Origin of the sequence: Shewanella septentrionalis, from assembly GCF_025370265.1 — a bacterium.
Classification (GTDB): domain Bacteria; phylum Pseudomonadota; class Gammaproteobacteria; order Enterobacterales; family Shewanellaceae; genus Shewanella; species Shewanella hafniensis.
The window spans coordinates 1-57,671 of record NZ_JAMTCC010000023.1 but is presented as its reverse complement, the minus strand read 5'-3'; the positions used below and the strand labels follow the sequence as shown (position 1 = coordinate 57,671).

Sequence of the window (57,671 nt, the reverse complement as noted above, 5' to 3'; positions counted from 1 at the left end):
GGAGCTCATTTCCGCCCGAACGGTAGAAATAATATTGCCCTGTTCGTCGATAACCGGCTCAATATCCAGTTGAATACCATAGTCCTGCATTTCTACTACGGGCTGACCAAACTCATTTAACACCGCGAGTGGGTAAGAACCTCCTGATTGAAAACTGGCTTTCTCCCCACTGCGCGTACTGAGGGAAGGTTCTGCCAAAATACGGGCAGTACCTTGCTCCTTAAGCAGATTAATTATGGAGTTAATACCGGTGGCTATGCCGCCGTAACCATAAGCTTTGGATGATGAAATAGGTAGGGTGCCATCAAAGAGTTCCAGCAGCTTATTGCCGTCAGAACCGAATACGTAATAGTCGTTGGGTTTGAAATTGGTCACCAGAGCCAGGGAGGGGCCACTGATGGCATTATCCCAGTTGATACCGAACTGCAGACCGTTGTTTTTGTTTATCTCAAGCACCTTGACCTGCATTTTGACCATATCTTTGATTTCAATCTGCTCGGCCCTGACCATGGAGATGACGCCGGGAAACTTCCCCAGCGTTCCCTGGAATAAGGTTGCATCCTCAGGACGGATTTTCCCTTCTGCCAGAATGATCCCGCTCTCGTGACGGAAGCTGACATGCTCAAAGGTGCGGAAAATTGAGCGAAGCTCTTTCAGGATTTTACTGGCTTGTGCCGGCAACACATCCACAGTGACCGTAAGTTTACGTTCGCCAGCCTTCCAGACGTGCAGTTCAGTGGATCCCGGAGTTTTGGGGATAAGAAGCAACTCGCCATTGTCCATCACACTGGCACCAAGAACGGTATCCATACCCACAGCAATTCGCTTAATTTTTCCAACCTGGATGGTTTTTACCTGTCCCATGTACAGCTCAATGTATTGTTTTGCCGGTGCTGCCAAGGTCGATTGAGCCAATACCAATCCAAGCAAGAACACCACCACATTTACGCGCTTAAAAAACATATCCTTGTCACCTAATTCTTAACTGCCTGAGAGGAAGCGTTGTATTTCAAAAGACTGAGTTCACCCGTTTTTGTGCTCGGGCTTGCAATGGATACGGTTACCGGTTTTAGGCCGCCACCGGACGTACTGGATAAGGTATAAAGCTGGTACTGCCCTTCACTGTTGACTTCAGACGCTAACTGTTTGCTGTCGAACATCGTTTTGGCCAGTCGCTGCTCGTCTGAGCGGTTTCGCAGCATGAAGGCTATCTCACCGACCTCTTTGGCCAGTACAAGCTTTGCCGCGTCTTGATATTTCACACCGACTGTGATTGACGAGTATTCGAGGGAGCCTTTGCCAACGCCATGAAGCACAAAGTCCTGAGTGGGTGAAACCAGAGAAATGTCATCCACAGCCAGAATTCGAACGCTTTGCAAAAGTGGCTGGATTTGAGTGATCTTGTCGGTACTTTCTCCTTCAGGGTCAACTTCGGTGACCAACATGAGATCAACGATATCCCCCGGTAAGGTCATTCCTGAAACTGAATTGATTTCATCGATTTGCAATGTCACGGCACGTTCGCCTTCACCGAGTAGATCTGAAAAGCTTTCAATACCAAGGCCCGAGACATAGTGGGTCAGCAAAGGCTCTCCGGGTGACATATCGTGCTTCACTACTTGGCCGTTGTAATAATCAAAATCACCTGGCGCGACAGCGGATGCCGAAGCGAACGCTGCTGGCATATCGGCGACCGCCATATTGTCCGAGCTGATGATTTCGCCTATTTGTACTGGTCTGGATGCAACCACTACAGAAACTGTTTCAGCTTCCTCCTGTACGATTTGGTTCTTTAATATTTCTTCTTTATTTTTTAAATAGTTATTTGACAGCCAGAACGCGGCTATTGCGACAAGTACTGCAATAGTCAGCATTAACCAACTGCTTTTAGATTTTTGGAAAGACACAAGTGACTCCTTTACTTGTTAAAGCTTTCTAATTCCGTTTTCGCTTTAGGGGCTGGATTAACGTTTGTCGACGCCTTGAGTGACGTCACCTGAAATTGACTTAACGTTTGCGCATAGATGTAGCCAGCATGCTCCTGCTTCACTGCATCAATCAGCATATTGGCTATCGATTTGTTGTCTTTGTAAGGCATAAAGAAAATCGTCACTAACACCACAATGCCCAGTGCATATTCCGTTACGCCAAATCCACGCTGCCTTTTCATTAGTTGTCTATCCTTATCGCCTGAATGAAGGTTTGACCATCTCTGTTGGTCATAGCCAAATTTAGGGTGCTGTTGTCCTTAGCAAAAAGTAGGGCCTCACCTTCTGAAGAAGCTGATTCTCCATGTTGCAATATCCAGCCTTGCCCGGTTAAGGCCGACTTGTAAAACACCATGTTCGACGTCACAGACATCTTGTTGACCAGTAATAAATGCCGTGATTCACGCAGGCCATCGTAAGCCTTGATATCGTTGGCAACCTTGGTATTACGCGCCATGGGAAAGCCTTCTCCCAAGTTTTTCAGCCGTTTTTTTTCCATAGATGGCAAGTTGGAAATGGCCAGAGTGCCGGAGATACGCAGCTTATCCAGTTGTTGGAACTGCACCGTATAAAGTAATCCATCTTTGAGGTGGGAATAGATAATCCAGTCGCCAAAGGCCGACTCCCTGATTTCACCCCGCCAGGCATCATGATAAAACTGATAAATATCCTCGGGAGATTTATTGGTGTCAAAACCGGTAATCGACATATCGACGCCATTAAAAACCAGATCGTCAGCAACCACCTGCAACTTAAAAAACTTGGGAATGGGAAATTGCACGCTTTCCTGCGCCTGAGTACCAAAGGCAATCAGCAAGGCTAACACTATGCTCCGCATCATCATCTTCTCCTGTGCCCTAACTCTTGTAATTTGGCTTTTAAATGCCTCTCACAATTAGCAGGTGTACTGACACTCCCCTTGCTATCGTAGGCGCCAAGCCTGACACAGGGAACCGCATCCGGCTCAATCTTGGCCAAATCCAGCCACCCCAGCTCCTCGGCAATGGGCAATACAGACAAGAGTTTCATCAGTTTCTCCAGCCCCAGCTTCTCGGCGAATGCGCCAATGGGCACCAGATACTTAAGCTCACGTTTCGCTGCGACAGGCCCACCAATCATCCAGCCTTCGGTAAGCAAGGCCCCCTGGCGAGTCATCGCCAGACTCTTATCACTAAGCTCAGGAAACCACTTAAAACTGCGTAACTTGCTGCTGACATTGACCCGATAGAAGCCTTTGTTACTGAGCTCCATGTTAGGTGCGATGGAGAGCACCTTGCCAACCGCGGTCGATACCTTGGAAAAGTCACCGGGAAGCCCTGACTCGTTGGTTTGGCTGCTGTGATAAAAACCGGCTTTGTTTTTATCTTCTTCAAATAAGGTTACCCACTTACGCGTGGTCTGATCTTTTACCTGCAGCACGGGGTTTAACGTTTCCTGCACCTGATTGGTATTTTGCCTCAAATAAATGGCTGCATTTTTATCGGCAAACACGCGATTGCGGATCTCGTTACTGATTTGAATATCAGTTTTAACCGGCGTGTCCATATCGCGGTTTTTGGGTTTGCTTTGGAAATACGCCACCCGTTCCCAGACGGCATAACGTGCCGCCTGTTCCGTCATTTGACGGTTTTCCACGTGTTTGAACACCATGGGCAACAGCAACGCTAACGGCATCAGTACAAAACCACTAATGACAATAAACTCGGCTAGTACGCCGCCACGTTGTTTCAGGGACTTCATGAAATAACCCCCAAACCAATCAACATCTTAATAAGGTTGTCATCACTCTTCTGTAAGCGGGTCTGCCAGAATGGGTTATACAGATTGCCGAACTCTCTGAGTTTGTCCTGTCTGGACCATTTGATCATCCAGGGCTTATTACTGCGGGACTTTACTTCGTCGGGTCTGGAGAAAATAGGGACCGCCGACGCCAAGGCAAACAACTGCTGGTCAGGCATGCCGCCCTTTTCTTCAATTTTGTACTTATCCGATCTGTCTGCCTTGGTATTCCAGCCATCCAGCGTCTTACGGGTTGGCATTTTCGATTCGTCTTTTTTCAGTAGTACAGTAAACTCGGGGCCGATATCAGTTTTTGTGTCAGCTTTGAAGTCTAGGAAAGTTCTCAGGCCCTCTGTTTTTCGAAGGTTATAATCAATGTCCCCCTTACTTTCACCCTGGTGCCAGGTTGGGCGGTATACCCCGCTGGCCGCGCTGTTATTGCGCCAGGCATTTGACCAAGCTTGACGATTGTTGTCGTTATTGTAGTTAACGGCCTTCCATTCACCGTTGTGTGGAAAGGCTTTCTCCGCAACGCCCCTGCGATCTCCATAGGTGTATCTGTCACTGCGCAGTTCCTTATCCAGTGCATGAGCAGCGCCCCACCCCAACGGTGAAAACTCTCGGGTTCTGGTCTTATGGCAGAAAGTCCCACGGCGATATTTGTGCCAAAAACTGAATGTATCCAGTGAGGTCCAGCTCCACTGATATTCACGGTTATTCTTGGTCACGGTAAAGTCGGTGCCGCCGTATTTTTCCGCCCAAATTCTTCCGGTAATAGGACCATCACATCCGATTGGCACTGGAATGCGCGGCCCCACCTTATAGCCACGATTCGCCATCATGCGATCACGGGAGTCGTTTACCACGTTGCCAAACTCCGCAAATCGCTGAGCAGTCAAAGATTCATTGCGGATCTGTCGGCGCTCGAAGTAATGGGTTGAACCGCGATAGGCTTGAATGAACTTGCCAAAGTTGTATGCGTTGACCAAGGGGCTGGCCTGAACATCTGGGTCGTTAAGCTTGATGGCTTCATTATATAAACTGATCCCTGATGCCAGCGTCGCCTCATGGTTAACGCGTTGCAGCCCTGCCAGCAATGTAATGAGCTGGTCTTGGGCTAAGATAAAGGGGCCACCGCCAGTCTTGATGGCATTTCTCAGCACTGTGGTACCTTTGTGCATGACTTCAGTCAGCTTTTCTATGATAGGTCCGACATAGGGGATCCATTGGATCCAGTCACCGATGGTTTCAAGATTTCCGGTGAACTCGTGGATCATATTCGTCCATGACGCGAGCGCTACGACCTGGCCGATGGCAATTTGATTAGCAACCATGGCCCGATTGGTGATGGCGATAACATTCATATCGCGGGTAATCATGGTGGCGGTACTGTAGGCAACGTTGTCGGCCGTGTTCTGTAATCGCACCCGCTCGGTCGCGACCACACCTGAGTCATACAAAGAAAATACCGCCAAACCAATTGCGGCAAATATCGCCAGAAAAAGGACGCTGGCGTATCCTGCCTGTCGGTGAGGGAATCTACTTAAATCAGTTTTTGCTGCGACTCTGTATAACAGGTAGCGGTAGAACACTTGCATGGCTCAATCCTTGACCGTGGTTTCTGTCCTTCGAGTGGCGCACGCCGTGAACTCTTCCGATATTGAGAGCATAGTAAAGCCGATGGCGATGCTTGAAAGCTCAGCCTTTATTCACATTTTATTTGTTGCTTGGGTGTGGTGACGCCTGCTATTGATACTCTGCCTTCCATAAAGTCAAAGGTTCGGCGGAGCACCATTGCCAGAATTTCGTTTCCACCATGTCACTTGCCGTGGCAGCATCCCGCCCCTCAAACAAGCGCCAATTTTCCTCTGCAGATTTCAGGGCATACTGTCTCAAGTGACCGGAGACAGTCTCGAAATCGGATGGCTCAAGAAGAAATATGCTGCCATCTCTGTAATACTCCCAGGGCACCTGATCGTTAGGTTGTCGTAGATGATTCTGGAAGAACGCCTCGCTGTAGATACTGGCCGAAGCGCCTGCCGACACACAGTCGTTCCAACGTTGGCAGCGAAAGAAATACTCGTCCTCGTCTTCAGCTGTGCCACTTAATTCACTGTAGGGGCAAGCTCGTTCCCAAGGCTTATCGATATTGGCTTCGGCCACACCTTTGCGCGCCAGTTCAATCTCATGGGGCTTAGGAAGCATCTCCAATAACAAGTCATAGCCAGTTTTTTCCTCTGCAATGGAAATAGAGGCGGCACTGAGCAGCGAGACACAAAGTAAAAGTTTTGCTTGAAATAACCTTGTTCTGAATCGCATTTTTGCACCTAAGTCACTGTTGATAAGAAGTTGAAATACATATCAATCCTAATCATCGAGTTTACTTTTCCAAATAGATAAAGGTTCGATCGCGCACCATTGCCAGAATTGCTTTTTAACGAGTTTGTCAGCTTCGCTAGGACTGCGCCCTTCAAACAAGCGCCAGTTTTCTTCAGCAAACTTCAAGGCGTAGTTATAAGAGTGCCCCGAACCGCCACCAAATTCTGCGTCATTCTTGGCCAAGTCTTCGCCATCTTGTTTCCACTGCTGAGGGATTTTCTCCCCCGTTTTATGGTGCTTGAAAAAACCTTCAGTAAACTGACTCGCTGAAGCTCCCATCGTCTTACAGTCTTGCCAGCGGAGACAACGGAGATGAATTTCGTCTAAGTCAATATCGCCCGAATCGTCAAAGAGCAAGCGAGAACTGTTATATGGGCATGGCCGCTCCCAAGCATTCTCTATGCTTGTTTCTGCGACACCCTTACGGGCAAATTCAACCTCATGGGGTTTTGGTGCATTAGCAAGGATGCTTTGCACAGTTAGCACTTTTTCTTCCGCCATTGATGAAGGAGCAAGCACGAGCAGTGATACACAAAGTAAAAGTTTTACGCGAAAAAGTATTGGGCTGAATAACATCGTTGCAGTGTTCCGATACGAAATGTGTTGTTTTACGATAAAAGGGATTAGGCCACATGACGCTGTAGCCTTGGTCCCATTATGTCATAGCTATTAACGAGTACTGGCTTTAGACGCAGTTTCGTTATATGCGTTTAAACCACCCGCTTTATTCGCATCTGTTACTGCTTTTTTACCTGCTTTTTCAGCTTGACTGTTGGCAGTCTTAGCTTCATTTGCACTACCTGAAAGTTCAGCTGCCATAGAAGCTGTTTGGTTACGTACCACATCACCAAACATAGTGAACGCACCGATAGCTGCAATGGCAATCAGAGCCACGATGATGATGTATTCAGTCATGCCCTGACCGCGAATTTTACGTTGAGACATAGTTTCACTCCTTGAATCAATTGATAGTAATTTCGCGGTTATTATTAGAGCGATCTTTCGATGGAACAATTGCCCAGGAGGATAAAAATTACTTAGGCATCACACCCTGAAGGGGTAGTTAATTAGTATGACGACATTAATTGAATTCGCCCTTTAAGATTGTTTTTTCTGTAAATATTTTGGAGATGCATTTTCACTGTGTTAAGTGAAATATTCAATACTTTGGCAATCTCCTGATTGCTTAGTCCTTTGAAAATACAGTCAACAACTTGACGTTCTTTATGGGTTATATCCAAGGGCATTCGTGTTGAATTAACGGCTTGACTTTTAAATTTCATGTCAAAAATATATAAAGATAACGCTTTCTGGGTGAAGTGCATCTCCCCTTTAATAAGACAATCTATTGCTGATAAATGTGATACTAAAGAACTATTTTTGACAACTTGCCCATGAAATCCAGCTCTTAGCAATGTAATTTCTCTTTGAGTATCGTGATGATTGACGACAGCAACATAGACTGTTAATTTTTCATGTCGCAATACCAATCTGGGAGATATTTTTTGTGTACAGTCTACAAAAATAATTCGATTAATATATGGTTGTTCATTGTTTGATAGTGCCTTTCGTAAACACAATCCATTCGTAAAATAAATTTTTTTCAACTCTGGTAACAAGTCAAAACCTTCTCCCTCCAGACGAATACTATTTCGTATATTCATACGTACATTCTCATATATCCATATATCCATATATATCACTCGGGAAAAACATTACTCTAGTTAAACAAACTCTGAGTATGACATTTCAACTTTTTTATTGTACGATCCTACGCCTAATTAATAAGCTAAAGCAAAACCTCCCCACTGAAAAGGATTTTTTATGGGAAAAAATACGTTATTGAGTGCTGTACTATTAACCACCACTGCCTGTATGTCTGACCAGCGTAGACCCGTAGTGCAGGAGAACAGAAATGCTCTTCGTAGCACATCGTAACGGCATTCAGCCTTGGTAAGGGCCTTTACCTCATCCAGAGTGAGGTAAGTGCGCTGTGTCCTCTCTACTTTGATGGATTTGACTTGTTCAACAGGGTTATCTCTGATGATTCGGTCTCGTTGCGCTTGGTTGAGTGCAGCCCTAATTTTATTGAAGTAGCTACAGGCGGTATTCCTGGAGAAGCCGGTATCTGATTTTGTCATTGCCTCATGCTGTAGGTAATGGCGGAACCCTTCCAAATAGTATTTATCTACTTGTTCAAAAGTGAGTTCTGCGTGGCGGTGATAACGGTGGAGATGGATGCCCGCAGAAACCCAAATTGAGTAGTTGGATTTGCTACCGGATGCTTTACTCGCTGTAATTTGGTCGAAGTAGTCAAAGAAGCTGGCATTGAGTTTTGTGCGGTCATCTAAGCCATGTTTGGCAGATTCCATTTCTAGCAGGCGTTTGGCACGAATAGCTTCTGCTTTTTGCAGTGTAGTTTTATTGTACTCGCGCTCAACTGCGTTTTTTGGCTTGTTATAGAGGAATAGATTCAGCGGTTCGTAAGAGCGCTTTTGAGCCCTTGAACCGTCTTCCGAGGTCTTTGAGCCGTAATAGTACACAAGCCTGATGGGGCGCAGGCCATTCTTATCTGGTTCTCGTTTTTGTATATTGATTTTCATAGGTTTTTCTCATCTTGTTCTCCGCATGTGCTCCAGAATTTATCTTTGGAGCACATACGGAGCAAGAATAGACAAAACCCTTCAAATTGCTTCCAACCCAATAAAACAAAATTATTTTAAAATCATAATGTTGTTTTGATTTGGTTTGATGCGTTTTACTCTTTTACTTCCCGATACAGAAAGAGCTGAAAATCTTGCCGAGTAGGTCGTCAGAAGTGAAGCGGCCAGTGATCTCTGATAGTGCTAATTGGCACATGCGTAGCTCTTCCGCCAGTAGTTCTCCTGCAAGGTAAACCTCTAACTGCTCTTTACCCAATTGCAGGTGTCCTGCGGCTAATTCAAGGGCTTCTAAATGACGACGACGGGCGATAAAGCCACCTTCGAGATTACTCTGATAACCCATAAGTGACTTCAAGTGTTGCTTTAATTCTTCAACACCTAAGCCTGTTTTTGCTGAGATCCGGTAGACGCTATAACCTTGTTCTTCGGTCATCATTAAGTCTTCGCCAGTGAGATCGGCCTTATTACGGATCACTGTTACGCCTAAACTGGAGGGAAGGCGATCGACAAAGTCTGGCCAAATCGCATGGGGATCGACGGCAGCGGTTGTTGTGCCATCCACCATAAATAGCACGCGATCGGCGCTGTTTATTTCATTCCATGCGCGTTCAATACCAATTTGTTCTACGGTATCAGTGGTATCACGCAGGCCTGCGGTATCAATAATGTGCAGCGGCATACCATCTAAATGGATATGTTCACGTAATACGTCGCGTGTTGTACCGGCTATTTCAGTCACAATGGCCGACTCTTTACCTGCTAACGCATTCAGTAAGCTCGATTTTCCGGCATTAGGGCGACCTGCTATCACGACTTTCATGCCTTCGCGGATGATAGAACCTTGTTTAGCACTGGCTTGCACTAGGTCGAGTTTGTCGATGATTTTATAGAGAGCATTGGCAATTTTGCCGTCACTTAAAAAATCGACTTCTTCATCGGGGAAATCAATCGCGGCTTCAACGTATAAACGCAGGTTAGTGACTTGGTCCACCAGCTCATGGACTTCCTTAGAAAACTCACCTTGTAGTGATTGTAGTGCGCTTTTAGCGGCTTGCTCACTGGTAGCGTCGATAAGGTCGGCAATGGCTTCGGCTTGGGTTAAGTCGAGTTTATCGTTCATAAAGGCTTGTTCGCTGAACTCGCCTGGTTTTGCGATACGAATGCCACCGACTTCCATTACCCGTTTGATCAGCATATCGAGGACGATTTGGCCGCCGTGGCCTTGAAGTTCCAGTACATCTTCGCCAGTAAAGGAATTAGGTCCTTTAAAGAATAGCGCTATGCCTTGGTCTATCACTTGGCCCGATGCACTTTTAAAATCGCAATAATCGGCATATCGGGTTTTAGGAAGATGACCTAATACGGCCATAGCGACATCACTGGCTTTGTCGCCTGAAATTCGAATGATGCCTACGCCGCCACGTCCGGGCGCGGTGGCTTGAGCCACAATAGTGTCAGTTGTCATGGAAATACCCACCAAACTAATATCTACTAAATAATGTAAAGGAAAAGGCGGCCAATTAAGCCGCCTTTTAGTGTCATGCGTTCACATTAATCTGTAACGATGCGCTAGAGTCTTGGAAATCTTAGGCTTATTTTAAGCCTTTTTTCTCAAGACCTGCATAAATAATCTTCTGCTGCGTGATAGCAACTATGTTACCCACTAACCAGTACAGTACTAGACCTGCTGGGAACCAGAGGAAGAATACGGTAAAGATTACTGGCATCCACTGCATCATTTTCACTTGCATAGGGTCCATAGTCGGTGCAATAGGTTGCATCTTCTGCATCACAAACATAGATACGCCCATCAATAATGGCAGTATGTAGTAAGGATCTTGTACCGATAAATCGTGGATCCACAACATAAAGGGTGCGTGACGTAATTCGAAGCTTTCTAACAATACCCAGTACAAGGCAATGAAGATTGGCATCTGTAAAATAATAGGTAAACAGCCACCCATAGGGTTAACTTTTTCTTTCTTATACAGTTCCATCATGGCCTGACCCATCTTTTGACGGTCATCACCAAAGCGTTCTTTCAAGTCAGTCAGTTTAGGTTGCAGGTTACGCATTTTCGCCATTGAAGTGTACTGCGCTTTTGTTAGCGGGAACAGTAAACCACGAACGGTTAAGGTGATCAGAATAATCGCCACACCCCAGTTACCGACGAATGATTGATAGAACATCAATAACCAGTGGATTGGTACGGCTAGCCACCATAGGAAGCCGTAATCGACCACTAGGTTTAAGGTATCAGAGATGGCTGACAGTGCTTTTTGATCCTTAGGACCGACATAGAACTGTGAGCTAATTTCTTGGGTCGCACCAGGTGCAATATCATATACCGCACCGCGGAAACCAATATTGGCTAAACCGCCCGCACTGACACTAGAGAAAATAGTGTTGCTGTCGGTAGCCGGTGGGATCCACGCCGAAACGAAGTAATGTTGTAGCATGGCAGCCCAACCGCCCAACGTTGCTTGGTTCAGGTTGCTTTTCGCCATGTCATCAAATTTGTATTTCTCATAACGCACATCTTGCGTAGAGAATGCGCCGCCACGATAGGTAGGCATCATCATGCTGCTTTCAGACGGTTTAATCGTTTGTTTTATTTGACCGTACATTTGAACTTGCAGTGGAGCAGCTGAAGTATTGTTGATTTTATAGTCAACATCTACGTTGAACTTACCGCGATGGAATACAAACACTTTAGTGTATGTCACGCCATTATCGCCGACATAAGTTAACGGCACTTCTAAAGTGTCTTGACCTTCGGCTAAGGTATATTCAGTCGCTGCAGTGCTAAATGTGGCACGGCCTTTGGCGCTGCTGTCGATACCATCGCGACCTATAAGGCCGCTCTGGGCGATATAAGTGAAATCTTTCGTTTGCTCAAGCAACACGAAGGGTTGATCTTTATCCTGTTCCATCTTGTGCGAAACTAACGCAGCAAAAACGATGTCACCACCGATTGGATTAATTTGAACGTCCAATTGGTCTGTTTTCACAGTAATCAGTTTGCTGGTTGCTGTCACTGCTGCAGGAACACCTGTATCAGCTTCTGGAACATCGGCACTGTGTGAGCTTGCCGCGTTCGCCACTAAGGACGATTCGGTTGCAACGGGTTTAGGAGCTTTGTCTGCTTGCCACTGTTGCCACAGCAAAAAGCTGACAAACAGTAGTCCTATGAGCAATATATTGCGTTGAGATTCCATAGCCTATTTATTACACCTGTCATTTTTAGGGGGGACGGGATCACTACCGCCGGGATGTAAAGGGTGACATTTTAATATGCGTTTCAATGCAAACCAACAACCTTTCGCGGTTCCATGCACTTTTATTGCTTCAATAGCATAGTGAGAGCAGGTGGGATTGAAACGGCATCGAGGGCCCAGTATAGGGCTTATGAATACTTGATAGCCACGAATTAACGTGGTCGCTAGCCATTGTAGCGGCGACTGAGTTTGCGCCATAGCTTTTCTATCAATTTGTTGATTTCAGCGTTTTCCATTTCCATCACGCCATTTCTGACAAGCACAACAATATCAAGATGAGGAATGTCGTGTTGATTTAAGCGAAAACTATCTCTGATCACACGCTTAATACGGTTACGTTGATTGGCGCGTTTTACAAAGCGTTTGGCAACAGTAAGGCCCATACGCGGATGTTGTTCCGTGTTAGGAATAGCGAGCAAGGTAATTTCAGCAGAAGATGCTTTGATGGGATTGGAAAATACAGATTTAAATTGCGCGGGAGTTAACAAACGTAACTCCCGCGAAAAGGTATAGCTAGTCAACTAGTTACCCACTTATTAAGCAGATAAACGAGCGCGACCTTTCGCACGACGACGTGCAAGCACCTTACGGCCGCCTACAGTAGCCATACGAGCGCGGAAGCCGTGAGAACGCTTGCGCTTCAGGTTGCTAGGTTGAAAAGTACGTTTACTCATGATGGCAATCCGTCTTTGTTAATTAGTGAACATATCCTTATCTCTAGGATAGAGGTAAGGGCAAAAAAGAGGCCGAATTGTAATCACAATACTTAGTCACGTCAACAACGAAAGTAAGTAAGTGCTTTATTTCTGCCAGCGTATCCTTTGATCAATCCCCAGAATACACCATAAGATGTGGATAACTCTGTGTACGGACACTACATATAGTAGTGAAGGGGATCTTCGAGCCGATCGAAGGGGGCGCCATTATAGATCAATGTGGATCGCTTAATAAAGCAGGATTTGCGGATAGTGCAGAATAAAAGGATCGTTTTGGATCTTTGATGATCGAGGATATCCACATAGAATGATCTCGCTGGGGATAAATATTTTTTAAGGATAGCGATCCTTGAGATCTCGCTATAGAATACACCTCTTTTTTGATGATCTTTTGGGGATAACTAAGTGGCTGTTTCACTTTGGCAACAATGTATCGGACGACTGCAAGATGAGCTTTCTGCTCAGCAGTTCAGTATGTGGATCAGACCGTTACAAGCCGAAATGGATGGAGATACTCTGGTGCTTTATGCGCCCAACCGCTTCGTGCTTGATTGGGTCAGAGATAAGTACATCAATATCATTAATCAGTTCTTTACTGAGCAGATGGGCAGCGATGCACCTAAATTGCGTTTCGATATTGGTAGTCGTCCTTCGGCGAAAAAGCCAAGTGTGCCAGCACCTATAGCGCCAACTCGTGTAGCGAATACCCAAACTAAAGCGACGGTAGGCACGACGTTTAACGTCCAAGCCGAGCCGATGGCGAACGCGAATCACCGCAGTAACATCAATCCTAGCTACCAGTTTGATAACTTCGTAGAAGGTAAGTCGAACCAATTAGGTAAGGCTGCTGCGTTGCAAGTGGCTGAAAATCCAGGTGGTGCTTATAACCCATTATTCTTATATGGCGGAACAGGTCTAGGTAAGACTCACTTGTTGCACGCTGTCGGTAACGGGATCATTAAAAATAATCCGAATGCCAAAGTGGTTTACATGCATTCCGAGCGTTTTGTCCAAGACATGGTTAAAGCGCTACAAAACAATGCGATCGAAGAATTTAAACGTTACTACCGTAGCGTCGATGCTTTGTTTATCGATGATATTCAATTTTTTGCCAATAAAGACAGATCCCAAGAAGAATTTTTCCATACCTTCAACGCCTTGCTTGAGGGGAATCACCAAATTATTTTGACTTCAGATCGTTATCCAAAAGAGATCGACGGTGTTGAAGACAGATTGAAATCGCGTTTTGGTTGGGGTTTAACTGTGGCGATTGAGCCACCAGAGTTAGAAACCCGCGTGGCGATTTTGATGCGTAAAGCCCAAGAGAGCGGTATTAACTTGCCCGATGAAGTGGCCTTCTTTATTGCTAAACGTTTACGTTCAAACGTGCGTGAGCTAGAAGGGGCGTTAAACCGCGTTATCGCCAACGCTAACTTTACTGGTCGACCAATTACCATTGATTTTGTTCGTGAAGCCTTACGTGACCTCTTGGCACTTCAAGAAAAATTAGTCACTATAGACAATATTCAGAAAACCGTAGCTGAATACTACAAGATCAAGATGGCTGATATGTTGTCTAAGCGCCGTTCACGCAGTGTCGCGCGCCCAAGGCAAGTGGCAATGGCGTTATCCAAAGAATTAACTAACCAAAGCTTGCCGGAAATTGGTGATGCTTTTGGTGGTAGAGATCACACCACGGTGTTGCATGCCTGTCGTAAGATTGCTCAGCTACGGGAAGAGAGCCACGACATTAAAGAAGATTATGCTAATTTGATTAGAACCTTATCTTCTTAGAACAAGGAATTTGGACACTATGAAATTCTCCATTGATAGGGATGCCCTATTAAAGCCGTTGCAATTGGTGTGTGGTGCGGTAGAAAGACGCCATAATTTGCCCATTTTGTCTAACCTCCTTGTAGAAGTAAGTGGTCACTCACTTAAGCTGACTGGTACAGATTTAGAAGTTGAACTGGTGGGCCAAGCTGTGGTTCACGGTGATATTGAAGAAGGTCGTACTACGGTTCCGGCTAAAAAGCTGCTCGATATTGTTAAATCTTTGCCAGAACAAAGCGAACTGAAAGTCGAACAACAAGATAATAAATGGTTGCTGCGTTCAGGTCGTAGCCGTTTTTCCTTAGCGACCTTGCCCGCAGAAGAATATCCTAACGTTGAAGCCTTCCAAGCTGAGATTGAATTTAGTTTGAAGCAGGGCGTATTGAAGTCGATTATCGACTCAACGCAATTTTCGATGGCTAACCAAGATGTGCGTTATTACCTCAACGGTTTATTGTTTGAAACTGAAGGTAACGTATTGCGCGCTATTGCGACCGATGGCCACCGTTTAGCCTTAAGCCACCGCTCGATTGAAGCACAATTACCTGAAAAACAAGTCATTGTTCCGCGCAAAGGCGTAATGGAAATGGCGCGTTTATTGGAGTCGGACGATCTCGATATTGCGATTGCCATTAGTGATAATGCCATTCGTGCCACTACGGCTAACACTGTATTTACCAGTAAATTAGTTGATGGCCGCTTCCCTGATTATCGCCGTGTATTGCCAAAGGGCGGTGATAAAATAGTGATTGCGAGTCGTAATCACCTGAAGCAAGCGCTGACCCGTGCATCGATTTTATCGAACGAAAAATTCCGTGGTGTGCGTATTCAACTCGAAAATGGTTTGCTCAAGATCACCGCTAACAATCCTGAACAGGAAGAGGCGGAAGAGATCATTGATGTGGAATATAACAACCAAGCCTTAGAAATTGGTTTTAACGTCAGTTATTTGCTCGACGTGCTCAACAACCTAAAGTCCGATGATGTGCGTATTACGCTCATTGATGGTAACTCCAGCGCCTTAATCGAAAACCATTTGGAAGAAGATTCCATGTATGTGGTTATGCCGATGCGCTTATAAACCATCGACTTTTACGTTACCCGTGTCTGTAGCTCAGTCTCCGATAGCTATGCCGCTTAACCGCGGCACAGTGTTTAATACGCAGTATTGGCCATTCCTTCACTCATTTACCGATAGCCTTAGCCTGTGGCAGCGATTGAGTTGCCTGTTAAGTGTTATGAATCCTTGCCTTCGCCGTTTACGCGGCTTAATGAGTAATACATGAGCCTGACCCGTCTCAATATCGAAGCGTTTCGCAACATTCAGTCCGCACAGTTAATCCCTGCACCTGGGATTAACTTGATTTATGGCCAAAATGGCAGCGGCAAAACCAGTATTCTTGAGGCGATATATTTTCTCGGTATGGGGCGTTCGTTTCGCAGCCATTTATCCCAGCGAGTTATTAATAACGACGACGATAAGTTAACCCTGTTTGCGACCTTAAATTTAGCGCGCGGTGACAGTAAAATCGGTTTACGCCGATTCCGCAGTGGTGAGACTGAAGTAAGAATCGATGGTGAAAAAGTCAAACGTCTGTCGACTTTAGCCGAAACCTTACCTATCCAAGTGATCACGCCTGAAAGCTTTTCGCTGCTGTTTGAAGGCCCAAAATCACGTCGACAATTTATCGATTGGGGCGCATTTCATGCTGACCCACAGTTTTATGGCGCTTGGACGAATGTTCGCCGCGTTCTTAAACAAAGAAATCAATTGCTTAGGAATGGTTCAGCTTATAGCCATATTCAATTTTGGGACCAAGAGTTTGTGCGTTATGCCGAGCAGGTTACTGAAATACGAAACCATTATGTAGACTCGTTAAATGAGCTACTTAAGGGTATAATCGGGGAGTTTTTACCGAGTGTAGATGTGAAGGTTTCATTTACCCGCGGCTGGGATAGTAAAACGGATTTTGCAGAACTACTCGAAAACCAATATTCCAGAGATTTGGCCACAGGTCATACCGTCAGCGGTCCCCATAAAGCTGACCTTAGACTTCGTGTAGGCACTTTGCCGGCGCAGGATGCCCTGTCCCGTGGTCAATTGAAATTATTAGTCTGTGCACTGCGTATTGCACAGGGAAAGTTGCTCAAACAACAAATAGATAAACACAGTATTTATCTTGTGGATGATCTTCCATCCGAGTTGGATGCACAGCATAGGCAGCTATTGCTAAAGCAGTTAGTGGATACAGGTGCACAAGTGTTTGTCACTGCCATTGAGCCTGCAGCAATAGTCGATTCGTTACACACACCTCCCAGTAGGATGTTTCATGTGGAACAGGGACGTGTAACGGTAATTGAATAACCATTGAGAGAATAATATGTCAGAGAATAGTTACGATTCTTCGAGTATTAAGGTCCTTAAGGGCCTTGATGCAGTACGTAAGAGACCTGGGATGTATATTGGTGACACCGACGACGGTACGGGTCTACATCATATGGTGTTCGAAGTAGTCGATAACTCTATCGATGAAGCCTTAGCCGGCCACTGCAGCGATATTACCATTACTATCCATGTCGATGGTTCGGTTTCTGTTAAAGATGACGGCCGTGGTATTCCGGTTTCTATCCATGAGGAAGAAGGCGTATCGGCTGCTGAAGTTATCATGACGGTATTGCATGCCGGTGGTAAGTTCGACGATAACTCTTATAAAGTGTCTGGCGGTCTCCACGGTGTGGGGGTCTCGGTTGTAAACGCTTTATCTAAAAAGCTGCAAATGACTATTCGCCGTGCGGGCAAAGTGTACGAGCAGTTTTATACCCACGGTGTGCCTGATGCGCCAATCAAAGAGATTGGTGATGCGACTAAAACGGGTACTGAAATCCGTTTTTGGCCAAGTGAAGATACCTTCAGCGATGTTGAGTTTCACTTTGAAATTTTGGCAAAACGCGTACGTGAACTGTCATTCCTGAACTCAGGCGTCGGTATTCGTTTAGTTGATGAACGTGACAACAAGAATGAATTCTTCAAATACGAAGGCGGTATTAGCGCATTCGTTGATTATTTGAACCGTAATAAAACTCCCGTCAATAAAGACGTATTCCACTTTATGCAAGAGCGTGAGGATGGTATTACCGTTGAAGTGGCGATGCAGTGGAATGATGGTTATCAAGAAAATATTTTCTGTTTTACCAACAATATTCCACAGCGTGATGGTGGTACTCACCTAGCGGGTTTCCGTGGCGCCTTAACGCGTAACTTAAACAACTACATGGAAAACGAAGGCTATAACAAGAAAGGCAAAACTAACGCGACAGGCGATGACGCCCGTGAAGGTTTGACCGCCGTTATCTCTGTTAAAGTGCCCGATCCTAAGTTCAGCTCACAAACTAAAGATAAGTTAGTTTCGAGTGAAGTGAAATCTGCGGTTGAACAAACCATGGGTGAGAAGCTGAACGATTATCTGCTGGAAAACCCAGCCGATGCTAAGTTGATTGTCGGTAAAATTGTCGATGCGGCCCGTGCCCGTGAAGCGGCGCGTAAAGCCCGTGAAATGACTCGTCGAAAAGGCGCGCTCGATTTAGGTGGTTTGCCAGGTAAGCTGGCCGATTGCCAAGAGAAGGACCCTGGTCTTTCCGAAATTTACATAGTGGAAGGTGACTCTGCTGGCGGTAGCGCTAAGCAGGGACGTAACCGTAAGAACCAAGCGATTCTGCCACTGAAAGGTAAAATTCTAAACGTTGAGAAGGCCCGCTTCGATAAGATGTTGTCTTCTCAAGAAGTGGCCACACTGATCACCGCTCTTGGCTGTGGTATTGGTCGTGACGAATACAATCCAGATAAGACGCGTTATCACAACATCATCATCATGACGGATGCTGACGTCGACGGCTCGCACATTCGTACCTTGCTGTTGACCTTCTTCTTCCGTCAAATGCCTGAATTGATTGAACGTGGTTATGTGTATATTGCTCAGCCACCACTATTTAAAGTGAAAAAGGGCAAGCAAGAACAGTATTTGAAAGACGAGCCTGCATTGACTCAATATCTTACGACTCAAGCGTTGGATGGCACTATTGTGTACCCAACGCAAGGTGCGATTGGTATGTCAGGTGAGCCGTTAGAGCGTTTAGTGACTCAGTATCGTGAAGTGGAAGCGATTGTTGCCCGTTTAGAGCAACGCTACCCAACGCACATTACTAACCGTATGCTTTACCACCCAATGATCACCAACGAGATGTTGGCCGATGAAGGCAAGATGAAAGAGTGGATCGATGCCTTTATCCATGAGCTGGTGGAAATGGAAAGCAGTGGCGTACTGTATTCTGCTGAGCCGATTCTCGATCCTGAGCGTAAAGTGTATTTGCCTAAGATCACTATTCGTAAACACGGTATCGATACTAACTATCTGTTTACTTATGACTTCTTCCAATCAAGTGACTATCAACGTATCGGTAAGTTAGGTGCGGCGTTAGATGGCATGATTGAAGAAGGTGGTTATGTGCAACGCGGCGAACGTGTGAAAGAAGTCGGCAGCTTCCTTGAAGCGCTAGATTGGACGATTTCTGAAGCCAAACGCGGCTTATACATTCAACGTTATAAAGGATTGGGTGAGATGAACCCTGAGCAATTGTGGGAAACTACAATGGATCCTGAATCACGCCGTATGTTGCAAGTCACGATTGATGATGCCGTGGGTGCCGATCAGTTGTTCACTTGTTTGATGGGCGATCAAGTTGAACCTCGTCGTGAGTTCATCGAAGCGAACGCATTGAACGTGGCTAACTTAGACGTTTAATGCGCGTTAAGTGACTAGCAGTACGTAAATGATTAAGGGAAAGCCAAGGCTTTCCCTTTTTTATTTCTATGATTTATCCCTTTATCGATCAATACCCGCTTCATCCGCTGCAACAATTTCAGTCTCAGCTTTAGCCGCACTTATCCACGCCTGCATTTCCGGACAGCTGATCACATGCTGCATATAGGCACGGCTTGCCTGTGAGACTTCAACACCGTAGGTGATAAAGCGCATGACCACAGGGGCAAACATCATGTCGGCAATCGACCATTGGCCAAATAACCAAGTACCTTCAGCATTTGATGGGGCAAACTCGGCCATTTGTGCTGACCAAATCGCATCGATGCGCTCAATGTCTTTGCGGACTGCATCAGTGAGCTCAACATAACGGCTCGCGCGTATGTTCATTGGTAGAGCGTTACGCACGGCATTAAAGCCAGAATGCATTTCACTGGCAATCGATCTAGCCTTGGCTTTTTGTTTAGGATCTTGCGGCCATGCGCTACCGGCAAGATAGGTATCGTTGAGGTATTCACAAATTGAGAGTGAATCCCATACCGTGATATCGCCATCGACTAATGTCGGTACTTTTAACGTTGGCGAAATGGCTTTGAGTTGCTGATAAAAGCTGTCGGTATCGAGTTGCAGTAATATTTCGTTGAACTGCACGCCAGATTTCGCGGCCATTAACCAAGCCCGCAGTGACCAGCTAGAGTAGTTTTTATTGCCAATATAAAGATCCATTGTTTGTCCTTGAGTGAAATGCCGAGTGTTTCTGCAAAGCTACTATATGGGCTCATTTCACCTATGACTAATGAATATTTTACCCTTTCTACATCCGCTAATACGCGTCATTTCTCTTGAGCTTTCGAATCACTTTTATTGAATTTAAACCACTAACCGCATTGAGATAATTTAACCATATCTTAATTACTTCGTTCGATGGAACTCGTCGGGATGAAGACTAACTGGCGAGATAAATGGATGTGGCAGCGAGTGATCTATCCGGTGAGCGTGCTGATGTTAATGTTACCAGCTGTGGCAAACGCCGATGAAGCTAATAAGTTATTGAATATGTGTAAGGCCTGCCATGGTGAATCCGGTGTGAGTCGTTTTGAGCATATCCCTAATATCGGATGGCAAAACTCGGATTACCTGTTGAAGCAACTGCGAGCCTTTAAGGCGGAAAATCGCCAAGATCCCACAATGACTAAAGTCGCTCAATTGTTGAGTGAGGCTGATATGCAGCTGATGGCGGATTACTTTTACCTCGGAAAGGATAAATAACATGGATCTTAATCGTCGGGTTTTTATTAAAGGGGCGGTAGCGACGTCTGTGTTATCTGCCTTACCCGTTAAGTGGGTATTTGCCGATCAGCTTCCCGCAGCCGTCACTCCTCTGGATATATCAGCATTAACTTGGACTAAGGCTGAGGATTTACCGAGTTACTTCAAAGTGTTAAACACTCATCCACTGAATGCGTTTCCGCCTGAGTATAAACTCGCTCCAGCTGTGACGCCTGCTGATGCCTCATTTATCCGTTGGAATGGCATAGTGCCTGATTTTAAGGCGCTTGATGCTAAGACTTGGACTTTTAAAGTGGATGGCGAGTCCGTTGCTACCCCGAAAACCTACACAATCGATGAGCTCAAGCGCCGCTTTAAGCATTACACATTACAGTTACTGATTGAATGTGGTGGCAATAGCCGTTCAGGCTTCTTTCCTAGCACTAAAGGCAATCAATGGAATAATGCTGGGGTATTTTGCTCCGAGTGGACGGGTGTCTTAGTGAGTGACGTACTTAAGGGTTGCGGTATTAAAGCCGATGCTGTTTACACGGGTCATCACGGTGTTGATCGGCATTTGAGTGGTAAAGGTGAGGCGATTTCACGCGGTGTGCCAATAAAGGCGGCGCTCGAAGAGCTTGGACTCATTGCATGGTCGATGAACGGTGAGGACATTCCTTATCTACATGGATATCCCTTACGTATTGTGTTTGGTGGCCGGCCGGGATCCGTTTCGCAAAAAGCGGCGACGGGGATCAGTGTGCGCAATAAAGTGCATGATGGACATAAAATGGAAGCGCCAGCATATCAACTCCCTAAGTATCCAATAGCGCCAGGTGAGTCCGTTGACAATAAGGACTACCGAATCATTGAAGAAATGATAGTGAAGTCCTTGATTACCGAGCCTCAATCGGGAACAGAATTAGCTGCGGGCCAGAAGATAGCCATCGCAGGCCATGCTTGGGCGGGATTGCGGGAAGTCGTTAAAGTGGAAGTGAGTTATGACTATGGAACCCGCTGGTTTACCACTGAGTTAGAAAAACCTAAAAACGTAGCGGCATGGCAGCAGTGGAAGATTGAATTGCAATTACCGTCGCAGGGATATTATGAAATCTGGGCAAAAGCGACTGATAGTAAAGGTGATAGTCAGCCTGTCGTACAACCGCAATGGAATCCTAAGGGATATATGTTTAATGGTTGCCATCGTATTGCCGTTAGAGTGGTGTAATGAGAGTACTGAACAAGCTATTTATTTTTCTTGGGCTAGTGGCATCCAGTATTTCGCTAGCCGCTGAGTATCCAGTGGACCCTAAATCGGGTTTGATCATGGCTCCTGGTTGGGAGTTAGTGAATTATCAGTGTAATGCTTGCCATACCAGCATGATAGTCGTGCAAAATCATGGCGATAAAGCCTTTTGGAAAGAGACTCTGCAGTGGATGGTAGACACTCAAGGCCTGTGGGACTTGTCGGATACTTGGGAGCCAACCTTGAGTTATCTAAGCACTTATTATGGCCAAGTTGAAATGGATATGGCGCTTTTTAGGCGTCTTCCCTTAGAACCTAGCCTGCAGCCTGCGCTAGTTAAACCTTTCCCTAAGGAGCCAAAATGAATGCGATTATCATAATGATTGCGCTATGTGGCTTATCCGCAGAGGTCTTTGGAGCGGTTTATCAAGCAGATAGTGAACGTGGTCAGGCGTTGGCTACGGCTCAGTGTGAGTCGTGTCATGGTAATGCAGTGATCGCTATGGCCAAGCAATTCCCAAACTTAAAGGGACAGAAATTAGCTTATCTCAATAAACAGCTTGTCGATTTTAAAGCAGGTTTACGACTCGATCCTTTGATGCGGTCGCAAGTCAGCGCGTTAAGCTCTGAGCAATTACAAGATGTGGCACGATTTTATAGCCAGCAAGTTACACCGAACCTAAGTGCGAATTAGCGTTATTGTGGGGACTATTTGAATGAAGTCGAATGTAGCTTGCTAGGAATGCGGGGGATGTTTCTTGGACGCGATGATTAAGCGGCCTGTTAACCTAGACTGCGTTGTAAGCGATAGAAGTAGTCATGCCATTCTGCTTGCGCCGTTGCGGCTTGTTCATCGTCGACTAATTCGAATGTTACTGTTTGCCCTGGGCGAGTTTGGGCAAGCTTCCAAAGATCGGCTTCAATAATCACGGCTATTTGAGGATGACTGCTGGTGGTCTGCGCATCTGCAAGTAACACGAGTGGTTGCCCAGAAGCGGAGACTTGAACCACTCCGGGCGTGACTGTGTGTGATTGTACTGGGAATGGCTTCGCCAATGTTAACGTATCACCTTTGAGTATTGCACTCGCACGATCACTTTCAGCTGAAAGTTGCCACTGTGTTTGCCAGAATGTTTGCTGAGATTTCAACGAGAAGGCTTGAGTGTGCTTGGTCGCGAGTGCGCGAATATGCCCATCCCAACTTTTTTGAATTGCACCAACTTGTCTTCTGAGTGGGTGAGCTAAACCTAAGCTCAGGCGATCGCCAGCTTCTAATGCGCGGCCATGAAATCCACCGATACCTGAGGTTAAATCGGTAGCGGCAGAATCCATCACTAGCGGTACTTTAACGCCACCATCAACGGCAATATAAGCACGCATGCCTTTATTTCCCCCTCTAAGGCTGAGTTTTTGTCCTGCCTTAATGGAGTAACGCCAGCCGCAAACTATGGGCTTATTGTCTATACGAGCATCGAAATCGGCACCCGTTAAGGCAATCCAAGCGTCGCGTTTAAACAAAAAAATCGATTGGCCGAAGGTTAATTCCAATACGGGTGTATTGTCTGGGTTTGATAATAGGCGGTTTGCTAAACACAGGGCAGGTCTATCTAAGGCGCCAGCTTGGGTTACACCTAAATGTCGGTATCCCATGCGTCCGAGATCTTGAACTGTAGTGAGTGCACCTGCTTTTATTACCTCGAGCATCAAATGTTCCGTCGTTAGCTGGCAAGTATGTCGTGAATGACTTAAAGGGAGACGAAATACGTATCACTTTATGAAGGCTGGGCATATTGTCAGTTAAATGATGCTGAAATGTAAGTTTTTTGAGGTTTCAAGTTGTAACCAAGATTGTCCTAATAGAGGCTACAATCATGGGATTGCTGGCGTCAGAAATGAATTGAATATGTTACACTTAAGCGAGCCATTAGCATGTCTGTAACGTGTTTATGTATCGCTTAAGCTTGATCAAAATGGATTTGAGATGGGCAATATTTAACTGACTTTTTAACAATTATCTATAATGACAGGTTGATGCTTCTTGATTAAATCACTTTTTAATAAGCTCTTCAATATTCGTGATTCGGCGACGGTAGAGAGACCCAAAAGTTTTTCAACGACGGACTTAGGTAAATCGTTTGAACCTGCGCGAAAGCCAGCTAAATCTCTCGAAGATATTAGCGTGGTATCTGTTGATTTATCTGCACTCTTTTATAGTTTGTTATTTCCTACACGGGTTAAGGACACTGGCGGCGTAGCCAATAATCTTGAACGTCGAGTCATGGCGGAGATAGAGCAGGCCTTGGCATCACCACAAGTGATCGCCGAGAAAGTGTTAAAGCTACCGTCAAAAGTATTGGAATTAGATCGTAAACTGGCCGATCCACAATTTGATATTAAGGACCTATTAGCGCTCATCGAGCAAGATCCTTTACTGAGTATTGAGGTGCTTAAGTTATGTAATTCCCCTGCATTTAAACGTAGCGATAGGGATATCACCAGTTTGCAGCAGGCTTTGGTACAGCTTGGTCGTGAACAGTTGAGAAAGTTTGTTACCACTTGTCTAGTGCGTGAAATGTTGGATATCAAGCCAATCTATTTCCGTCGTTTTGGGGCTGAAATTTGGCGCCATTCGATGCAGGTTGCTTTTCTTGCCAGTGAGTTAAGCGATGAAGATCAAGATACGGCTTTTTTATTGGGTTTATTACACGATGTCGGCAAGCTGGCCATTTTTAAAATGCTTCTCGATGCATTTGTACAGGCAGAGCCGGGAGAACAGCCTAATTCTGGTTTATTTAGACAAGTGATGACGACGAAATCGTTAGCCTTAAGTTCATTGCTCGCTAAGCATTGGCAGTTACCCAATACCTTTGAAACAGAATTAGACAAGCTTGCCAGTGTGAACTCGCGCCCGCAAGCTGGGCTAGCTGCTGTGGTATGGCGGGCGAATGTGATCAGCGAGATTTCTATGCTGCATCAAGCAGGGCAATTGTCCCCTGAGATTCTGGCGAATTTACTGCAGCAAGTTAACTTAGATCAAACACAATTTGATGGCTTACATCAAAAACTACTGCAGTTTTGATTGAGCCATGTAATACGTTTGATATAAGAAATCAGGGCAATAAAAAACGCGCTAATGAGCGCGTTTTTTATAAAGCGATAATTTAAAAACGTTAGTATCGTTATTGCAGTAGTGATATATCTGCGACGTGCAGGAACTGCTCGCGTAGATTATTCAACAATGCTAAGCGATTGTTTTTCAACGCTTCATCATCTGCCATTACCATCACATCTTCGAAGAACTGATCCACGCTTTCACGTAGGCCAGCCAACAAAGTTAAGGCTTGCTGGTAATCGGCATTGGCAAACAAAGGCGCCAACTGTGGTTGCAGCTCGTTCAACTTGGCCGCTAATGCTTGCTCTGCGGCTTCGGTTAACAGACTCGCATTGATCGTTGTCGGTAAAGCACCTTCAACCTTAGCCAGAATGTTGGATACTCGTTTGTTCGCTGCCGCAAGGGCGCTAGAAGCTTCTAGGCTTCTAAAGTGTGATACCGCATTGATACGGCTATCAAAATCAGCAGGGCGTGTTGGGCGACGTGCTAGCACGGCTAAGATCACATCAACACCAATACCTTTATCTTGATACCAAGCACGGAAACGAGCCATTAAGAATTCAAGCACTTCCTCTGCTGCGTTTGCGTTGCTTAAGTTAGTACCGTGGAGTTCCTGAGCCTTAGCAATCAGGGTTACTAAATCCAGTGGCAGTTTGTTCTCAACGATAATACGTAGCACGCCAATCGCCGCGCGGCGTAGGGCAAAGGGATCGGCTGCGCCTTTTGGTGCTTGGCCAATACCAAAGATGCCGACTAAAGTATCGAGCTTATCTGCTAATGCGACTGCGCAAGATACGCCTGCATTAGGCACAGTATCGCCAGAGAACTTAGGCTTGTATTGCTCTTCCATCGCAACAGCAACAGCTTCAGTTTCACCATCGAGGCGGGCGTAATGCATGCCCATAGTGCCTTGAGTATCGGTAAATTCCATCACCATATTGGTCATCAAATCGGTTTTAGATAACAAACCAGCACGGGCTGCATCAACCGCATTCGCGCCAGTTTGCTCAGCAATAAAGGCGGCTAGGGCAGAGATACGAGTCACTTTGTCTTTTAATGTACCGAGTTGCTGTTGGAACAGGACGGTTTCTAAGCTAGGTAAACGTGATTCCATCGTGTGTTTTTTATCGGTATTAAAAAAGAATTCTGCGTCGGCAAGACGTGGACGAACGACTTTCTCGTTGCCAGAGATAATTTGCGCAGGATCTTTAGATTCTATGTTGGTCACAAAGATAAAGTTTGGCAGTAACTTGCCCGCGTCATCAAAAACTGGGAAGTATTTTTGATCGCCCTTCATGGTGTAGACCAAAGCTTCAGACGGTACGCTTAAGAATTTTTCTTCGAAGCTGGCGGTCAATACCACTGGCCATTCAACCAAAGAGGCGACTTCTTCAAGTAGGCTATCTTCGATATCGGCTGTGCCACCAATCTTAGCGGCGGCTTTTTCGGCATCGGCTTTGATTAATGCTTTACGGCTTTCGTAATCGGCGATGACTTTGCCTTTTTCTTTTAGGTCGGCAAGGTAGTGATCAGCATGGGCTAATTCAAACTGCTTGAGTCCCATAAAGCGGTGACCGCGAACAGTGCGTGCCGATTTGATACCCAGCAACTCACCTTCAATCAACTCGCTGCCTAACAACATAGTCGCTGTGTGCACTGGGCGAATAAATTGGGTTTTATTATTGCCCCAGCGCATTGGCTTAGGGATAGGCAATTTATCGAGTGCACGTTGAGCCATAGCAGCGATCAAACTTTTCGTTTCGACGCCTTCAACTTTAGCGTTATGGACTAACCATTCGCCTTTATCTGTGACTAAACGTTCGGCTTGTTCAACTGTAATACCATTACCACGTGCCCAACCTTCGGCAGCTTTCGTCGGCTTACCTTCTGCATCAAAGGCTGAACTCACGGCGGGGCCGCGTTTTTCAACCACTTTATCAGCTTGTGCAAGGGCCAGTTCGGTAACGTTAATTGCCAGACGACGTGGCGCTGCATACCAAACGGCTGAGCTAAAGGCTAAATCGGCTTTGGTGAGTTCTTCGGTAAAGTTAGCTAAAAAGGATTCAGCCAGTTTACGCAGTGACTTAGGTGGTAATTCTTCCGTGCCTAACTCTATGAGTAAGTTTTCAAAATTCATGTTTTTACCTCTACTTACACATTGGGAAGCCAAGCGCTTCGCGTGCCTGATAATAGGATTCAGCAACCGCTTTCGCCATAGTACGAACGCGCAGAATATAACGCTGACGTTCAGTCACTGAAATGGCGTGGCGGGCATCGAGTAAGTTGAAGGCGTGTGAGGCTTTCATCACTTGCTCGTAGGCGGGCAGAGGTAAAGGTTTTTCCAGTGACAATAAATGCTGACACATTTTTTCGCACTGATCGAACAGGGTGAACATAAAGTCCACATCGGCGTGCTCGAAGTTATAGGTCGATTGCTCGACTTCGTTTTGATGAAACACATCGCCATAGGTGATGCGCCCCAGCGGACCATCGGTCCAAACGAGATCATAAACACTATCAACACCTTGGATATACATAGCCAGACGTTCTAGGCCATAGGTGATTTCACCTGTGACTGGGCTGCATTCGATGCCGCCAACCTGTTGGAAGTAAGTAAACTGAGTTACTTCCATACCGTTAAGCCAGACTTCCCAGCCTAAGCCCCAAGCACCTAGTGTTGGTGATTCCCAGTTATCTTCCACAAAGCGGATATCGTGGATTTGAGTATCGATACCCAACGCTTGCAGTGAGCCTAAATACAGCTCTTGAATATTGTCAGGTGAAGGCTTCAACACGACTTGGAATTGGTAGTAGTGCTGCAGACGGTTAGGGTTTTCACCGTAACGACCGTCCGTAGGGCGGCGCGATGGCTGCACATAGGCACTGCTCATAGGTTCTGGCCCTAAAGAACGCAGGAAAGTTTGTGGGTGGAATGTTCCCGCGCCGACTTCCATATCTAGAGGTTGAACGATTGCACAGCCTTGCTGTGCCCAATATTCCTGCAGGGTGAGAATGAAACCCTGAAATGTTTTTACGTCGTGTTTTGTCGTCATGTCTACTTGTCTACTGCCGTCAGCCTGAATAGAAAATGGGTTCGATTATACCTTGTAGATATCTGCTTATGTAGGTTATTTTTTACCTTCTTAATTAAAACAATAAGGTTATATACCATGGAAGAGATCCGTTGTGGCTGGGTAAGTGATGATCCCTTGTATCGTGAGTATCATGACAAAGTGTGGGGGCGGCCGGTTTATGATCCTAAGGAGCTGTTTGCTAAGTTGTGTTTAGACGGTCAACAGGCCGGATTATCTTGGATTACGATCCTGAAGAAACAACAAAACTATGAGCAGGCCTTTGCCAATTTTGAACCAGAAGTGATTGCTGGCTTTGATGAGGCGAAAGTCGAGGAACTTATGTTGAATCCCGGCATAGTGCGCAATCGTTTGAAGGTGAACTCTATCATCAAGAATGCCAAAGGATATTTGGCCTATACTGCCGATGGGAAGGATTTCTCTACATTCTTATGGAGCTTTGTTGGCGGTGAGCCCATAGTTAATCAGTTTACTGCTATGTCGCAGGTTCCAGCGCAAACGCCAGAATCTGAAGCCATGTCAAAATCCTTAAAGAAACTCGGATTTAATTTCGTCGGCCCAATAATTTGTTATGCCTTTATGCAGGCGGTGGGTATGGTGAATGACCACCTTGTAGAGTGTATTTCTTACCAGGCCTGTGTTGATTCCTGTGCCGGTCAGCATAACTGCGAACATCAGTAATCGCTCATCTTGCTGATGTGATGTAGGACAGTACTCATAGCAATATTTGAGTTCTTGTCCATATGCACAAAATGTAAAAAAGCATGTTCCACGTGGAACATGCTTTTATCTTTATTGGTGATATCTGGTTAATCCAAATAATTAAAACAGGAAAGCGAATCTCCCATTCTAGCCTTGATGATAGAGTTTAGATTTTCTCAAAGAAAAACGGCTTACGTTTTTCCTTATCCCCATTAAGCTCATTCATCGTCTCAGCATTAAAAAGCTTACCGTTGACCATGGTATAAGTGACTTTATCTGTAACGCGAATATCGGCTAATGGATCACCATCAATAACGATTAAGTCTGCGAGCTTACCTTCTTTAATCGAGCCTAGCTGTTGTTCCATACCAAAGGTTGTCGCAGGATTAATGGTGGCCGTTTTCAATACTTCCATATTGCTCATGCCGCCTTGGGCGAACATCCACATTTCCCAATGTGCTGCTAAGCCTTCACGCTGACCGTGGGCGCCAATATTAGGGTGGACCCCTAACTTATTGAGCTCGTTAGCCACTTTAGCAACATTGAAATGATTGTAGTGGCCATCTGGTGCATGCGGGCGTCGCATGGATCTCGCCTGCAAGATATCGGCGGGGACATACATAGACAGACGTGGATGCGCCCACACATCGGTTTTGTCGTACCAGTAGTTTTCGCCTGAAATGCCGCCATAGGCGACCACTAAGGTTGGAGTGTAACCGACTTTAGTTTGGCTCCAGAATTGTTTGATGTCGTTATAAATCGCTGCCACTGGCAGAGAGTGCTCAACCGTTGTATGGCCATCGGCGACCATAGTGAGATTGTGTTGCAGCAAACTGCCACCTTCTGGCACGACCATCATTTCGAGTTCACGAGCGGCAGCGATGACTTGTTGCCGCTGATTGCGTCGCGGTTGGTTGTAGCTTTTTACGCTAAACGCTCCGACTTTTTTCAGACGTTCAAGATGAAACTTGGCATCATCCAGTGAGTCTATGTGCGATGTGTAGCCAGGCGCATTGGCACCATACAATATGGTGCCAGTCGAGAAAATACGTGGGCCAACTATGTGTCCTGCTTTTTGCTGTTCGGAAGCGGCAAAAATCTCTGTCGTGTCATTCGAGGGATCGTGAATAGTGGTGACACCTAAGGAAAGGCCAGAATACAGCGCCCAGTTCTGTTGTGGCACAATTTCATCATCTGCTTGCGGTCCATGGGCGTGGGCATCGAATAGCCCTGGCATGATCGATTTTCCTTTGATGTCGATGATCTGTGCATCTTTTGGAATCGCGATATTGGCATCACCTACGGCGACAATATGATTGTCTTTGACTATGACCACGCCATTGTCGATGACTTGGTCGTTTTCCATCGTAATCACTTTGCCACCGACGAAGGCGATTGTTCCACGTGGAACATCGGCCTTTTCGGTAAAGCCTAAATTGATAATACTTGGCTGAGCCTTTTCATCTTTATTGAGATATTGAGTATCAACCTTGGCTTGATAAAGTTCGGGGCCAAGTGTCCAATACAGTTGGTTGCTTTTACTGTTCCAACTGATACTTTCACCCGCACGGACACTCAATTGGCTTACGGGTAGATTGTTGGCATTGGGTCCAATCTCAACTGTTTCACCGTGTTTAGCAAAAGGCGTCACCCAAACCTTAAAGCGTTCGGCAAAGGCGAGTTGCTCACCATCGGGTGAAACCCTAAATTCAGTCGCATGCTTGCTGCTGTAATGAACCCGTTTATCGAAGCCATCTAAGTTGATAGATGATAACTGTGGCGTTTCATCTTCGCTGCTATTCATAAAAAAGACGCGATCGGCATTGGCACCAAATTGAGCTTGGTAGCCATCGGCACTGATTTTCTTATTTTGTTTGCTTTTGATATCGACTTTATATAGTCCAGGCTCCTGCGACCAAGTTCTTGGTGTGAGGTTACCGCCTTGGGTTTTACGATACACCACAAGTTCACCATCGGGTGAAAAGGTGGGTTCTACGTACTTTCCTGGCTCAGATGTTAGCTGCTTAGGTTTGCCACCTTTTGCACTAATGACTTGCACTGTTCCTTGGTCTTGGTCATTCCAAGTGGTGAAAACAATATTTTTGCCATCGCGTGACCATTGTGGATACAGTTCTTCAATCCCATTATTGAGTTCAGTTAAGCGCGACATTTTTCCATCGGGTAATGATTTTAACCAAATCTTCCCTAGTGCTTCGAAGGCGACTTTACTGCCATCGGGAGAGACCTGCGCCATACGTAGCATTTTGACATCGAAAACATCTTTATCTATATCTTGCTTAAAGCGTACTGAGGGTTGTACTGCTAACTCAGTTTTTACGCTAAAGGGGATATCTGTGAGTGTTTTGCTGGCAACATTCAGGCGGTTAATCTTTCCCTTCGCCCAGAAGAAAATATCCTTGTTATCTTGAGTCCACGCCATTGTTGGATAGACGCCATGAATCGCCCAAGTCTCTTGCATATCACGGTCTAGTTCGCCAAACAGTTTAGTGGTTTCACCAGACTTGAGGTCGAGTAGGTAGAGTGATGAATTAAAATCATCGCGCTTTATATAGGCGAGCTTAGTGCCATCAGGACTCGGGGTTGGTCGAATTGCGCCACCGGTACCTTCAATCAAAATTTCAATGTCACCGGTTTGGGTATCATAACGTTTGATTTTGTAGATACCGTTAACTGAGTCCTTTGAATAGTGGAATGTTTTGCCTGGCGTATCATCTTGGCTAAAGTAGATATAACGGCCATCGGGCGAGTACGCGGGTTCGCCTAAATCTTTCTGATCATTTGGGCGTTCAGTTAGTTTGACGCCTTCGCCGCCCGCTACGTGGTATAGCCACACTTCACCCGCACCTAAACTGCGGCTGGCGGTAAAATGCTTACGTGCAACAAGATACTGAGAGTCAGGGCTCCAAGCTGGACTGTTTAGCAGCCTGAATGTTTCTTGGGTGACAGTTCGTGGATTGCTGCCATCGGCATCCATGATCCAAATGTTATCGCCACCATCGCCATCCGAGGTAAATGCGATGTGTTTGCCATCTGGGCTATAGACGGGCTGCATCTGCCAAGCAATACCTTGGGCTAATGGCTTAGCTTCACCGCCTGATACTGGGATTTGATAAATGTCGCCGAGTAAGTCGAAGACGATATGCTTGCCATCTGGACTGACACTAAGGTTCATCCAAGTGCCTTCATTAACGTCAATTTTGACTTGCTCTAAGGGGGCATTCGCTGGAGCGTTAACATTCCATTCGGCCTCCTTAGTTTCTGCTGCGTTAACGGCGAGGGTATTCATCCCTAGAGCGAGGGCGATATAAAGCGGGGTAAGTTTAGATTTCAACATGTCACTTCCTGTTATCGTTCTTATGGACTGCTTGAGTTGTATTAATTTTAAGATGAACTTTTGTTAATACTTAGTCTAGTTATCGCATAAATAGGGAAGAAGGAACACGTAAATACTGTTTCAATTGATGACCGAGGGAATGGAAAAGTAACGGCGATATAGATAAGAAAGCGGGCATAGCAGAAATAGAACCAAGTCAATTGGTTCTATTTACTGAGGAGTATGGAGATTTAACTAAGAGTAAGAGTGGCTGACTCGCTGGGAATAAAATTAGCTTGGATTCACCAGAGTGATCTCATCGCCTAAGTGGATCATGGCATCATTCAATACTCGGCAGGTTACACCACCTCGCCAATCTGGCCTGAGCGCGGCCTCTAAACCGATATGCGCTATTTCCATCTTTTTACAGGGATCGGTTTCACCCGTTATTTCAAGTCGCAACTCGCCGATCTGTAAATGTTTACCAACATCGGCACTACTAAATACGAGATCATCAACCAGCAGATTTGCTCTGCGAGTCGTCCATGGTAAATCTGCCTCGATACTATGGCAGGCCTGTTGCCACTGAATTTTAGAAAGCACAGTGACTTGGCGTTTGCCTGGACGACCAAACACATCTTTCTCTACGCCACTGAGTTGGGTGACATTGGCACAGAGAACTTCATTCATTGGGCCGCGCTTTACAGTTTTATAGGCAATCGCCAGCAGTTTTGGCATAGTTTCTCACATCCTTTGTTCATGATTAAGTCGTTAACGAATACGACTTAAAGTCCTTTTTTGATCAAATATTGATATGGCGTTTGTGTGGTTTCACTGGCAATTAAGGTGTGATCCATAAATTCACAAAAGCTTGGAATATCGCGCGTCGTAGCAGGATCATCGGCAATGATCAGCAGTGTCTCGCCGGTAGCCATTTGTCTTACGGTTTTACGCACCATCATTACAGGCTCTGGGCAGCGTAAACCAAGAGCATCGAGTCTATGCTGCGCGGTTGAGAAAGCGTCGTTCATATTACCTCTACTGAACGGTTAAGCAGAATTAGCTAATGTTACTCTAGCCCCCATGATAAACCAAGTTGGCGGTTTCAATTTGTGATCTGGTTTCATTGAGATGTTCTATCAATACGAATGTTAGATATTTAATGTTCCACGTGGAACATGATGACGAATGGGTTTAAAAATTACTCGACGGCTTTATCAACGCTTTGAGATTGAGAGATTGAATGGACATCTGCGGTACTATTCTCAGGTACTAAATCATTTGCTGCCGCCATAGTTTGTTGCTGCTGTTTGGATGCACGTTTGTAGCTATACATTCGCTGATCGGCTTTATGAATTAAGCTATTGGCTTCTTCATATTCGTAGGGTCCAGTATCAATAATGCCAAAGCTTAAGGAAATATTGTTTAAACTGAGTTTTATTTTTTGATTGAATCGAGTGATGACATTATCCCGAGCTTGTTCTTCACGGCAGTTAGGCATAATGATACAGAACTCATCTCCACCATATCGAAAGCAATGATCCTCGGCCCGAGTGATTTCTTTAATCGCTTTTGCTACAGCGCGCAGTACTTCATCCCCAGATCTATGGCCTTGGGTGTCGTTGAATGACTTAAAATCATCTACGTCTAAGTAGATTACGCTGACGGGTTCGGCACGCCTTTGGGCGGCCCTGAGTATGCGCGTTGCCGTTTCTTGTAAATGCCTAACGTTGAGCAGGCCTGTTAAGGGATCGGTTTGCGATAGTTCTTCTAACTGCTGTGTCCGCTCTTTGACTTTGCTTTCCATGCTTTGGGCATATTTTTCGGCTTTATCCTTAGCGTTCTCAATCTCGGATACTAAGCTGCGAATATAAGTATCGAATACTAACGTGACATCAAACAGCACCAGTTTATCAATCGCGACACGGATACATTCGCCTTGAAGTGTATCTTGCACTGAACAGTTGATCACGGCGTAGATAAGCTCTTTTAGCGTGTGTACCGCAGATAGGTAAAGCTTAGGCTCAACACCAATGCGTTTATGGACCAACCCAATCCGCAGGCGATTGTTTACGTACTCAAGATCATAAACACCATTAAATAAATCGAGCACATATCTTCTCTGTGCGGTACGTAAGCGGGCAAGGGTGTCTGAGTCTCCGATCAGCAGCGCAATTTCTGACACGCTGGTTTGTAAGCCATAAAAGTCATCGACGATTTTATCTATGTTTTCTTCAATGATGGGCTTAAAGGATTGTAGGGCCTTTACGTCTGCCCCAGTAAAAGAGAAGAGCGCCTTACGAGACTCGATCTCCAGCTCAGTGATCCGCATTTGTTCGAAAAGGGTCTGTTCCGTTTGTAGCATCAGGCATTCCTCTTGTAAAACAACGAATTGCATCCTTGCACTACACTGCCTAGATTTGGCTGATGATTGCTTGCCTGTTGTTGTCCACAATAGCCAGTGATGCCCTTGTAGTTAAGTTGATAACGGACTGATTTTCAAATGAACAGCAGAAGAAATGAGAAATATTAATATTTACGCTGGCAGAAAATTTGGCATAAAAAAGCCGGAACAAGTTCCGGCTTTGAAATTATTCGAGTAACGAATTAAACGCGTTCGAATACAGTGGCGATACCTTGGCCTAAACCAATACACATGGTCGCTAACCCTAAGGTCGCGTCTTTGTCTTCCATTAAGTTGATCAGCGTCGTAGAGATACGAGCGCCTGAACAACCCAGTGGGTGACCTAGTGCAATTGCGCCGCCGTTGAGGTTGATTTTGTCATCAACCACATCTGCTAAACCTAAATCTTTCACACAAGGTAAAGACTGAGCAGCAAACGCTTCGTTAAGTTCAATCACATCTAAATCGGCAACGGTAATACCAGCTCGAGCTAGAGCTTTTTGCGTGGCAGGCACTGGGCCGTAACCCATGATAGCCGCGTCACAACCTGCAACCGCCATAGAGCGAATACGTGCACGAATCGGCAAGCCAAGTGCGCGCGCTTTAGATTCTTCCATGATCAACATGGCTGAGGCGCCATCAGACAGTGCAGAAGAAGTACCAGCAGTTACAGTACCATTTACTGGATCAAATACGGGGCGCAGTGCAGCCAAAGATTCCATTGTGGTTTCTGGGCGGATCACTTCGTCTTGCAGGACTTTAATTAAGGCACCGTTAGCATCGTGACCTTCAATGCCATAGATTTCTTTGGCAAAGCGGCCTTCAATCGTCGCTGCATAAGCACGTTGGTGTGAACGTACCGCAAACGCATCTTGCTGTTCACGGGTAATACCGTGCAGTTTACCCAGCATTTCAGCCGTTAAACCCATCATGCCAGAGGCTTTTGCCACGTTGTTAGCAAGACCTGGGTGGAAGTCGACACCATGGCTCATTGGCACATGGCCCATGTGTTCTACGCCACCAATAATAAAGGTGTCGCCCATGCCAGTCATAATCGCACGTGCAGCTTGATGGATAGCATCCATTGATGAACCACATAGGCGGTTAACCGTCACAGCGCCAGCGGTCTTTGGAATACCCGCTAATAGCGAAGCGTTACGGGCGATGTTGAAGCCTTGCTCTAGGGTTTGTTGCACACAACCCCAAATCACGTCTTCAATCAGGTTTGGGTCGAGTTGTGGGTTACGCAGCAACAGACCTTTCATTAGTTCAGCAGACAGAGTTTCTGCACGCACATTACGAAATACGCCAGCCTTTGAGCGGCCCATCGGAGTACGGATGCAGTCTACGATAACAGCTTGTTTCATGATTAAATTCCTTTCCCGCTAATTAGGCTTGGTAGTAGCTACCGTTATTGGCTGCTAATGTGCGCATCGCATCTGTGACTTGATACAGACCGCCCAAGTGAGCGTATTTGTCTGCTAAGGCCACAAAATTTGCGACACCCATGGTATCCAAGTAACGGAACACGCCGCCTCTGAATGGCGGGAATCCTAAGCCATAAACTAGGCCCATATCCGCTTCGGCAGGCGATGCGACAATACCTTCTTCTAAACAGCGCACGGTTTCGATGATCATAGGGATCATAGTACGGGCAATAATGTCATCGGCTTCGAAGGCTTTTAACTCGCCAAAGGCATCTTTCAATAGACCGTAGCTTGTTGGATCGACATCTTTCTTCGGCTTGCCACGGCTATCGACTGAATAGACATAGAAACCTTTACCATTTTTCTGGCCAAGACGTTTGCTCTCAAACATCACATCAATCGCGTCAGTGCCTGATTTACCCATGCGATCAGGGAAACCTTCAGCCATAACAGCTTGGGCGTGATGACCTGTGTCTAAACCGACTACGTCGAGCAGGTAAGCTGGACCCATTGGCCAACCGAACTGTTTTTCCATCACTTTGTCGATTGCAGCAAAGTCGCCACCTTCGGCAAGTAAGCCGTTAAAACCTGCAAAGTAAGGGAAGAGTACACGGTTAACGAAGAAGCCTGGGCAATCATTAACAACGATTGGGGTCTTGCCCATTTTGCTGGCATAAGCCACAACAGAGGCGATGGTTTCTTCAGAGCTATGCTCGCCACGGATAACTTCGACCAACGGCATTTTGTGCACTGGGTTGAAGAAATGCATACCGCAGAAACGTTCAGGTTTCTTCATGCTCTTAGCGAGCAAGTTGATTGAAATTGTTGAGGTGTTTGAGGCGATAATTGCATCTTCACTCACATAGCCTTCAACTTCGGCTAAAACCTGTGCTTTGATTTTTGGATGTTCAACAACAGCTTCAACGACAACATCACTGTGTTTAATCGCGGCATAATCTAATGAAGGCGTGATGTTGTTCAGTACTTTGGCCATTTTTTCTGGCGTTGAACGGCCACGGGCGACTTGGGCAGACAGCAGTTTAGCGGCTTCATTGAGACCCAAATCTAATGCTGGCTGGGCAATGTCTTTCATGACAATCGGTGTGCCTTTGCTGGCGCTTTGGTAAGCGATGCCGCCGCCCATAATGCCTGCGCCTAATACGGCCGCGTTGTTGACTTCTTTCGCTAACTTGCCGGCTTTCTTCGCTTTACCTTTAACAAATTGATCATTAAGGAAAATACCGATAAGTGCTTTAGCTACGTCAGTTTTAGCCAGCTTGATAAAGGCTTGATGTTCGATTTGTAATGCTTCAGCACGACCTTTAGTCGATGCTTGCTCAATCACGCTTACAGCAGCCATTGGTGCAGGGTAGTGTTTACCCGCAACCGCAAACACCATACCTTTGGCTGTGGTGAATGACATCATAGCTTCAAGTTTTGGCAGTGTTAGCGCAGACAGTTTACGGTTACGACGTGCTTGCCAATCCAGCTTTTCAGCAACAGCATCTTTCAGCATTTGAATCGCAGCAGCTTCTAACGCTTGTGGTGCAACCACTGCATCAACAGCGCCGACTTTCAGTGCATCTTCAGCGCGTTGGTCTTTACCGGTCGTGATCCACTCAAGTGCGTTATCTGCACCAATCACACGTGGCAGACGAACTGTGCCGCCAAAACCTGGGATGATGCCGAGTTTAGTTTCAGGTAAACCGATTTTGGCTGTGGTGTCTGCGATACGGAAATCGGTTGCCAGAATGGTTTCACAGCCGCCACCTAAGGCAAAGCCTTTGATTGCTGATGCGGTTGGGAAAGGCAAGTCTTCAAGTTTGTTGAAGACTGCGTTGGCTTGTTCAACCCAAGAGAGCAATACGGCGTCATCTTGTGCGAACAGGCCTAAAAATTCGGTAATGTCGGCGCCTACAATAAAGGTATCTTTACTTGAGGTCAGCACTAACGCTTTGATATTGGAATCTTGCTTGATGCTGTCTAATGCCGCATCGAGCGAGGCGAGGGTTTCTCTGTCGAATTTGTTCACCGAACCGGGTGCGTTAAAGCACAGCTTGGCAATATTATCCTCGAGTAACTCAACCTGAATTGTAGGACTTTGGTAGATCATTGCTTGCTTCCTTTTGGCTTAAAAGTGATACCCACCATTATGTGTTGGTGCTAGTACGACTCTCTATCTCACAGCAGCTTCGGCCATCATTTGACCAGTTGTGTGCCAGTGTGCTTCGAAATTCGATAAATTACAACACCCAATTTAAACGACTGTTTAATTTCTTGTCGGCTAGAGTGATTTTTCACCTTTGTGATACACTGCACAGAGTGTAGAACACCTAGAATGCGTTAAATCACTTTGCGGATAAATAGGTCTTTGTGGCTGTTTACCTTAGACGTTTAAACGCTGCAGCCATGCTAGGGTTGAACATAACTCTTAAAGATAATCATGATGTTATCGCTTTAATGTTCTTTGTTCCGCGGCCATGTATTTTAGATTGAGTGACAGTTTAGTGTTTTGATTGAATCTGTTGTTCATGATCAGATTAAGAATATGTGAGCAAATTCGGCTCATATTATTAACTTTTATTCATTGCAGGAGATGACAAATGGATCAGTTGGCTCATCACTATCGTGCCCATATTGCCGAGTTAAACCGTCGAGTCGCAGAGATTTTGTCTCGAGAAGCCTTGTCTGGTTTAGTGATCCATTCGGGTCAGCCGCATCGGATGTTTTTGGATGATATCAATTATCCCTTTAAGGCAAACCCGCACTTCAAGGCATGGTTGCCTGTGTTGGATAATCCGAATTGCTGGTTAGTGGTTAACGGCCGTGATAAGCCGCAACTGATTTTTTATCGTCCTGTGGATTTTTGGCACAAAGTGTCTGATGTGCCTGATATGTTTTGGACTGAGTATTTCGATATTAAGCTGCTGACCAAGGCTGATAAGGTCGCTGAGTTTTTACCGACAGATATCGCCAATTGGGCCTATTTAGGTGAGCATTTAGATGTGGCCGAAGTGCTGGGTTTTACCAGTCGTAATCCCGATGCTGTGATGAGTTATCTGCATTACCACAGAACCACTAAAACCGAATATGAGTTGGAATGTATGCGCCGCGCGAATCAAATTGCGGTGCAGGGACATTTGGCGGCTAAAAATGCCTTTTATAATGGTGCGAGCGAGTTCGAAATCCAGCAGCGCTATTTATCTGCCGTAGGCCAGAGCGAGAATGAAGTGCCCTATGGCAATATTATCGCCCTTAACCAAAATGCGGCGATTTTGCATTACACCGCACTTGAACACCAAAGCCCTGCGAAACGTTTGTCATTTCTTATCGATGCCGGCGCGAGTTACTTTGGCTATGCCTCTGATATCACCAGAACCTACGCATTCGAGAAGAATCGTTTCGATGAATTGATCACTGCGATGAACAAGGCACAGCTAGAGCTTATCGACATGATGCGTCCGGGCGTGCGTTATCCCGATTTACACTTGGCCACCCACGCTAAAGTCGCACAAATGCTATTGGATTTTGATTTAGCCACAGGTGATACCCAAGGTTTGGTCGATCAAGGCATAACCAGTGCTTTCTTCCCCCATGGCTTAGGTCACATGTTAGGCCTACAAGTGCATGATGTTGGCGGCTTCTCCCACGATGAACGCGGAACTCATATTGCGGCGCCAGAGGCTCATCCATTCCTACGCTGCACCCGCATTTTAGCGCCAAACCAAGTGCTGACCATGGAACCTGGGTTATACATTATCGATACTCTGCTTAATGAGCTTAAACAAGATAGTCGTGGCCAACAGATCAATTGGCAAACGGTGGATGAGTTAAGACCTTTTGGCGGTATTCGTATCGAAGATAACGTCATAGTGCATCAAGATAGAAATGAGAACATGACCCGTGAACTCGGCTTGGCTGATTGATATAGGGTAAAGATTAGGGCGGATGTGTGCTCGAAAGTTATAGCGTTCCCTGTGAAGATATCGTGATTGAAGAAGAGATAAGGCATAGCCGCTTTATCTCTTTTCTGTTTCATTGCGATAGCTTTGATAAATTTAAGTTAGTACTCACTGACATAAAGCGTGACTATCCCGGCGCCAGCCATTATTGCTCAGCTTTTGTGGCTGGCGCACCGGATGATAGCGTCTTGATTGGTTCGAGTGATGACGGTGAACCCGCCGGTAGTGCTGGTCGCCCTATGTTAGCTGTGTTGCAAGGGGCAAATATCGGCGAAGTGGGTGCTGTTGTGGTGCGTTTTTATGGCGGAACTAAGCTAGGCGTAGGTGGACTGGTTCGGGCTTATACGTCGGGCTTAAGGCAAGGTTTGGTTCAATTGCCAACGCGACTAAAACAGTTACGTTATCCTGCCAAGTTGCATTGTGATTATGCGCAGCTGCGCGATGTGGAACATCTATTACAGCAAGTCGATGCCGTGATTATCGATAAGCAATTTGCTGAAGCGGTCGATATTGTGTTCGAGATAGGGAGGCAGCAACAGGCATTACTGTGTGAGTCGCTGGCGACGCTCAGTCAGGGAAGTTTGAGACCTGAGTTTGAGCTGTGATGCCTGCGTAAATTATGCCAAAATAGCCCAAATGCTGAAAATACCTTTGCAGCCAATGGAATGATTGAACTCGCTTAATGCAATATAAAACCATAATACGAATCATAGGCCTGCTGATTGGTTTATTTTCAATCACTATGCTGCCACCAGCACTGATCGCTGTTTGGTATAACGATGGCGGCGGCACGGCGTTTATGCAGGCATTTTTTGTCAGCCTATTTATTGGTTTCTGGCTCTGGTATCCCAATCGCCACTGTAAAGAAGAATTGCGTACCCGAGAGGGTTTCTTGATTGTGGTCCTGTTCTGGACCGTACTGGGTTCTATCGGTGCTTTACCGTTTATCTTCTCGAGTCAACCCGACCTCAGCTGGACCGATAGTTTCTTCGAATCTTTCTCTGCGTTAACCACCACCGGAGCCACAGTGATTGTCGGGCTCGACTTCTTACCTAAAGCCATTCTGTTTTATCGTCATATGCTGCAATGGCTCGGCGGTATGGGGATTATTGTGCTCGCCGTGGCGATTTTACCTGTGCTTGGCGTCGGGGGAATGCAGCTCTATCGCGCTGAAATTCCGGGCCCAGTGAAAGACAGTAAGATGACCCCGCGGATCGCCGAAACCGCTAAGGCACTGTGGTATATCTATTTACTGTTAACTATTTCCTGTGCAACCGCTTATTGGCTGGCGGGCATGAGTGTGTTCGATGCGGTTTGCCATTCATTTTCAACTATCGCTATTGGCGGTTTTTCGACCCATGATGCTAGCATGGGGTATTTCGATAGTTCAGTGATTAACCTTATTTGTGTATTCTTTTTAATCGTTTCTGCAGTTAACTTTAGCGTGCATTTTGCGGCATTTTCGCGGCGAGGAATTAACGTTAGAGTGTATTTTAAAGATGCCGAATTTAAGATGCTGGTGGCGATTCAACTCATTCTTACCGCGATTTGTTTCCTCACGCTTTATCATTCGGGCATTTATGATTCGCCGGAAGAAACCTTAGACCATGCCTTATTTCAGGCGGTTTCCGTGGCCACTACCGCAGGGTTTGGTACTGAAAGCTTCCACATGTGGCCGCTGTTTTTACCTATTCTATTGATATTTTCGAGCTTTATCGGTGGCTGTGGTGGCTCAACTGCGGGTGGGATTAAGGTGATTCGGGTCATTTTGCTGCTGTTACAGGGCTCGCGCGAATTAAAGCGACTGGTTCATCCTAAGGCGATGTTCTCTATCCGTATCGGTTCTAAAGCCTTGCCCGATCGCGTTGTCGATGCCGTGTGGGGATTCTTCTCTGCCTATGCGCTGGTGTTTGTGATCTGTATGCTTGCACTCATGGCGATGGGATTAGATGATATTACTGCCTTTAGTGCCACCGCAGCTTGCTTAAACAACCTAGGCCCAGGCTTAGGCGCGGTAGCCAGTAACTACGCCAGTATTGGCGATGGCGCCAAATGGGTATTGGTCGCGGCTATGCTGTTTGGTCGCCTCGAAGTATTTACCTTACTGATTTTGTTTACGCCAACTTTTTGGAAGAATTAATCATGCAGACGTTAATAATCTATTCGACGATTGATGGCCAAACATTGGCAATTTGCCAAAAAATGAAGACGATTGCTGAGCAGGCGGGAGAGCAGGTTTCGCTGGTCACATTAGAGCAGGCTGATGCGTTGAGCTTAGCTGATTTTGATAAAGTGCTGATCGGCGCCAGTATTCGTTATGGTAAGCATAGACCTGAACTTTACCAGTTTGTGAACCGCCACCATGCGGTGCTCGATACTAAGATTAATGGCTTTTTTACCGTTAATGTCGTGGCGCGCAAACCCTTAAAGAATACGCCTGAAACCAATCCTTATATGCAAAAGTTTCTGCAGCTTTCACTGTGGCAACCTCAGCAGTTAGAAGTGTTTGCGGGCAAGATTGATTATCCTAAATACGGTTTCTTCGATCGCACTATGATACGTTTCATCATGTGGATGACTAAAGGGCCAACCGATATCACAGGCACCTTTGAGTTTACCGATTGGGAAAAAGTCGACGCCTTCGGTAACCGCTTTAGCCAGCACTAAAAACCATTAAGCCCTAATCACTTGCAAGCGATTAGGGCTTAAATTTAAGCTAGCTTTACCGTGTTACACTGCGCAGTAGCGGCTATGCAGAATCGAAATCACTTGGGTGACTTGTTCGTTCTTGAGCTTGTAGTAAACAATTTGCGAGCTCTTACGGGTATCCACCAGATCTTCAGCGCGTAATACGGCTAAATGCTGGGATAGTGCCGACTGGCTTAATGGCACAGTGGCATTGAGTTCAGTTACGCTCAACTCTTTGTCTAGTAATAGGCATAAAATCATTAGGCGATAAGGGTTCGCTATGGCCTTAAGCCATTTAGCCGCACTTTCCGCATTAGTTACCATTGCAGCTACATCTATGTCATTTTGCATAAGGTCACTCACTTCATCGCTTTTGATTAGATAATTCTAATTGAACACCTGTGTTTACGCAATCATACTGCTCAGCCATGCAGATCTCAATTTTTGCATCTCAGAATATGAGATACGGCTGATTTGTGATCCTATCAGAGGTTTATTTAACGTAATCTTGCCACAATGGTGACATTAACTCAGTGGATCGGTAATTCCCTATGACACGCGTTCTCGTACTTTATTTTACCCGTGGTGGCCACACAGCCAAGATTGCCAATGCAATTGCCGACCAATTAACCTTTCGTGGCGCTAAGGTCGATCTCGTTGATATCAATAGTGCTGCCGTGACTTGTATCAATTGGCCCGATTACGAGGTCGTCGCCTTAGGTGCCTGCGTACTCTATGGCACCTATGATAAGAGTGTGTTCAAGTTTATCGAGCAGCATGCAGAGGCTTTGGGTGCATTGCCAAACAGTTTCTTCTGCGTCAACGTGGTAGCGAGAAATCCAGAAAAACGTATTCCTGAGAATAATAAATATCTGCAAAAGTTCATCGCCTTATCGCCGTGGACGCCAGCCGATCTTAAAATTATTGCGGGGAAAGTGGATTATCCTTCATGGCCTTGGTACGACAGATGGATGATCCAGTTGATTATGAAGATGACCAAAGGCCCAACCGATCCTAAGTCGGTTATCGACTACACCGACTGGGCAGATGTAAAGGTCTATGCCGATCATCTGCTTGAATTAGTCGACGTTACCGCTATTTAGGACGGGTCAGGCTTAATAGAAAAGGCGCTTAACAAGTTAAGCGCCTTTTTAGTATCCAAGCTCTACAGAATTAATACTTCCAGAAACTCGGGTGGAATAACACTGCTACGGTCAGAATCTCTAAACGGCCGAGGAGCATACCGAGTGACAAGGCCCATTTTGCTACGTCGGGCAGAGTTGAAAAGTTACCCGCAGGGCCAATAATTGGGCCTAAACCTGGGCCTACGTTGGTGACCGCCGTGATAGCGCCAGTAAAACTGGTCATAGGGTCGAGCCCTGTGAGCACTAAAATTACCGACAAGCCTACAATCACCATTACAAACAACAGCACGAAAGTGATCAGCGAGCGCACGATATCTTCACTGATGATGCGATTGTTGTAGCGTTCCCTAAAGATACCGTTTGGATGACATTGCTGTTTCAATTGCTCGCGCATAATGGCGCCAGCGATTTGAAAGCGGAAGATTTTAATCCCGCCCGAGGTTGAGCCAGAGCAGCTACCGACAAACATTAAGAACATAAAGGCGATGTTGGCAAAGGCGCCCCAAGCACCGTAATCCGTTAAGCCATAACCTGTAGTGGTCACCACAGAAACCACGTTAAAGCTGGATAAACGCAGTGCATCGAGGAGTTCAATATCGCGGGTTTGCCACAGCCAAAAGCCAATAGAACAAGACACGAAGGTCAGGAAAAACAAGAAGCCTTTGACCTGAGCATCGTTCCAAATGCGCACATCCCTTTGCTGTATGGTGTGCACAAACATAAGTAGCGGTAAACCACCCGCCGCCATAAAGAACACGCCAACCCAGTGAGCCGAGTGGGAGAACGCGGCCATTGAGCTATCAGATGTTGAGTAGCCGCCGGTCGATAGGGTGGTCATGGCATGGTTGATGGCTTGAAACCAAGTCATTCCCGCCAGATGATAGGCAACGCAGCAGGCAACAGTCAGCAAAATATAAATAAAGAATAAGTACTTAGCCATGCTCTGGGTGCGTGGTACGGCTTTATCGCTCCAATCGGACGATTCAGTGCGGAACAGCCGCATACCACCGACGTTCAAGAAGGGCAGAATGGCCACCGCCATCACAATAAAGCCAATCCCACCAAGCCACTGCAATAAAGAGCGCCAGATTAAAATGCTGTGATCCATGGTATCCAACCCCGAGAGCACGGTAGAACCTGTGGTCGTGATGCCGGACATAGTCTCAAAGAAGGCGTCGGTATAGCCAATCCCGTGATACAGGGTAAAGGGCATGGCCGCAAACAGGCTCACGATCAACCACGTCAAGCTGGTCAACAGGAACATATCGCGGATATTGAGGTTAATGGTTTTACTCTGGCCATTGTGTAAACACAAGCTGGCACTAATGCCTGTCACTAACGCCGACAGCATGAAAGAGCCCACGGTTTCCTCGGCATTAAACACGGCGAGGAGCAGTGGGATCAACATGAAGGCTGTCAGCATGGACAAAAACAGCCCTAAAATAAACAATAGTGGTCTAAAGTTCAGCATAAGTTGGCTTACTTAGGTTCTTAGAAGAAGAAAGCACTTGGTTGGAAAAGCTTCTCGACTTCGCCGACAAACTTTTTATTCACTAGGAATAAGATCACGTGATCCCCTTGTTCTATCACGGTTTTGTCGTGAGCCATTAATACTTCGTCGTTGCGGACAATAGCACCAATGGTGGTTCCCGGTGGCAACTTAATATCGCCAATGGCTTTGCCAACCACTTTAGACGTGCTGGCATCCCCGTGGGCAATCGCTTCAATTGCCTCGGCGGCGCCGCGACGTAGGGAGTAAACGTTACAGATATCACCCTGACGGATATGGGTTAACAGTGCCGAAATGGTGGCTTGTTGGGGTGAGATAGCAATATCGATGTTAGCTTCTTGGACGATATCGACATAGGCTTCGCGCTGGATCAGCACCATGACCTTTTTTGCGCCCATACGTTTTGCCAGTAATGCTGACATAATGTTGGCTTCGTCGTCATTGGTCACCGCAATAAATACGTCGGTTTGATCTATGTGTTCTTCGAGCAGTAATTCTTGATCCGAAGCGTCACCGCAGAACACGGTAGTATTTTCCAGTTGCTCCGATAGGGCTTCAGCGCGCTCATACTTGTGCTCAATCAGTTTAACTGAGTGGGTACGCTCAAGGCGTTTGGCTAAACCTAAGCCTATGTTACCGCCACCGGCGATCATAATGTTGCGGTAGGAGTTATCGAGCTTCTGCATTTCGCTCATCACAGCGCGAATATGGCGACTGTCGGCGACGAAGAATACTTCATCATCGGCTTCGATAATCGTGGTACCGCGAGGCATGATAGGGCGGCCTTGGCGGAAAATTGCCGCAACCCGGGTATCAATATTTGGCATGTGTTCGCGCAGTGCCGCTAACGCATTACCTACCAGTGGACCACCATAATAGGCACGAACGGCCACTAGACTTAGCCGTCCTTCGGCAAATTCGAGTACTTGTAGCGCGCCGGGATATTCAACAAGTCGCTGAATGTAAGCGGTCACTAACTGTTCAGGGGCGATTAATTCATCGATCACGAAGCCACCACGGGGGCGACCGTCGCTATTTTTGGTTTCACTGTCGATAAAAAGTTTATCGCGCATCGCCAGATAAGGTTCTGAGCGAATACGGGCAATTTTTGTTGGTGTGCCGAAGAGGGTGTAAGCAATTTGGCAGGCAGCCATGTTGCATTCATCGCTATTGGTTACCGCGATCAGCATGTCGGCATCTTCTGCGCCTGCTTCTCTAAGTACGTCTGGATGGGCTGCATGGCCCGCCACAACGCGAAGGTCATATTTATCTTGCAGGGCGCGTAGTCGGGATTTGTCACTATCTACAATAGTGATGTCATTATTCTCACCGACCAAGTTCTCGGCCAAGGTTCCCCCGACTTGACCCGCACCTAATATGATAATTTTCATGGCCTTGCTTACTTCCTAATCGGTCGCTTTTAATAAACGGGCGTAATAGAACCCATCCATATTGTCTTGTCCTGGCGTGATTTGCCAACCTATATCCTGTGGCGAATGTTGCTGGGAGAGTGTGTCTAGCTTAGCATCTGTGGTTCTGGCCAAAAATGCACTGATCTGGTCGCGGTTTTCCTGCGGTAAAATCGAGCAAGTAGCATAAAGTAGCGTGCCACCGGGTTTGAGCCACTTCCAGCAATGATCGAGAATTTGCTGTTGTAGTTCAGCCAGCTCTTCGATGTCATGGTTTTTACGTAACCATTTGATATCGGGATGGCGGCGGATCACTCCCGTGGCCGAGCATGGCGCGTCCAGTAAGATACGATCAAATTGTCCACCTTGCCACCATGAGTCAATATTGGCCGCATCGCCATGGATAAGCTCCGCTTTTAATGACAAGCGGTCAAGGTTCTGTTGCACCCGCTCGAGACGATTAGCATCAAAGTCGACGGCAACCAGTTTAATGCTTGGCTCAAGTTCGAGTAGATGACAGCTTTTACCACCGGGCGCAGCGCAGGCATCGAGGATTAATTCATTCGCTTGTGGTGCCAGTAATGTCGCCGCCCACTGCGCCGCGCCATCTTGCACTGAGGCTGCACCTTCATGGAAGCGTGGCAGTGTGGCAACATCCTTTGGATGCGCTAAAAGAATGGCATCTGCACTGCAGCCTTCACTCGCTTCAATTTCGAGGTCGGCTAAAGCGGCGAGGTATTCGGTACGGCTTTGGGATAAGCGATTATTACGCAGCCACATAGGTGGGCGTTCATGGCTTTGTTGAATGATGTCTTGCCACTGCTCGGGATAGGCTTCTTTTAAGCGCTTAATCAACCAAGCGGGTGTGTTGTAGCTTAAGGTATCTGACTCAGTGCTGAGCGGCGAAAGCTGGCGCTGAATGTTGCGCAGTACACCGTTAACGACCTTAACCATGCCTTCAAACTTTAACTGGCGACAGGCTTCGGCGGTTTCTGAAATCGCGGCGTGGCTTGGAATACGAGTGAAGTAAAGTTGATAGCAACCTATGATCAGCAGCTGGTGAATAATCCTTTGCTTACCTTTGAGTGGTTTCGCTAAGCATTCACTGATGCGTTTCTCTATTTGCGGCAGAGTGCGCATCACGCCGTAACAGAGTTCGGCGAGTAGGGCTTTATCTTTGCCGCTGGCAAGGTGCTTTTGTTGATCGGGCAATGCCACTGAGAGTGACACGCCTTTTTCTAATACTTCGAAGATGGCTTTCGCAGCCAGCGCGCGCAAGTTCATACTAATGTGCCTCGTTGGCGAAGCGAGTATTCGGACTAAACCATTCACCTCGAGCATTGAGAATATCGGCAACATTGAGCGGCTTTTTCCCTGGCAGCTGCATACTCAGCAGGGTCAATACGCCGTCGGCAGTGGCGACTTCTATGCCTTTTTTGCTGGCGCTGATAATAGTGCCCGGAGCGGCTGTGCTGGTGGTTTCGCTGACTTGGGTCTGCCACACTTTAATAGTATTGCCTTGGTGCTCAAAGTAACTCACAGGCCAAGGATTAAAGGCTCGGACTTCTTGCCAGAGTTGCTTGGCAGATTTATTCCAATCGAGTCTGGCTTCTTCTTTACTGAGTTTTTCTGCGTAGTTCGCTAGGGCTTCATCTTGTTTTTCAGCGGCTAAGGTGCCGTTTGCTAGACCTTCTAGGGCTTGCAATAGGGCAACAGGACCTTGTTCAGCCAATTTCTCGTAAAGGCTGGCTGAGGTGTCGCTATCTTCAATCTGCAGAGTGGTTTTCAGTAGCATATCGCCGGTATCTAAACCCACATCCATCTGCATAACTGTCACGCCAGTTTCTTTGTCGCCAGCCCAAAGTGCGCGTTGGATTGGTGCGGCACCGCGCCAGCGTGGCAAGATAGAACCGTGAACGTTAATACAACCTAAACGTGGTGTATCTAATACGACTTTTGGCAAGATCAGACCGTAGGCAACTACCACCATAATATCGGCATTCAGCGCGGCAAGTTCTTGTTGCGCGGGTTCTTTACGTAATGAACCCGGTTGATAAACAGGAATATTGTTGGCGACGGCGAGTTCTTTTACTGGGCTGGCGGTCAGTTTCTTGCCGCGGCCAGCGGGTCTATCGGGCTGAGTGTAAACGCCAATCACATTGTGGTGTGAGTTAAGCAGTGCTTGTAAGTGGCGAGCGGCAAAATCCGGTGTTCCGGCAAAGATGATGTTGAGTGGTTTCAAATCTGATCCTATGCTTATTTGGCGTCCAATCGGGCCGCTTTTTCAAGTTTTTGTTTGATCCGCTGACGTTTTAGCGGCGACAGATAATCGACAAACAATTTGCCTTTGAGGTGATCCATTTCGTGTTGAATACAGATAGCAAAAAGCTCATCGGCCTCAACAATAAATTCGTTGCCGTGCCTGTCTAAGGCTTTTACTGTAACAAATTCGGCGCGATCGACTTTGGCATAAATGCCCGGCACCGACAGGCAGCCTTCTTCATTGCAGAAGTCGCCGCTGCTGGCGATAATTTTGGGATTAATAAACACTTTAGGTCGTTCGACTTCATCTTGTAAGTCCATGACAATAAGTTGTTTATGGTAATCCACTTGGGTTGCGGCCAGACCGATACCTTTCTCTTGATACATGGTTTCGAACATATCATCAATTTGAGTCTGCAGCTCGGCATTAAACTCTGTGATTGGGGTCGCTTGTGTCCGCAATCTTTCGTCAGGGAATTGTAATACTTTTAATAGTGTCATACATAAACTCTTAACAAGTCTGTCAAATCTCTGCCAGTTAGTTATACTGACTGATGCTAATGGGTTAATTTTAATCTTTAGTGCCTATCAATAACAGTAAAAGCTCAAACTAAGAGCCAAACAACATGGAAATACCCATGAAACGGTTAATTTTACTCGCGTTAATGACATTCAATTGCACGTTTGTTGCCGCCGATACCCTTACGCTGAAAGCGGGGCATCCTGAGTCATATGTAGTGAAAAAGGGCGATACTCTTTGGGATATCTCCGCAGCGTTTCTAAATGATCCATGGAAATGGCCACGTCTTTGGGATGTAAACCCGCAGATTGCCAATCCCCATCTTATTTACCCTGGCGATCAACTCACCCTAGTGTTTGTTGATGGTCAGCCTCGACTCGTGCGCAACGGCGACATACTCGATACTGCTAAACCCCATGTAAAGAAGAGCCCTGAAGGACGGATCATTGCTAAGAGCAATGCCATTCCTGCCGTCGACTTGGCCTTGATTGAACAGTATTTAGTGCAGAATCGCGTTGTCGCAACCGACTGGCTTGCCGAGCAACCTATGGTATTGGCAGGTGAAAGTCCATCGCGTCATCATATTGTGGGTGATGTCATTTATATCGACGCTGAACTGCCGATGAATCAAAAGTACGGTGTTTACGAACGTGGTCGCGAGTTTTTCAATAAGGAGTCTGGCGAGGCGATAGGACAAGAAGCTATTTTAGCCTCAACTGGGCAAGTGGTTGAGTCTGGTAAGGTGTCAAAAATTAAGTTGTTAACCAGCTTTCGTGAAACCAAAGCAGGTTTCAGAGTCATGCCGATGGAAAGTGATTCCTTGATGTTAGCTTATTTCACCCCAAAGCCTGCAGAGTTAAAGACACCAGCTGTTGTGCTTGCTATCGAATCGAAGATGCGTGAAGCGGGTAAGTTGGATGTGGTGTACTTAGATAAAGGCACCCAAGATGGGGTTGAGCCCGGAGTCGTGTTCTCTATTTACCGTGATGGTGAAGTCATTGTCATCAACAATGATGGTATGCCAGTGCCTGCCACTGAGCGCACCGCCTACGATAACCTGATGGCATCTGTCTCATCGGATCGTGCTATTCAAATGCCGGATATCTATCATGGCAAATTGTTAGTTTTCAAAGTATTCGACAAAGCGAGCTTAGGTTTGATTGTTTCCACCGAGCGTCCTGTGCGTGTCGACGATAAGTTAATTGCCCCAGAGTCTTTAGCCTTAAGAGGTCAGTAATATCTGAACATTTGGTCGATTGGTTAGTTGTTTGTGCTGTATCTGGGCTAGGACCCGCTCGGATCCAACAATTATTAACGCACATGGAAGTGGACGACCTCAGGCAAAGGTTAGAGCACGAGCGAGAAGCGCTACCTTTATCTGACCATCTGCTCCATAGTCTTGCTATTGATTATCAAAAAGTCGATGTCGCCCTCGAATGGCAGCAGCAAGCCGCTGACCATCATCTCGTATGTTTCTCCGATCCGCTTTATCCGCCATTATTAAAACAACTCTCAGATCCGCCCGCCGTACTGTTCGTTAAAGGTTGTTTGGAGGCGTTCGCCCTTCCTTATCTTGCAATTGTTGGCAGTCGTAATGCTTCTCCAGGTGGATTGCAGGTCGCTTATCAGCTGGCTGCGGAGATGTCCTCAATGGGATTTGGTATCTGCAGCGGTATGGCGATCGGGATTGATGGCGCTGCCCATAAAGCCTGTGTTGAACATCAAGGGCGAACCGTTGCTGTGCTCGGGACTGGCATTGAGACTGTCTATCCACGAAAACATCGGCAGCTTTATCATGATATTCAGCAGCAAGGCTGTATACTTAGCGAGTTTTGGCCAGATGTCGGTCCCTTTGCGGGGAATTTCCCGAAACGAAATCGGATTATTAGCGGTCTTTCTTTAGGGACTCTTGTGGTTGAAGCCTGTCGTAAAAGCGGTTCTTTAATCACAGCTAGGTTGGCGATGGAGCAAGGGCGTGAGGTATTTGCCGTTCCGGGCTCAATCTTGGGCGGTTACCATCAAGGCTGTCATGATTTATTACGTGATGGGGCAAAACTTGTGGAAACAGCCGCCGATATAGTGGAGGAGTTGGCAAGTTTAACCGCTTACCACCTTGAAGAATTGAAGTTATGCCACCATATACAGCAAGGCGAGATTTGTAATTTGCCATTTTCGTCTCTGTTAGCTAGTGTAGGTTATGAAACTACATCCATTGATGCAGTAGTTGAACATAGTGGGAAAACGATAGATCTGGTGTTAGAACAAATGCTTGAACTTGAGTTGCAAGGTTGGGTGATTGCAGTACCCGGTGGTTACGTCAGAGTAAAGAGGAGCTAGCCATGTTTGATATCCTCATGTATCTATTTGAAAACTATGTTCACAGTGAAGTTGAACTACTAGTTGATGAAGACGAGTTAACCAAGGAACTCACTCGTGCCGGATTTCATCAATCCGAGATTTTAAAAGCGTTAACTTGGTTAGAGCGCTTAGCTGAATTACAAGAAGGGGATAAACCTTATCTTTGTAATCACGATCAGCATTCGTTTCGTATCTATACAAAGGACGAAATGGACAAGCTGGATGTGGAATCCCGCGGTTTCTTGCTGTTTTTAGAGCAAGTTAAAGTGCTGAATGTCGAAACCCGTGAAATGGTGATCGATAGAGTCATGGAGTTGGATGAGCCAACCCTGATTTTAGAAGATCTCAAATGGGTTATCTTAATGGTGTTGTTTAACGCTCCTGGTCATGAGTCCGCTTATGAGCAAATGGAAGATTTAATCTTCGAACAGCCAGAAGGCCGACTACATTCTTAATCGTTGTGAAAGATGAATTATGAGAGAAAGGAGGCTAAGACCTCCTTTTTTGATGCCATAAATTCCTTGATGGCACTGCGCTTGATATCCTAATGCGCTACGACAGGTGGTGAATGATTATGTCTAAGATTGATGAACAATTATTTAGTGCCCACGAACACGCACTGGAAAAAGAATACGAACTTTGCCCTGAATGTGGCAGCGAGTTATCGGTCAAGCACAGTAAGCACGGCGGTTTTATTGGCTGTAATAATTACCCTAGCTGTAATTACACTCGCCCATTAGTGCAGCACGAATCCATTGAAACTCAAGTGATTGAAGGTTCTGTTTGCCCTGAATGTGGCCACGAGCTGGCGGTAAAATCTGGTCGATTTGGGATCTTTATCGGTTGCACTCAATACCCTAGCTGCACGCATATTGAAAAACAGGATCAAGCGAGCGACAAGCCTGATATCCCTTGCCCAGAATGTAAAACGGGTAAACTGGAGCATAGAACGAGCCGCTTCGGAAAGAGTTTTTATGCCTGTAGCGCTTACCCTAAGTGCAAGTTTATTGTGAATTATCCTCCGGTTGCTGAAGATTGCCCGAGCTGTGGTTTTGGGATCTTAGTCGAGCGTAAAGGTGCGGCGGGGATGCGTTTAGAATGTCCGCAAAAAAGCTGTAAATACAAAAGACCACTTTAGTTTATTGTGTGACCTGCATCTTAATATTTGGCCGATGAAAGTGGCTTGCGTATAATCCTCGGCTGACCGCTGATGGGGCGGTCAGTATTCGAATTTATCCAATAATTTGATTGTTGAAATCGACAATACTTAAAAGGTGATCCTAAGATGTTGCAGCTGCACCCATCTGACATAAAACATATTGTGCTTAACGGTGGTGTTATCGCTTATCCAACCGAGGCGGTTTATGGCCTTGGTTGCGACCCTGATAACGACACTGCTATCCAAAAGTTATTGGCGGTAAAACAGCGCCCATGGCAGAAAGGACTGATCTTAGTCGCCAGTGATTTTCAGCAGCTTTTAGCTTATGTTGATGAATCGCAATTAACGGCTGAGCAGCTCGAATTTGCATTTTCCAAGTGGCCAGGGCCTTTTACCTTTGTCATGCCAATCAAAGCGCATGTTTCAAAATACCTCTGTGGCGAATTTGACTCTATCGCAGTGCGAGTGTCGGCCCATGCTGGGGTACAAGCCCTGTGCCGCGCGCTTAATAAACCTTTAGTGTCGACCAGTGCTAACCTTGCAGGTGAAGATCCCGCATTAACTGCCGCTGAAATCCTCGCCGATTTTACCGGTAAAATCGATGCACTGGTATTAGGCGAACTCGGCGAACAACGTCAGCCCTCGACCATCATAGATGCACGAAGCGGCAAAATTTTACGAAATGGACAATGAGCAAACCAATAATAAGGATAACAAGATGAGTGTGCCTGATGCTGCAGTGGTAAAAGCGTTTTTACTCGATTTACAAAACCGCATTTGTGCTGGTTTAGCAAAGTTAGATGGTCAAGCGACCTTTGCTGCCGACTCATGGACCCGCGCCGAAGGCGGTGGTGGCACGAGCCGAGTATTAACCCAAGGTGCAGTATTCGAGCAAGCTGGAGTTAACTTTTCCCATGTGACTGGCGCCGCTATGCCAGCGTCGGCAACGGCGCATCGCCCAGAATTGGCGGGTCGCAGTTTTGAAGCTATGGGGGTTTCTTTAGTTATTCATCCTAACAATCCGTATATCCCGACGACTCACGCCAATGTGCGCTTCTTTATCGCTCAAAAAGAAGGTGCCGATCCTGTATGGTGGTTTGGCGGTGGTTTTGACTTAACACCTTATTATCCATTTGAGGAAGATGTGCGCGAGTGGCATCAAACGTCTAAGAATATTTGTGCGCCTTTCGGGGATGAGGTTTATCCCAAGTATAAGAAATGGTGTGATGAGTATTTCTTCCTGCCGCATCGTAATGAAACCCGCGGCGTAGGCGGACTGTTTTTCGATGACTTGAATCAAGAAGGATTCGAGCAAAGCTTTAGCTTTATGCAAGCCGTGGGCAATGGCTTCTTAACGGCTTATGCGCCGATTGTTGAGCGTCGTAAGGATACTGAGTTCGGTGAGCGCGAGCGTCAGTTCCAACTCTATCGCCGTGGTCGTTATGTTGAGTTCAACTTAGTCTACGACAGAGGCACCTTGTTTGGTCTGCAGACGGGCGGGCGTACCGAGTCTATCTTAATGTCGATGCCGCCATTAGTGCGTTGGCAATATGCTTATACACCAGAGGCGGGAAGCCCAGAGGCAGATTTGTACGATAACTACCTCAAACCACGCGACTGGGTTTAGCCGTTAATCATAAAAAGTGGATGCCATATCCACTTTATTGATTACGCATATGATCGGCCAGAGTTGAAATCGCCTCAAAAATGGCGGCTCGATGCTCTGGCTTTTTAATATTCTCTTCAATCGCAAACTTCATACAAAACAGCCATTGATCGCGCATCGCCTCATCAATATCGACATGCATGTGTCGTGCTCGCAATGCGGGATGACCATATTTTTGCTGATAAAGCTGCGGTCCGCCGAGCCAACCACTTAAAAATTCAAACAACTTCTGCTCTGACTCCGCAATGGGCGCCCTATGAATGGCAAGCAGTGTTGTCGTTTCTGTTGAGCTTGCCATCTTCTGATAAAAACATTTAGTGATAGCGCGGATCACCTTTTCGCCGCCGATTAAGTCATAGGCGTTAGATTGACTAGGATCGCGATCATCCTGCGGCGGAGTGTGTTTACTAAAAATCTTTTTAAGCCAGTTCATTGGAATAGTCGTTCACTAAAGTAGAGTGTATTGAGCCGATGGCGCATTATAGCGTGAAATTTAGTTGAGCATAATTCGTCTTGCGTGGGCTCAAAAGCGCGGTAGACTGCAAAGCCATTGAACCTAAAATTTCATATCGCTATGACAGACAGATACGCAGTGTTTGGCAATCCAATTAGCCACAGTAAATCGCCGTTCATCCATGGACAATTTGCCGCGCCCACCCAAGAGTCATTAACCTATGAAGCCATTCTCGCTCCGGTCGATGGTTTTGAAGCCTCATTGACGGCGTTTTTCAATGCGGGCGGTAAGGGCGCCAATGTGACAGTGCCTTTTAAGGAGCAAGCTTTTGCGCTGTGTGACAGTATCAGCCCCGAAGCCAAACTCGCTGGCGCAGTCAACACCTTAAGTTTATTGGCCGATGGCACTATTCGCGGTGATAACACCGACGGTTTAGGGCTGGTGGCCGATCTCATCGCTAACTTAGGCAGCTTGCAAGATAAGCGCGTGTTACTCATTGGCGCTGGTGGCGCGGCGCGCGGTTGTATTCTGCCGTTATTAAATGCGGAGATTGCACAACTGACCATCAGCAATCGCACCCACACTAAGGCGCAGCTTCTGGTCGATATCTTTACTTCTGTGGATAACGGCGCTTACGTGAGTAAAGTCACCGCCGTAGAAATGAGTGAGCTTGCGGGCGAGTTCGATATCATTATCAATTCAACCTCTGCTAGCCTTGCGGGCGAGTTGCCACCTTTGCCAGCACATATCATCACCACCCAAACCGTTTGTTATGACATGATGTATGGCGCCTCGGTCACCGCGTTTAACCAATGGGCACTCTCCCAAGGTGCGGCGAAAGTCATTGATGGGCTAGGTATGTTAGTCGGACAAGCGGCTAAGAGTTTTACCTTATGGCGAGGTATTGAGCCCGACACCCAAGTGGTGTTGACGCTTTTGCGGGACAAACTAATGGCAGAGCCTAAGTAGGAAGCATGAATCAAAGTATTCTTTTCCCCGATCTGCAATATTGGGACGATGCCCAAGGGCAAATCTGTTTTATGGCGCAATCGCAGGGGATGAACATCAAGTGCTATATCAGTGCTGCTAAATTACGTGAGCTGAATGATTTCTCTGAACAGCCGAGCACCGATGAAGCGGCTGCTATGCTGGCATTGTTTGATGCGGTGAGATTTGACGCCGAAGAAATGGCTGAAGACTTAATCGAAGCCGAAGAGTTTGATGAGTTTGGCGCAGTACACTTAGGCTAAACTTATCGAACTCAGATAGTTTTCTGAATCAGCGAATAGCAAAAGGCGGTAGAGACTGAATAAGTCTCTGCCGCCTTTCTTAATATAGCGATAGTGATACTAAGCGACTAACTATAAGAGATTAGCGCTAAGTGACTAGAGGTTTTGTAACTCAACTAAGTATTCGTTTTTCAGTCTGACATAGTTGTCGGCAGATTCTGGCAAAAAGGCCATTTCGGCAGGTGTTAATGGACGAGCTTGCTTAGCTGGGCTGCCTACATATAAATAGCCGCTCTGTAATACCTTGCCCGGTGGCACTAAAGAGCCCGCACCTAAGATCACATCATCTTCTAAAATCGCACCGTCAAGAATAATCGCGCCCATGCCCACTAATACTCGATTACCGACTTTGCAACCGTGAAGCATCGCCTTGTGACCAATAGTCACATCATCACCAATAATCAGTGGATGACCATCGGGACGAGCAGCTGACTTACGCGTCACATGCAATATGCTACCGTCTTGCACGTTCGAGCGCTTACCAATACGAATATGGTTAACATCACCACGCGCCGCCACCATAGGCCAAATACTGGCATCAGTATCTAACGCAATATCGCCAACAAGCACCGAAGCTTCATCTACATACACATTATTGCCTAATCGAGGATGAATACCTTGGTAAGTTCTGAGTGGCCCTGACATAGAAAAGTCCCTATGAGTGTTTTTTTGCATTATAAAGGTTAAAAACTAGCTGGTCAGGTCAAATATCCAACGAACAGTGAGAAAATGACAATTATCTTAAAAATAGGGGTTGTGCACTTTCTCAATCTCCCTATAATGCGCATCCACTGACACGGCAGACAGCGAAAGCAAGCTGACGAGTTAGGTTGAATTGAGTCGCTTTTAAGCATTTAATTCAAGCGCAGCAAGAAGTTGAAAAATACTCCTTGACGCGAAACGGGAAATGCGTAGAATACGCAGCCCTAGCCAACTGGAAGCGTTCGGCGCTCAGTGTGGTACTCAAGTTCTCTTACGAATATTGAGTTGCTCTTTAACAAGATAAAACAAGAAATCTGTGTGGACACTCACAGGTGTTGAGTTAATCGAAACTGCTTAACCTTAGGGTTGGCAGTCAAAAATTTAAATCAATGTAACAATGAGTGTTCATAGCAATATGTACAGTTTGTTTTAGCACTTCTTTTATAGGGAGTGCGAGAAACAAAAAATCAGAATTCATTGAGCCGCTGATTCCTTAGGGATGAAGCAA

General features: G+C 46.2%; 56 protein-coding genes and 1 pseudogene (1 of these 57 running past the window's edge). 23 read left to right on the top strand and 34 right to left on the bottom strand.

What is annotated here, in order from left to right:
* The 16 genes and pseudogenes from NE536_RS14175 to rpmH form a co-directional block, all read right to left on the bottom strand.
* Positions 1-963, bottom strand: the 5' portion of a protein-coding gene (locus NE536_RS14175) for a type II and III secretion system protein family protein (RefSeq protein WP_259523900.1). 342 nt of this gene lie to the left of the window's left edge; 963 of the gene's 1,305 nt are visible here — the first part of the coding sequence; its start codon is at positions 961-963; its stop codon lies beyond the left edge, outside the window.
* An 11-nt stretch (positions 964-974) separates the two neighbouring features.
* Positions 975-1,907, bottom strand: a complete 933-nt coding sequence (gene cpaB, locus NE536_RS14170) for a Flp pilus assembly protein CpaB (protein ID WP_261273084.1) — start codon at positions 1,905-1,907, stop codon at positions 975-977.
* Between the two features lie 11 nt (positions 1,908-1,918).
* Positions 1,919-2,170 carry a hypothetical protein gene (locus NE536_RS14165; protein WP_259523898.1) on the bottom strand — a complete coding sequence of 84 codons (252 nt, stop codon included), beginning with the start codon at positions 2,168-2,170 and terminating at the stop codon, positions 1,919-1,921.
* On the bottom strand, positions 2,170-2,814 hold the full coding sequence (locus NE536_RS14160) for a hypothetical protein (RefSeq protein WP_261273083.1): 645 nt from the start codon (positions 2,812-2,814) through the stop codon (positions 2,170-2,172). Before NE536_RS14160 ends, NE536_RS14165 begins: the two co-directional genes overlap by 1 nt.
* Positions 2,815-2,828: 14 nt before the next feature.
* Entirely contained in the window at positions 2,829-3,728 is a 900-nt protein-coding gene (locus tag NE536_RS14155; protein WP_261273082.1) for a hypothetical protein, read from the bottom strand.
* A complete protein-coding gene (locus NE536_RS14150; protein WP_261273081.1) occupies positions 3,725-5,365 on the bottom strand; it encodes a TadE/TadG family type IV pilus assembly protein in 1,641 nt (546 codons plus the stop codon). Before NE536_RS14150 ends, NE536_RS14155 begins: the two co-directional genes overlap by 4 nt.
* Before the next feature lie 148 nt (positions 5,366-5,513).
* Entirely contained in the window at positions 5,514-6,086 is a 573-nt protein-coding gene (locus NE536_RS14145) for a hypothetical protein (RefSeq protein WP_261273080.1), read from the bottom strand.
* A gap of 48 nt (positions 6,087-6,134) precedes the next feature.
* Positions 6,135-6,623 (bottom strand): hypothetical protein, encoded by a 489-nt coding sequence (locus tag NE536_RS14140; RefSeq protein ID WP_261273079.1) that lies wholly within the window; start codon positions 6,621-6,623, stop codon positions 6,135-6,137.
* Between the two features lie 192 nt (positions 6,624-6,815).
* Positions 6,816-7,091 (bottom strand): pilus assembly protein, encoded by a 276-nt coding sequence (locus NE536_RS14135; RefSeq protein ID WP_261273078.1) that lies wholly within the window; start codon positions 7,089-7,091, stop codon positions 6,816-6,818.
* Between the two features lie 122 nt (positions 7,092-7,213).
* Positions 7,214-7,810, bottom strand: coding sequence for a response regulator transcription factor (locus NE536_RS14130; protein ID WP_261273077.1), 597 nt, complete (start codon positions 7,808-7,810; stop codon positions 7,214-7,216).
* A 198-nt stretch (positions 7,811-8,008) separates the two neighbouring features.
* A pseudogene (locus NE536_RS14125) lies at positions 8,009-8,749 on the bottom strand (phage integrase SAM-like domain-containing protein); the annotation flags it as partial.
* Positions 8,750-8,912: 163 nt separating this feature from the next.
* Positions 8,913-10,274 carry a tRNA uridine-5-carboxymethylaminomethyl(34) synthesis GTPase MnmE gene (mnmE, locus tag NE536_RS14120; RefSeq protein WP_261273076.1) on the bottom strand — a complete coding sequence of 454 codons (1,362 nt, stop codon included), beginning with the start codon at positions 10,272-10,274 and terminating at the stop codon, positions 8,913-8,915.
* A gap of 127 nt (positions 10,275-10,401) precedes the next feature.
* On the bottom strand, positions 10,402-12,027 hold the full coding sequence (yidC, locus tag NE536_RS14115) for a membrane protein insertase YidC (protein WP_106648782.1): 1,626 nt from the start codon (positions 12,025-12,027) through the stop codon (positions 10,402-10,404).
* Positions 12,028-12,030: 3 nt separating this feature from the next.
* Positions 12,031-12,285, bottom strand: a complete 255-nt coding sequence (yidD, locus tag NE536_RS14110) for a membrane protein insertion efficiency factor YidD (protein ID WP_006083829.1) — start codon at positions 12,283-12,285, stop codon at positions 12,031-12,033.
* Positions 12,252-12,608: a ribonuclease P protein component gene (rnpA, locus tag NE536_RS14105; RefSeq protein WP_006083828.1), complete on the bottom strand. Its 357-nt coding sequence runs from the start codon at positions 12,606-12,608 to the stop codon at positions 12,252-12,254. The genes yidD and rnpA overlap by 34 nt, the downstream gene beginning before the upstream one ends.
* Positions 12,609-12,623: 15 nt before the next feature.
* Complete coding sequence (rpmH, locus tag NE536_RS14100) at positions 12,624-12,761, bottom strand: 50S ribosomal protein L34 (RefSeq protein ID WP_006083827.1); 138 nt, start codon at positions 12,759-12,761, stop codon at positions 12,624-12,626.
* Between the two features lie 447 nt (positions 12,762-13,208).
* On the opposite strand from rpmH, the gene dnaA reads away from it, so the two are divergent.
* From dnaA to gyrB, 4 genes are all read left to right on the top strand, one after another.
* The gene (dnaA, locus tag NE536_RS14095; protein ID WP_006083826.1) at positions 13,209-14,597 is read left to right on the top strand and encodes a chromosomal replication initiator protein DnaA; all 1,389 of its coding nucleotides are present in this window, start codon (positions 13,209-13,211) and stop codon (positions 14,595-14,597) included.
* Between the two features lie 19 nt (positions 14,598-14,616).
* Positions 14,617-15,717 (top strand): DNA polymerase III subunit beta, encoded by a 1,101-nt coding sequence (gene dnaN / locus NE536_RS14090; protein WP_261273075.1) that lies wholly within the window; start codon positions 14,617-14,619, stop codon positions 15,715-15,717.
* A 201-nt stretch (positions 15,718-15,918) separates the two neighbouring features.
* Positions 15,919-17,001: a DNA replication/repair protein RecF gene (gene recF / locus NE536_RS14085; RefSeq protein WP_106648778.1), complete on the top strand. Its 1,083-nt coding sequence runs from the start codon at positions 15,919-15,921 to the stop codon at positions 16,999-17,001.
* A 16-nt stretch (positions 17,002-17,017) separates the two neighbouring features.
* Positions 17,018-19,435: a DNA topoisomerase (ATP-hydrolyzing) subunit B gene (gene gyrB / locus NE536_RS14080; protein ID WP_220776523.1), complete on the top strand. Its 2,418-nt coding sequence runs from the start codon at positions 17,018-17,020 to the stop codon at positions 19,433-19,435.
* Between the two features lie 81 nt (positions 19,436-19,516).
* Here gyrB and NE536_RS14075 read toward each other — a convergent pair whose 3' ends face one another.
* Positions 19,517-20,179 carry a glutathione S-transferase family protein gene (locus NE536_RS14075; RefSeq protein ID WP_261273074.1) on the bottom strand — a complete coding sequence of 221 codons (663 nt, stop codon included), beginning with the start codon at positions 20,177-20,179 and terminating at the stop codon, positions 19,517-19,519.
* 240 nt (positions 20,180-20,419) lie between these two features.
* Here NE536_RS14075 and NE536_RS14070 point away from each other — a divergent pair, with 240 nt between their 5' ends.
* Genes NE536_RS14070 through NE536_RS14055 form a run of 4 tightly spaced genes read left to right on the top strand, consistent with a single transcriptional unit; the run spans position 20,420 to position 22,662 of the window.
* Complete coding sequence (locus NE536_RS14070) at positions 20,420-20,722, top strand: c-type cytochrome (protein WP_220592983.1); 303 nt, start codon at positions 20,420-20,422, stop codon at positions 20,720-20,722.
* Between the two features lies 1 nt (position 20,723).
* The gene (locus NE536_RS14065; protein WP_261273073.1) at positions 20,724-21,950 is read left to right on the top strand and encodes a sulfite oxidase; all 1,227 of its coding nucleotides are present in this window, start codon (positions 20,724-20,726) and stop codon (positions 21,948-21,950) included.
* Positions 21,950-22,333 carry a cytochrome C gene (locus NE536_RS14060; protein ID WP_261273072.1) on the top strand — a complete coding sequence of 128 codons (384 nt, stop codon included), beginning with the start codon at positions 21,950-21,952 and terminating at the stop codon, positions 22,331-22,333. The genes NE536_RS14065 and NE536_RS14060 overlap by 1 nt, the downstream gene beginning before the upstream one ends.
* Positions 22,330-22,662 (top strand): c-type cytochrome, encoded by a 333-nt coding sequence (locus NE536_RS14055; RefSeq protein ID WP_261273071.1) that lies wholly within the window; start codon positions 22,330-22,332, stop codon positions 22,660-22,662. The genes NE536_RS14060 and NE536_RS14055 overlap by 4 nt, the downstream gene beginning before the upstream one ends.
* A gap of 89 nt (positions 22,663-22,751) precedes the next feature.
* Here NE536_RS14055 and NE536_RS14050 read toward each other — a convergent pair whose 3' ends face one another.
* Complete coding sequence (locus NE536_RS14050; protein ID WP_261273070.1) at positions 22,752-23,672, bottom strand: 5-oxoprolinase subunit C family protein; 921 nt, start codon at positions 23,670-23,672, stop codon at positions 22,752-22,754.
* 334 nt (positions 23,673-24,006) lie between these two features.
* On the opposite strand from NE536_RS14050, the gene NE536_RS14045 reads away from it, so the two are divergent.
* Positions 24,007-25,047 carry an HDOD domain-containing protein gene (locus NE536_RS14045; protein ID WP_261273069.1) on the top strand — a complete coding sequence of 347 codons (1,041 nt, stop codon included), beginning with the start codon at positions 24,007-24,009 and terminating at the stop codon, positions 25,045-25,047.
* Positions 25,048-25,147: 100 nt separating this feature from the next.
* Here NE536_RS14045 and glyS read toward each other — a convergent pair whose 3' ends face one another.
* Together glyS and glyQ are read right to left on the bottom strand one after the other, a co-directional pair.
* Positions 25,148-27,217 carry a glycine--tRNA ligase subunit beta gene (glyS, locus tag NE536_RS14040; RefSeq protein ID WP_261273068.1) on the bottom strand — a complete coding sequence of 690 codons (2,070 nt, stop codon included), beginning with the start codon at positions 27,215-27,217 and terminating at the stop codon, positions 25,148-25,150.
* A gap of 10 nt (positions 27,218-27,227) precedes the next feature.
* A complete protein-coding gene (gene glyQ / locus NE536_RS14035) occupies positions 27,228-28,133 on the bottom strand; it encodes a glycine--tRNA ligase subunit alpha (RefSeq protein ID WP_219235734.1) in 906 nt (301 codons plus the stop codon).
* 117 nt (positions 28,134-28,250) lie between these two features.
* Between glyQ and NE536_RS14030 the strand changes: the two genes are divergently transcribed.
* Entirely contained in the window at positions 28,251-28,853 is a 603-nt protein-coding gene (locus NE536_RS14030; RefSeq protein ID WP_261273067.1) for a DNA-3-methyladenine glycosylase I, read from the top strand.
* 187 nt (positions 28,854-29,040) lie between these two features.
* On the opposite strand, the gene NE536_RS14025 is transcribed toward NE536_RS14030, so the two are convergent.
* From NE536_RS14025 to fadB, 6 genes are all read right to left on the bottom strand, one after another.
* Complete coding sequence (locus NE536_RS14025) at positions 29,041-32,229, bottom strand: amidohydrolase family protein (RefSeq protein WP_261273066.1); 3,189 nt, start codon at positions 32,227-32,229, stop codon at positions 29,041-29,043.
* Between the two features lie 270 nt (positions 32,230-32,499).
* The gene (locus NE536_RS14020) at positions 32,500-32,946 is read right to left on the bottom strand and encodes an MOSC domain-containing protein (RefSeq protein ID WP_261273065.1); all 447 of its coding nucleotides are present in this window, start codon (positions 32,944-32,946) and stop codon (positions 32,500-32,502) included.
* Positions 32,947-32,993: 47 nt separating this feature from the next.
* Positions 32,994-33,239: a sulfurtransferase TusA gene (gene tusA, locus NE536_RS14015; RefSeq protein WP_259512326.1), complete on the bottom strand. Its 246-nt coding sequence runs from the start codon at positions 33,237-33,239 to the stop codon at positions 32,994-32,996.
* A 170-nt stretch (positions 33,240-33,409) separates the two neighbouring features.
* Positions 33,410-34,573 carry a diguanylate cyclase domain-containing protein gene (locus NE536_RS14010; RefSeq protein WP_261273064.1) on the bottom strand — a complete coding sequence of 388 codons (1,164 nt, stop codon included), beginning with the start codon at positions 34,571-34,573 and terminating at the stop codon, positions 33,410-33,412.
* A 242-nt stretch (positions 34,574-34,815) separates the two neighbouring features.
* Positions 34,816-35,979: an acetyl-CoA C-acyltransferase FadA gene (fadA, locus tag NE536_RS14005; RefSeq protein WP_014609502.1), complete on the bottom strand. Its 1,164-nt coding sequence runs from the start codon at positions 35,977-35,979 to the stop codon at positions 34,816-34,818.
* Between the two features lie 22 nt (positions 35,980-36,001).
* Entirely contained in the window at positions 36,002-38,152 is a 2,151-nt protein-coding gene (gene fadB, locus NE536_RS14000; RefSeq protein WP_261273063.1) for a fatty acid oxidation complex subunit alpha FadB, read from the bottom strand.
* Between the two features lie 490 nt (positions 38,153-38,642).
* Between fadB and pepQ the strand changes: the two genes are divergently transcribed.
* From pepQ to hemG (NE536_RS13980), 4 genes are all read left to right on the top strand, one after another.
* Positions 38,643-39,965, top strand: a complete 1,323-nt coding sequence (gene pepQ / locus NE536_RS13995) for a Xaa-Pro dipeptidase (protein ID WP_261273062.1) — start codon at positions 38,643-38,645, stop codon at positions 39,963-39,965.
* Between the two features lie 26 nt (positions 39,966-39,991).
* The gene (locus NE536_RS13990) at positions 39,992-40,606 is read left to right on the top strand and encodes a YigZ family protein (RefSeq protein ID WP_261273061.1); all 615 of its coding nucleotides are present in this window, start codon (positions 39,992-39,994) and stop codon (positions 40,604-40,606) included.
* 77 nt (positions 40,607-40,683) lie between these two features.
* Positions 40,684-42,141 (top strand): TrkH family potassium uptake protein, encoded by a 1,458-nt coding sequence (locus NE536_RS13985; protein ID WP_006083804.1) that lies wholly within the window; start codon positions 40,684-40,686, stop codon positions 42,139-42,141.
* 2 nt (positions 42,142-42,143) lie between these two features.
* The gene (gene hemG / locus NE536_RS13980) at positions 42,144-42,668 is read left to right on the top strand and encodes a menaquinone-dependent protoporphyrinogen IX dehydrogenase (RefSeq protein WP_011981997.1); all 525 of its coding nucleotides are present in this window, start codon (positions 42,144-42,146) and stop codon (positions 42,666-42,668) included.
* 63 nt (positions 42,669-42,731) lie between these two features.
* Here the strand turns inward: hemG (NE536_RS13980) and NE536_RS13975 are convergent, their stop codons facing one another.
* Positions 42,732-43,040, bottom strand: a complete 309-nt coding sequence (locus tag NE536_RS13975) for an ArsR/SmtB family transcription factor (RefSeq protein ID WP_006083802.1) — start codon at positions 43,038-43,040, stop codon at positions 42,732-42,734.
* Positions 43,041-43,240: 200 nt separating this feature from the next.
* Between NE536_RS13975 and hemG (NE536_RS13970) the strand changes: the two genes are divergently transcribed.
* Entirely contained in the window at positions 43,241-43,792 is a 552-nt protein-coding gene (hemG, locus tag NE536_RS13970; RefSeq protein WP_261273060.1) for a menaquinone-dependent protoporphyrinogen IX dehydrogenase, read from the top strand.
* Positions 43,793-43,862: 70 nt separating this feature from the next.
* On the opposite strand, the gene NE536_RS13965 is transcribed toward hemG (NE536_RS13970), so the two are convergent.
* Genes NE536_RS13965 through def form a run of 5 tightly spaced genes read right to left on the bottom strand, consistent with a single transcriptional unit; the run spans position 43,863 to position 49,516 of the window.
* Positions 43,863-45,305: a TrkH family potassium uptake protein gene (locus tag NE536_RS13965; RefSeq protein WP_259579942.1), complete on the bottom strand. Its 1,443-nt coding sequence runs from the start codon at positions 45,303-45,305 to the stop codon at positions 43,863-43,865.
* A 20-nt stretch (positions 45,306-45,325) separates the two neighbouring features.
* Entirely contained in the window at positions 45,326-46,735 is a 1,410-nt protein-coding gene (gene trkA, locus NE536_RS13960) for a Trk system potassium transporter TrkA (RefSeq protein ID WP_106648741.1), read from the bottom strand.
* Positions 46,736-46,750: 15 nt separating this feature from the next.
* Positions 46,751-48,037 (bottom strand): 16S rRNA (cytosine(967)-C(5))-methyltransferase RsmB, encoded by a 1,287-nt coding sequence (gene rsmB / locus NE536_RS13955; protein ID WP_261273059.1) that lies wholly within the window; start codon positions 48,035-48,037, stop codon positions 46,751-46,753.
* Between the two features lies 1 nt (position 48,038).
* Positions 48,039-48,995: a methionyl-tRNA formyltransferase gene (gene fmt / locus NE536_RS13950; RefSeq protein WP_261273058.1), complete on the bottom strand. Its 957-nt coding sequence runs from the start codon at positions 48,993-48,995 to the stop codon at positions 48,039-48,041.
* A 14-nt stretch (positions 48,996-49,009) separates the two neighbouring features.
* The gene (gene def, locus NE536_RS13945) at positions 49,010-49,516 is read right to left on the bottom strand and encodes a peptide deformylase (protein WP_261273057.1); all 507 of its coding nucleotides are present in this window, start codon (positions 49,514-49,516) and stop codon (positions 49,010-49,012) included.
* A gap of 125 nt (positions 49,517-49,641) precedes the next feature.
* Here def and NE536_RS13940 point away from each other — a divergent pair, with 125 nt between their 5' ends.
* The 6 genes from NE536_RS13940 (at position 49,642) to hemF (ending at position 54,679) form a co-directional block, all read left to right on the top strand.
* Positions 49,642-50,772 (top strand): LysM peptidoglycan-binding domain-containing protein, encoded by a 1,131-nt coding sequence (locus tag NE536_RS13940; RefSeq protein WP_261273056.1) that lies wholly within the window; start codon positions 49,642-49,644, stop codon positions 50,770-50,772.
* 83 nt (positions 50,773-50,855) lie between these two features.
* Positions 50,856-51,872: a DNA-processing protein DprA gene (dprA, locus tag NE536_RS13935; RefSeq protein WP_261273055.1), complete on the top strand. Its 1,017-nt coding sequence runs from the start codon at positions 50,856-50,858 to the stop codon at positions 51,870-51,872.
* A gap of 2 nt (positions 51,873-51,874) precedes the next feature.
* Entirely contained in the window at positions 51,875-52,348 is a 474-nt protein-coding gene (locus tag NE536_RS13930) for a DUF494 family protein (RefSeq protein ID WP_006083793.1), read from the top strand.
* 119 nt (positions 52,349-52,467) lie between these two features.
* Positions 52,468-53,031 carry a DNA topoisomerase family protein gene (locus NE536_RS13925; RefSeq protein WP_261273054.1) on the top strand — a complete coding sequence of 188 codons (564 nt, stop codon included), beginning with the start codon at positions 52,468-52,470 and terminating at the stop codon, positions 53,029-53,031.
* A gap of 147 nt (positions 53,032-53,178) precedes the next feature.
* Positions 53,179-53,745, top strand: a complete 567-nt coding sequence (gene tsaC / locus NE536_RS13920) for an L-threonylcarbamoyladenylate synthase type 1 TsaC (protein WP_261273053.1) — start codon at positions 53,179-53,181, stop codon at positions 53,743-53,745.
* 25 nt (positions 53,746-53,770) lie between these two features.
* A complete protein-coding gene (gene hemF / locus NE536_RS13915; protein WP_259512340.1) occupies positions 53,771-54,679 on the top strand; it encodes an oxygen-dependent coproporphyrinogen oxidase in 909 nt (302 codons plus the stop codon).
* A 34-nt stretch (positions 54,680-54,713) separates the two neighbouring features.
* Here hemF and NE536_RS13910 read toward each other — a convergent pair whose 3' ends face one another.
* Positions 54,714-55,151, bottom strand: coding sequence for a group II truncated hemoglobin (locus NE536_RS13910; RefSeq protein WP_012586348.1), 438 nt, complete (start codon positions 55,149-55,151; stop codon positions 54,714-54,716).
* A gap of 141 nt (positions 55,152-55,292) precedes the next feature.
* On the opposite strand from NE536_RS13910, the gene aroE reads away from it, so the two are divergent.
* Positions 55,293-56,141: a shikimate dehydrogenase gene (aroE, locus tag NE536_RS13905; RefSeq protein WP_261273100.1), complete on the top strand. Its 849-nt coding sequence runs from the start codon at positions 55,293-55,295 to the stop codon at positions 56,139-56,141.
* Between the two features lie 5 nt (positions 56,142-56,146).
* A complete protein-coding gene (locus NE536_RS13900) occupies positions 56,147-56,422 on the top strand; it encodes a DUF1488 family protein (RefSeq protein WP_261273052.1) in 276 nt (91 codons plus the stop codon).
* Positions 56,423-56,557: 135 nt separating this feature from the next.
* On the opposite strand, the gene NE536_RS13895 is transcribed toward NE536_RS13900, so the two are convergent.
* Positions 56,558-57,106: a gamma carbonic anhydrase family protein gene (locus tag NE536_RS13895; protein ID WP_261273051.1), complete on the bottom strand. Its 549-nt coding sequence runs from the start codon at positions 57,104-57,106 to the stop codon at positions 56,558-56,560.
* Between the last annotated feature and the right edge of the window lie 565 nt (positions 57,107-57,671).

Excerpts from the sequence above, each read along its gene's own strand:
- NE536_RS14165 (WP_259523898.1), bottom strand. The coding sequence starts at position 2,170 with ATGAAAAGGCAGCGTGGATTTGGCGTAACGGAATATGCACTGGGCATT.
- NE536_RS14155 (WP_261273082.1), bottom strand. The coding sequence starts at position 3,728 with ATGAAGTCCCTGAAACAACGTGGCGGCGTACTAGCCGAGTTTATTGTC.
- NE536_RS14150 (WP_261273081.1), bottom strand. The coding sequence starts at position 5,365 with ATGCAAGTGTTCTACCGCTACCTGTTATACAGAGTCGCAGCAAAAACT.
- NE536_RS14145 (WP_261273080.1), bottom strand. The coding sequence starts at position 6,086 with ATGCGATTCAGAACAAGGTTATTTCAAGCAAAACTTTTACTTTGTGTC.
- NE536_RS14135 (WP_261273078.1), bottom strand. The coding sequence starts at position 7,091 with ATGTCTCAACGTAAAATTCGCGGTCAGGGCATGACTGAATACATCATC.
- NE536_RS14130 (WP_261273077.1), bottom strand. The coding sequence starts at position 7,810 with ATGAATATACGAAATAGTATTCGTCTGGAGGGAGAAGGTTTTGACTTG.
- mnmE (WP_261273076.1), bottom strand. The coding sequence starts at position 10,274 with ATGACAACTGACACTATTGTGGCTCAAGCCACCGCGCCCGGACGTGGC.
- yidC (WP_106648782.1), bottom strand. The coding sequence starts at position 12,027 with ATGGAATCTCAACGCAATATATTGCTCATAGGACTACTGTTTGTCAGC.
- yidD (WP_006083829.1), bottom strand. The coding sequence starts at position 12,285 with ATGGCGCAAACTCAGTCGCCGCTACAATGGCTAGCGACCACGTTAATT.
- rpmH (WP_006083827.1), bottom strand. The coding sequence starts at position 12,761 with ATGAGTAAACGTACTTTTCAACCTAGCAACCTGAAGCGCAAGCGTTCT.
- dnaN (WP_261273075.1), top strand. The coding sequence starts at position 14,617 with ATGAAATTCTCCATTGATAGGGATGCCCTATTAAAGCCGTTGCAATTG.
- recF (WP_106648778.1), top strand. The coding sequence starts at position 15,919 with ATGAGCCTGACCCGTCTCAATATCGAAGCGTTTCGCAACATTCAGTCC.
- gyrB (WP_220776523.1), top strand. The coding sequence starts at position 17,018 with ATGTCAGAGAATAGTTACGATTCTTCGAGTATTAAGGTCCTTAAGGGC.
- NE536_RS14075 (WP_261273074.1), bottom strand. The coding sequence starts at position 20,179 with ATGGATCTTTATATTGGCAATAAAAACTACTCTAGCTGGTCACTGCGG.
- NE536_RS14070 (WP_220592983.1), top strand. The coding sequence starts at position 20,420 with ATGTGGCAGCGAGTGATCTATCCGGTGAGCGTGCTGATGTTAATGTTA.
- NE536_RS14065 (WP_261273073.1), top strand. The coding sequence starts at position 20,724 with ATGGATCTTAATCGTCGGGTTTTTATTAAAGGGGCGGTAGCGACGTCT.
- NE536_RS14060 (WP_261273072.1), top strand. The coding sequence starts at position 21,950 with ATGAGAGTACTGAACAAGCTATTTATTTTTCTTGGGCTAGTGGCATCC.
- NE536_RS14055 (WP_261273071.1), top strand. The coding sequence starts at position 22,330 with ATGAATGCGATTATCATAATGATTGCGCTATGTGGCTTATCCGCAGAG.
- NE536_RS14050 (WP_261273070.1), bottom strand. The coding sequence starts at position 23,672 with ATGCTCGAGGTAATAAAAGCAGGTGCACTCACTACAGTTCAAGATCTC.
- glyS (WP_261273068.1), bottom strand. The coding sequence starts at position 27,217 with ATGAATTTTGAAAACTTACTCATAGAGTTAGGCACGGAAGAATTACCA.
- glyQ (WP_219235734.1), bottom strand. The coding sequence starts at position 28,133 with ATGACGACAAAACACGACGTAAAAACATTTCAGGGTTTCATTCTCACC.
- NE536_RS14030 (WP_261273067.1), top strand. The coding sequence starts at position 28,251 with ATGGAAGAGATCCGTTGTGGCTGGGTAAGTGATGATCCCTTGTATCGT.
- NE536_RS14025 (WP_261273066.1), bottom strand. The coding sequence starts at position 32,229 with ATGTTGAAATCTAAACTTACCCCGCTTTATATCGCCCTCGCTCTAGGG.
- NE536_RS14020 (WP_261273065.1), bottom strand. The coding sequence starts at position 32,946 with ATGCCAAAACTGCTGGCGATTGCCTATAAAACTGTAAAGCGCGGCCCA.
- tusA (WP_259512326.1), bottom strand. The coding sequence starts at position 33,239 with ATGAACGACGCTTTCTCAACCGCGCAGCATAGACTCGATGCTCTTGGT.
- NE536_RS14010 (WP_261273064.1), bottom strand. The coding sequence starts at position 34,573 with ATGCTACAAACGGAACAGACCCTTTTCGAACAAATGCGGATCACTGAG.
- fadA (WP_014609502.1), bottom strand. The coding sequence starts at position 35,979 with ATGAAACAAGCTGTTATCGTAGACTGCATCCGTACTCCGATGGGCCGC.
- fadB (WP_261273063.1), bottom strand. The coding sequence starts at position 38,152 with ATGATCTACCAAAGTCCTACAATTCAGGTTGAGTTACTCGAGGATAAT.
- pepQ (WP_261273062.1), top strand. The coding sequence starts at position 38,643 with ATGGATCAGTTGGCTCATCACTATCGTGCCCATATTGCCGAGTTAAAC.
- NE536_RS13985 (WP_006083804.1), top strand. The coding sequence starts at position 40,684 with ATGCAATATAAAACCATAATACGAATCATAGGCCTGCTGATTGGTTTA.
- hemG (WP_011981997.1), top strand. The coding sequence starts at position 42,144 with ATGCAGACGTTAATAATCTATTCGACGATTGATGGCCAAACATTGGCA.
- NE536_RS13975 (WP_006083802.1), bottom strand. The coding sequence starts at position 43,040 with ATGCAAAATGACATAGATGTAGCTGCAATGGTAACTAATGCGGAAAGT.
- hemG (WP_261273060.1), top strand. The coding sequence starts at position 43,241 with ATGACACGCGTTCTCGTACTTTATTTTACCCGTGGTGGCCACACAGCC.
- NE536_RS13965 (WP_259579942.1), bottom strand. The coding sequence starts at position 45,305 with ATGCTGAACTTTAGACCACTATTGTTTATTTTAGGGCTGTTTTTGTCC.
- trkA (WP_106648741.1), bottom strand. The coding sequence starts at position 46,735 with ATGAAAATTATCATATTAGGTGCGGGTCAAGTCGGGGGAACCTTGGCC.
- rsmB (WP_261273059.1), bottom strand. The coding sequence starts at position 48,037 with ATGAACTTGCGCGCGCTGGCTGCGAAAGCCATCTTCGAAGTATTAGAA.
- def (WP_261273057.1), bottom strand. The coding sequence starts at position 49,516 with ATGACACTATTAAAAGTATTACAATTCCCTGACGAAAGATTGCGGACA.
- NE536_RS13940 (WP_261273056.1), top strand. The coding sequence starts at position 49,642 with ATGGAAATACCCATGAAACGGTTAATTTTACTCGCGTTAATGACATTC.
- dprA (WP_261273055.1), top strand. The coding sequence starts at position 50,856 with ATGGAAGTGGACGACCTCAGGCAAAGGTTAGAGCACGAGCGAGAAGCG.
- NE536_RS13930 (WP_006083793.1), top strand. The coding sequence starts at position 51,875 with ATGTTTGATATCCTCATGTATCTATTTGAAAACTATGTTCACAGTGAA.
- NE536_RS13925 (WP_261273054.1), top strand. The coding sequence starts at position 52,468 with ATGTCTAAGATTGATGAACAATTATTTAGTGCCCACGAACACGCACTG.
- tsaC (WP_261273053.1), top strand. The coding sequence starts at position 53,179 with ATGTTGCAGCTGCACCCATCTGACATAAAACATATTGTGCTTAACGGT.
- hemF (WP_259512340.1), top strand. The coding sequence starts at position 53,771 with ATGAGTGTGCCTGATGCTGCAGTGGTAAAAGCGTTTTTACTCGATTTA.
- NE536_RS13910 (WP_012586348.1), bottom strand. The coding sequence starts at position 55,151 with ATGAACTGGCTTAAAAAGATTTTTAGTAAACACACTCCGCCGCAGGAT.
- aroE (WP_261273100.1), top strand. The coding sequence starts at position 55,293 with ATGACAGACAGATACGCAGTGTTTGGCAATCCAATTAGCCACAGTAAA.
- NE536_RS13900 (WP_261273052.1), top strand. The coding sequence starts at position 56,147 with ATGAATCAAAGTATTCTTTTCCCCGATCTGCAATATTGGGACGATGCC.
- NE536_RS13895 (WP_261273051.1), bottom strand. The coding sequence starts at position 57,106 with ATGTCAGGGCCACTCAGAACTTACCAAGGTATTCATCCTCGATTAGGC.